Origin of the sequence: Streptomyces sp. NPDC051677, assembly GCF_044453465.1 — a bacterium.
Taxonomy (GTDB): Bacteria; Actinomycetota; Actinomycetes; order Streptomycetales; family Streptomycetaceae; genus Streptomyces.
Genome location: NZ_JBITCT010000042.1, coordinates 1 through 57671 on the forward strand (window position 1 = coordinate 1; position 57671 = coordinate 57671).

A 57671-nucleotide genomic window follows, 5' to 3' on the forward strand; every position below is an offset into this window, starting at 1 on the left:
GGTGGGTTGCATTCGGCGGCCGTGCCCCACAGCCGTTCGTCGACCTCGAACCCGGCGGTACGCAACCGGCCCACGACGTCGACCATCAGCCCACGTGTGCGGACCCTGGCGTTGGGCTGGTGGTGCAGGAAGTAGCCGAAGCTACGCTCGCACCAGTCGGCGTACCACCCGGTGTGCAGGATGAGCGTGTGCCAGCCGGGATCGACCTGCTGCGACGGCGCCATGCTCGCCCCGTCACCACTGCTCCCCATGACGAAGACGAGGGCGAGGGCCTGGTCGACGACCCGCTCGGCGACACACCGTTCCAGGCCGTACTCGCCGGCGCAGAACGCGGCGAGAGTCTCGAACTCCGTGTCGGCGACGAGGGAACGGCCGGTACGGGGCTTGGCGGCGACGGCGGTGGGGGTCATCGGGTGAGCTCCTTCGCGTTTGCGGTGTCCGTCGGGCGGGTCTGGATGTAGGGCTTGTCGGGGAGTAACAGGGTTGTGTGGAGCACGAGTTCACCTCTCAGCCGGAGGACCTTCGGGCACTCATCTCCTGGAGTGCCGCCTGCCTGCCACGTGCTTTGGGAGGGGGACTTGCACCTGCCGCGCGGCATGGGGAAGGCCCATACGCAGCGGGAAACGGGGAGAGCAAGATCAAGCCGACGGTCGACGAAGGCTCACAGCCGCATGCCGATCGCGATCCAGTCGGTGCCGGCCAACCGGATCATTGCCTGTAGCACGATCTTGAAGCGCCGCTCATCGAGGTACTGCACGGCAGCGAGGGAGCTTTGCCGCATACCCACGATCGACAGCACCAGCCCCAGGAACGTGCGCTCGCCGTCGTTTAGCCCGAGGGTGTAGAGACGCTGCGCAACGCCCTCCCACCGGCAGGTCATGACACCGTCGCGCTTCGTCACGAGCGCGCTGCGGAAGTTGTCCCGGGCGAGGAGTTCTTCCTCTTCGAGGAGGGCCTGCACCGCGATGCGTTCGCGGAGGCCGACCGCTGATCGTACGAGAAGCTCGCCGAGCGGCGGCGTATCTGGCTCATCGGCCGCCGTATCTGCGGAGGTCGTAGTGGTCGTCATACGAGTGCCTCCGCGGGACGTCGTCCACCCACACCGAACGCGACGCCGAGCGCCGTGGGGTCGGTGAGGCGGCCGGAGCCGTCCGGGTGTTCCAGCCATCCGCGGTCGCCGATCGCGTACAGGACGGGCGGACTGACGAGCAGCCAGCCTGGCGGGTGCACAGCCAGTTGGGGCACGCCATCCAGTTCGTGACGGAGGCTCGCAGGCAGAAGCCACCAGGCCCGTCCCGCTGCCACGTCCACCAGGACGGGACCGAGCCGCCGACTGCCCAGGTGCTTCATGGCCCCGAGAGACGGGATCAGTGGCCCCTCCGCTACGCGCCAGTGCTCGCCGCTCGGAATTCGGGCGAGCTCCTCGGCGGCCCATGCGCGACGCACGTCAGTGGGATTTCGAACGCAGGCCAGGAGCCAGTCCTGGCCTGCCTCCCGGGTGGACCGGGCGGGTTTGTTGGCCATGACGAGGACGCTAGGCGGCGCAATTGTGCGCCTGCGTGGCGATTGCGCGTGATTGCGTCTGCGGGTATGGCGCTTGCGGCGGATTGCCTACGGGAGATCCAATGACGCTCTCGCCCGGCCGATCAGACGGCGGGCAGGCGCACCGTACTCCGCGGACTCCGCCAGCCAGTCCCATGCACGCTCGTACAACTGGATGTCCTCCTCGCCGTTGAGCCACAACTCTTCGCTGATCGTTTCGACGATGACCAACCGCCGGTCGTAGATCCAGAAGGCGTGCGGGGCCGTACGGCGTAGCTGCGCACCGAAGGGCAGGATGCCAAGTTCGATCCGGCGCTGCCCCACCAGGTTGTACAGCCGATCCAGTTGCTCGGCCATCACGTCCGCAGGACATGAGCGGTGGTACAGCGCCGCCTCGCACACGAGGAACCGGAACGACTTCTCCGGGTCGTACAGCGCCTCTTGGCGGCGCATCCGGGCCTCGACGGCGGCCTCGGTGGTCGGTGTGATCCCCCGGAACTCCGCGTTGGTGTCGAAGATGACGCGCGCGTACTGCGGCGTCTGGAACAGCCCCGGAACGCGGGACACCTCAAGCCCGCGGATCGCCTTCGTGTCCTCGGTCTGCCGGACGGCGATCTCCTGACGACCACGGTGTCCGCCTGCCAGCTGCCGCCGCCAGGAGCGGTGTCGCTGCTTCATCTCCAGCCCGGCCCGCAGGCCACGAAGTTCAGCCTCGGCATCCGGCCGGCCACAAGCCAGCGCCCACGCGGTCAGATCGGCTGCGGTCGGGGTCTGCTTGCCGTTCTGGAGCCGGGAGACTTTGGAGGGCTGACAGCCGAGCTTGGCGGCAAGAACCCTGCCTTCGAGACCGGCCTCGGCGCGCAGCTCGCGCAGCCTCGCGCCGAGGGCCTCTCTGGCGGTCTGGTAGTCCGTGCTCACATGGGCGAACGTACCCGTCCGGCGAACTCTTGGGTACGGACGGCATGGTGCCAGGCGGCGTCCCGGGCCTGGCAGGCGGCCAGGACTTCGGCGGGGTCTTCGGTGACGTACACGCCCAGGGTGGTGTCCTCGTCGTCGAAGGCAAAACGGGCGAGGATCTTCGCGTCGAAGAGCCAGAAGTCGTAGTCGGGCAACCGAAGTTCCTGAGCCTGGGCGCGGGTCAAATTGCGGATGTCCTCGCCCGCGGCGACGTTGCCTGGCGCGCTCGCCAGAAGAAACTCCTGTCCTTGAGTCGGGGATTCGTCGACCAGGCGTACGCGCTCGAACCGCTTGCCCTGAGCTGTCTGCGCGCGGACGTTTTCCCGCCACGCGTTGTCCCGGTCGCGAGAGATGTCCTCTCCCGCGAGGAACCGGGCCCACTTGGGACTGTTGCGGTCGGAGGCATAGCCTCGGCGCGTCTCCAGCCGCCAAGCGGTGTGCTTGAAGTCCCGGAAGAGACCGGAGACGGAGGCGAACGGCTGGAGTTCGGGGGCGTCACTCCTGGGCGCGTAGCGGGTCAGCAGGCTGCGGGGGACGCGAACGAAGGTCTCCGACTCCTTCACGTCCCGCAATTGGACCAGGTGCTCCGGGTCGGTCTCCCGCTCGCCCTGGACAAGGATCTCGTCCGTTTCCTCGATGTCGTACAGGGTGGGGCAGTCACCGTCGTCGCTGGTCGTGCCGATGAACCTGAGCGTCACGTGGCCCTCCGTCTGCGGCGGTTGGAGATCCAGGATGAGTGTGTCGTCTCGGGCGCGCTCGAGAATTGCGGCAGATTGCGCCTACTGAACGCCGACCTGCGATTGCGCGCAAGCAACTCCGACGAAGAGGCGACGAGGGATCCCTCGGGTGACGTCAGCCCGTGGTGCCACGCTTCACGGCACCTATGAACGAGAACCAGGCCCCGCTTCGCACAGCGAGCTCAGCCCCTCCCACCCTCTTCGAGTCACGAACCAGAGCCCGGTCATCCATCAGCGCGCACTCGACGCACTCCCCTCCCGCACCGTTGCTGTACGACGACGTGAACCACGTCGGACGGCTGTTCTCGCTGGGCGCTGCAATGCTCACCTTGCGTATTCCTTCAGGACTGTTTCGATCAGGTGGGCCGAACGCTGAGGGCTCAGGGCGGCGGCACGCAGACCGTCGAACGCTCGGGTGTACTCACGAACATGATGCTCGCCCTCAAGGTAGACGGCATCGGTGATGCCGTCCCGATAGACGATGTCGGGATCCTCCTGCGCGGGAAAGCCCAGCATGGTGAATGAGCCCGTGGCCGGATAGGTACCGGAGTCGAACGGGAGGACCTGAAGGGTCACGGCGGGCAACTGGGCGGCGCTCAGGACGTGTTCGATCTGCTCACGCATCAGTGCACGGTCCCCGATGACATTGCGCAGAGCGCCCTCGTTCACGATGAACCAGGCTTCGGGGGCGTCGGGCTGCTTCAGCAGGGCTTGACGCTCCATGCGCACTCGTACGGCCCTGTCGATGTCCTCGGCGGACATGTGCGCGCCGGTCTTGTGGAGCTCGGACGTGTACGCGTGGGTCTGCATGAGGCCGGGTACCAATTCGCACTGGTACTGGCGGAAGGTGGAGGCCTCCTGTTCCAGGCCGATGTAGATGTTGAACCATTCCGGAACACCCGAGCCGTGGACCTGCCACCATCCGCGCACCTTGGCCTGCCGGGCGAGTGACTTGAGGAACTCGCGCAGTTCGTCGCTGGTGTCGTAGAAGCGGCAGAGGGCGTCGATGTCCGACGGCTGCACCCGGCCGCTGCCCGTCTCCATGCGGTTCACCTTGGAACCGCTCCAGTCCAGCGCCGCGCCGACCTGGGCGCAGGTGAGAGTGGCCTGCTCACGGAGCTTCTTCAGCTCGTACGAGAGGCGGCGACGGCGTGCCGTAGGTGATCCGGCCATATCAACCCCGTTTCGGATAGCGGGCGTTCAGTCTCACGCCAAGGGGTGTGCTTGCCAATCACTCGGAAGTGGGAATCTCGCCGTGCACATTGCACGAAGGGATCCGCCGGCTGCACTCTGAGGGCAACGCAACTCATCGTGATGCCTCGTGACAGTGAGTGGCTTGCCGGGGTGTCACCTGCGACGAGAGGGGTTTTCGTGGGACAGGAAGCGTGCATGACGCGCAAACCGTGGGACCTTGCCTTCACGGCCGAGCCGACAGAAGTGGCTGCCCTGCGTCGGATCATGCGACTGCATCTGTGCATCTGGGGCTTGCACGAGCTCACCGACGAAGCGCAGCTCTGTGTGAGTGAGTTGGCGTCCAACGTCATCACGCACGTCGGTCCCGGGACTCCGGCCACGCTCGCGGTGTCGATGAACGGGGTGCGTCTGCGTATCGAGGTCCACGATCCCGATACACGCGCCCTGCCTACCCTCCTCGACGCGAACGTCGAATCGGAGGGAGGGCGAGGCATGGCCCTCGTCGACGCCGTCGCCGCTCGCTGGGGCGTCCAGCTCCGTCTCGACCGGAAGGTCACGTGGTGTGAGCTGGTGACTGGGCTCACGTCGCCGAACGGCCATGTGGAAGGCCCCGGCGTGCGGCGGGCGGAGGCCTTGCTGGAGCTCTACTCGGGTGTCGAACCGCCGCTCCGGCCTGGCCCGGGAAGACTAGGAAGGGCCGTGGCCGAGGACTCTGTGATCACAGTCATCACGGACTTCCTGCACTGGCTTCGTGCACACGGCTGCGACGTGGACGAGGCCCTGGATCGTGCTCAGACCCGATACGACGCTGACCTGGAAAGGTGCGGCGACGGGGTCTCAGGCACATCGACTGCCTGACGGCGAACCCACTGAGACGTCCTCGTGTGTGGTGAGCAGAAGTGCATCGTGCAGACCGCTAGGTACCTGCCCTGGGAGGGCGGGCCTGCATCAGGGCGACAAGCCACTGCTCGCTGCGCCACCGCGTCCGCGGCTATGGCGGCGGGAACTGGAAACGGAGCGCCGGTTACCGCTCCGGTCCCCGCCACCACCGAGGCATCGGCGATGCGAGTGCCGTCGATCTGTGTCGGCGACACTCGGCCGGACCGCGGTCAGTCGGCGAGCATGTCCGCGAAGAAGCCCAGACGGGGGTTGTCCGGGGTCCCGACGAGCAGCGCGCGATCGAGCAGGATGTTGTTGTGTTCGCAGCTCGTCTCGGGGAGCATCACGCAGGCATGACACGCGGCACGGTTCGCGCCTCCGGCACCGGAGGACCGTGCCTCGACACACAGCGGGTCGGCGGAGCACCAGGTGGCACGTCGCAGTGCCGAGCCAAGCGCCTCCGCGAGGCGGTCGGGCTCACCCTGGGCCACTACGCCGCCGAGACTGCCCGCGGAGTCGCTGGTCGCCGTGTAGACGAGGAAGCCGGCCATGGTCGCGTCCGTGTACAGCCGCTCGCGCAGTGCCCCGGCCGGGTAACCGGCGTCCAGACTCCATTCGTTGATCAGCGCGTGCGCCAGGGTGTGCAGCAGCACCATTTGGGGCGTGGCGGGTGAGGAAGGCACGTCGGCGGGGTCGGAGGCCCGCTCCCTCAGCATGCGGTCGTGGTTGGTGCGTATGAGCTCGACGCGGGCCGCCACCGCGACCGACTCGGCCCAGTCGTCCAGCCGGTTCTCGTCGAGGCGTACGAAGACGCCCTCGCCGTGCACCTCCATGGCAGGGAGCCAGTCAGTCGGCGTGAGGGAGAGAGGCGCTTCGTGGCCCTCGGAGCTCGATTCCGGGTCCGCGATGCGGGTGAACGCCTTGAGCGCCCGCACCTCGCGCAGGCGCTTGACCAGCATCGGCTGGCCGACGCCGAGGGGAGCGAGGACCGCGGGGTCCGACACGGGCGGCTCACAGATGAACTGCTCCTCGCGTCCCTTGTCCCGAAGGGCGTTGCCAGAACAGAGACGCTCGTACTCCTGGCGCCGCAGGGCCTGGTAGCGGCTCACCGCCGCATAGCCCGAATCACCTTCTTGGGTCGGGTCTTCCTCCTGCTCGGCCTCCAGCAGCTCGATGACGGCGTCGACTGAGATTGAGTCGTCGCCCCTGAACGCTCCCTTGAGATAGATCTCGATCTCCGCACGGGACGAGTACGAACGCAGATTTTCCCAATGGTCCGAGAGCTTGTCGGCGAGACCGTCGCTCCACGGAGGGATGGACAGGGCGGACTTCAGCACCGGCTGCCAGACTGCCGACGAACCGCGCTGGAGCGTGCGTGGCGCCTGCGTGCAGAACTCGACAGGAGCGTCCCTGAGCCAGGGCCGCCTGCCCTCGCAGCGCACCCCGAGGTCGGTCAGGGCCGAGCGGCGGAAGGCGCCCTCCATCGACACCTCCAGCACGCCGCAGGAGCACGAGATGAGGATGGAACGCAGTGAGGCGCTCTGCCCGGAGAAACGCATGGCCAACTGACCACCGCAGCGCCCGGTCACGCCTTCGTCCCGGTTCTTGCGATGCAGCCACTTCCAGTAGGGGAAGTCGTCGAGGTGCCCGTCCTCGCAGGCCACGACGAATCGGGACGGCACGAGCGGCTCGTCGTCACAGTCCGTGCAAACGTTCTTGCCTACGGGCGGGTTGAAGTCCCGTACGTGCTGCAGAGCCTGGCACTTCGGGCACGAGTGCCACATTGGGAAGCGCCGGACGCGTACACCGTCCTTACTGGTGTCTTCGGAGGCCGGAGGCAGCCGGAAGTGGCTCACGCCCAGGGCTCGGGCAAGCCGGTGCTCGTGGACGATGGGTGCTTCGTCGAGAGACCAGCTTCGGTGGGCATCGTCGAGGCCGGAGACGATGAACGACTCGTTGTCGACGGCGATCAGCGACCCTACGCCGTATGTGGTGATCATCTGGGAGCGGCGGACCGAACCGCGACGGGGGAAAGTGAGGCGGGGCGCGGCCGAGCTGCCGGGGGTGCGACGCAGGCGCCGCGCGGGGGGCGGGGTCATCGGGAAGCCTCCAGGAAGAGAGCGGACTCGGCGTCGACGTCGCGCAGGCTCCATAGGGTGGGCCAGGCGTCGGAGCCCTCGGATTCGTCGTCGTACGGTTTGAGTAGGGCCGGGGTTGGACTGCCACGACGGGGCTCGTACAGCAGCCCGCCGCGCGCGTTGGCCGCTGCTTGCCACCACTCGACGAATTCGTCGAAGGCGTCAGAGGTGTCTTGCTCCTCTTCGGAGGCGATCTGGGCGACACGCTTCATCAACAACGGCTTGATCTCGGCGTACAGGCGATGCACGTACGCGTCGATCCGACCTGCGGCCTGGTTCTCCCGGGCCTCCGGGATGAGGATCCGGGTCAGGGCTACGACTACGGCGTGCAGTCCGCGGTCGCGCGACCGCGCGGAGAACGGCGTGACGGACGTCGACTCCACCTCGCGATAGAGCGCGGAGTGGAAGTGCAGGAAGTTCTCGTAATGCGAACGGTCCCGGGACCGCGCCGAGTTGAGCATCACGGCGACTAGACCCGGATGGGCGCGACCCACGCGGCTGGTTGCCTGGATGTACTCGGCTGTGGTCTGGGGCTGGCCCATCACCGCCATCAGGCCGAGACGGTCGACGTCGACGCCGACGGCGATCATGTTGGTGGCGAGGAGGACGTCGCGGACGTCGGGATCCGGGTAGCGCTTCTCGATCTCCTTCAGCCGGGCGGGGATCACGCTGGCGTCAACCCGGCTCGTCAGTTCCGAGTAGCGGTTGGAGAGTCGGACTTCTGTGCCGTCGCGATCAGCGAGCAGCCGCAGATAGTCCTCGACGTCGTCGTTCACCTGGAGTTCGGCAGCCGACAGCAGACGGAGGCTGTTGAAGTAGCCGACCAGGGTCCAGTACGCGTCCCGGACCTTGTCGCTGGTGTCCGCGCGCATGGCCTGGTGGAGCAGTGCCGCATACGTGCGGATGAGAAGCGTCGACTGACTGGTTCCGGGAGCGAGCAGACCTACATAGCGGCGACTGGCCTTCGTCGTGCGGTCGGTCTCCACAGCGAACCAGGAGTCACGCGCGTCCAGACCGGCCGGCGGGAACTGGTGCACTTTCCGATCGAAGAGATTTCGGCCCTGCTTGGCGGCGCGACGGATGGTCGCCGTCGAGGCGATCACCTTTGGTCGATCGGCGAGGGCGTCGACGGCCGTTTCGTACAAGCCTGTCAGAGTGCCCAACGGTCCGGAGATCAGGTGAAGTTCGTCCTGGACGATCAGTTCAGGGGGCGGAGTCGCATCGCCGAGCCGGTCCCGGTTGAAGAGCGCGGCCGTCTGCTCGCGCCACGGCATGGAGGCGAACTTGTCGACTGTGGCGATGACGAGGGTCGGGCGGGCCTTGTAAACGGTCTGGTCCACCAGGTGCACCGGCAGACCGGACGCGAAGTCGCAGTCGTCACCCGGGCAGCGAACGTCCATACGGACATCGTCCTCGTCCACTGAGTAGTGGTGGGCGTCCAGTGCCGTGCCGCACCAGGGGCAGGCATGCAACTGCACGGGGTTCTCGGTCTGCAGACTCTGGCCTCCGCGCAGTTTGAGCAGTTTCTCTCCAGCCGTCTTCAAGTCGTTCGGGGTGGCCGACTTGCCGACCCACATACCGATCGAGATGCCCTCTTCGCCGAGCCGGTCGGGCGCCGCCCGGCGCATCAGCTCCATCGCGCACATGAGGATCGTGGCGCGCTCGAACTGCTGGAGGGTGAGCAGCCGCAGCGTGTATCGCATCAGCACGGTGACGCCTCCGCCGTCGGCTCCGCGGCGCAGCCGGCGCAGAAACGTGGTGAACGCGATCAGACCGAGATAGGCCTCGGTCTTGCCGCCGCCGGTGGGGAACCACAGCAGATCCGAGACCTTGCGGTCCGCGTGGTTCGGATCGTCGATGCCGCACAGGCACAGGAGCATGAACGCGATCTGGAACGGCCGCCAGCGCTGCTCCGACAGATCCGGGGTGCCCTCTCGTCCGTTCTTCACCCAGGCGCTGCGCGCCCGCTGCTCAGCCATGGCCCGGTTGGCCATTCGGAAGGCCTCCATGACCTCCGGTGTGTCCGACAGGATCCCGATGCCCTCGCGCATCCGACCGAGGGCCTCACGACAGGCGTCGAGCTGGGCGTGCGCGGGTTCCTCGTAGAGAGTCCCGACGAGGGCGGCGGCCTCCGCGGCCTTGGCCTCGATCCACTGCTCGTAGCCGCGGGCCAACCCCTGCAGCGCGGCGAGCACTTCGGCATCAGGGCGCTCGGCGAGTCCGAGCATGCCGAGAGCCGAGCTGTCGATCTCCGGGTTGGAGTCGGTCAGCAGTACCTCGTGAGTGGGCAGGAACTCGGAGCGAATCTCGCTGATCGCCGCACGCTCTATGTCGGTCAGACCGACCGGCGGTGGCGTCCAGTCCCAGTGGGCGGAGCAGCCGTGCCCCACGGCGAAGGTGGGAGCGTGGCGGTACAGCAGGCGGCTGGTGGCCAGCTCTTCGTCGACGGCGGACAGGGCGGCGGGGCGCTCGACGAAGGCCGACGCGCCGTTGGCCGCGCGGACTGTGAGGCCGGGCTGGAACAGGGCGAACGCGTCCTGGAGCTCCCGCTCGCCCACGACGTGCGTGTTGATCAGAGTGACGGTGACGGTGACGGTGCCGGAGGAGGCGTTGGCCGGCCGTACAAGGACGTGCAGCTTGACGTTGTCGGCGAGCACAGGGGCGGGTTCGAGAACCCCGGGCTGTGTGACGTCGACCAGTGTGTCCGGCAGTGCCAGTTCTCGGCGTCGCCAATGCTCGCGCTGGCCGACCGTGGTTCTGGCATCCGCCCGTCGGGCGGACACCGGCCGGCCTTCAGCATCCACGGGGTCGTACATCGCGGCTTGTGCGGAGATCACGATCTCAGGGCTGGCCTCGGGCGTCACGGCGAACGTGAGTCCCATGGCGGACGGGCGGCGATCGCCGGAGACCGGCGGTTCGACGGAGCCGCCGGTCTCCTCGTGGTCATCGGTGCTGAGCAGCGGGGCCTCGTCCAACCCCTCCTCCTCGGCGGCGTCCTCCGACAGACGGCGGTGGGCCTCGCGGTCGGCAGGGCTCGGGAATAGCACACCGATCGGGTACCGGGTGATCGGAGCGTCCTGCGTGAGGACCTCGACCGGATCGTCGCCCGCCATGACGTCCGGTCCGAGGAGTTCGCGGCGCAGCCGGGCCACCAGTTCCTCGCGGACCCGGTAGTGCTCGGCGTGCGGGTTGTTCCCGTGCGTCATCCCTGTTCCTCCCCGGCGCGTTCGCCGCGTCGATACCTTCCGATTCCAGTGATCCGAGGGGCGATCCACACCCCGTTGCCGCCGAGCCCGGCGTTGGCCCCGGCTGCCGTGCTGCCCGCGACCGTCTCCAGCATGTCCACCCGAAGGCCGACGATCTCGTTGGGCCATGTGACATCCCACGAGCGGGAGATCATCTCTACCGCGTACAGGTCTCGGCGAAAGCGCTCAGAGGCCTCGCCGATGACTCGGTCACGGTGGAGTAGGTCGTACGGCGGGCTCTGGTCCGGCCCGACGGGAAGCGGATGACGCATCCGAAGCGTCACCGCGTCCCCCGGACGGGCGTGCTCCAGCAGGTAGGTCTGCGTCTCGACCGAGGACGTGTCTGTGTTGCGCGATCCAGGAGGCTCGTCGCGGTGGACGTCTCCAGGACCGACCTGGATCCCGTAGCGCTCGTACTTCTTCCAACCACCCAGGTACCAACGGCTGGTGGGGCGGTGGCGTCGTATGCGGGAGGTGTCAGGGCCAGCCACGTGGTAGAGGTCCTCGCGCGCCCGCGTCATGGCCACGTAGAGGGCTCGCGCCTCAGCCGGCACGTCGAGGTCCTCGTGAGCCTTCTGCAACTCGGCGATGGAAGGGGGCGACAGCAGCACCACTCGGTCGTACTCCAGGCCCTTGGCCCGGTGCACCGTCGAAACGGTCAACCGAGCCGTCTCCGGGTCACCGAGTTCGTCGGGGAAGCGCCCCTCGCGCACCAGACGCCCCACGGCGGTGACGTCGACGAGGCCGCGGCCGGTGCGCCGGGTCGCCGCACGAAGCGACCGCCAGCATCGCTCGGGCTCCACTCCCGGAGGCAACGGGATCTGTGCGAGCAGCTCCTTGAAGCGAGCCTCAGTGAGTGTCAACGTTTCGGCCTGGGACAGCAGTTTGGCGACCCAGTAGGGCACGGGTCGGTCCTGCAGCGAACGCTTCAGCGCGTGCTCCACCCCGTGCTCGTGCAGGAGTTCCGACACAGCGAGCGCCTGACGGTTGTCGCGGGTCAGGATCGCGCAGGTGTCGGGGAACGCCTTCAAGGCGTCCAGCGCGAACCCGTCGGCCAGCTCACCGAGGTTCGGCAGGTCGAGAAGCCGGTCGCGCAGCTCGGCATGGAGCATCGAGGCCGCGGCCTCCTGGCCGTCCGGGGAGACTGCCAGGTTCTGCAGGCGGGGGCCGCGGCCAAGGGCGGTACGAGCCTCAGGGCTCTTCGCGCGAAAGTTCTCGGTCAGGCTGAGCTCGACGAGGTCGTCGTAGGAGGTTCGCAGCCAGGCGAAGAACCGATCCGCCTCCCCAGCTCGCTCGGTCGGGTCTTCGATCTGGAAGCCGTAGATCCCCTGAGCGGAGTCGCCGACCACGGTGAAGCCACAGGAACGCTGGAAGCGGTCGAGCAACGTCTCCACCAGGTCCCGACGGTCGCCCACCAGGTCCTGTGCCTCGTCGATGACCACATGCGCAGGAGCACCCAGCTCACCGGCCTCCACCGCGCCCTTCTCGATTGCGCCCGTGGCCGCACGGATGCGCTCGTCGAAGGCGCGGGCCGCCCACTCCTCGTCGGGGTAGCCCTGTACCAGCAACTGGTACGCCCACGAGTCGAAGGTCTGGACCCGCACCCTGCGGGCCCGCTCGCCGTGTCGGGCGATCCGGTCCCGCAGTTCACGGACTGCGGCGCGGGAGAAACTCAGGACGAGTATCTCGCCCGCCTCCAGCGCCTCGTCTGGATCCTCGTTTCCCACCAGGGCGTCGAGGCGCCGGACCACCGTGTGAGTCTTACCGGAGCCTGCCCCCGCGGTGACCAGGAGGCGGGTGTTCCAGGGGAGGCCGACGACGGCCCGCTGCTCGTCGGTGAGCGGAGGGCTGTCGCCGTAGGGATCGGTCACTTGCTGCTCCACAGGTGCTCGAACTGAGTGAACGCGAGGGCAGAGTCGAAGTTCTCGACGTTGTCCCGGACGTTGAGGATCAGGCAGGTCTTCTCACCACCGTTGAGGGGGCCTCGCAGACCGCGCCCGATCATCTGCTGGTACACGTTGGGGCTGTACACGGGACGAGCGACGACGACCGCACGGGTGGCAGGGGCGTCGAAGCCCTGGGTGAGAACGCCATAGTTGGTCAGAACACGGGTGCGGCGCGCCCGGAAGTCGTCAATGCGTCGGCGACGCTCGCTTGTCGAGGTGGTGGAGTCGACCGCGGAGGCTGTGATGTTCAGGTCGCGGAGCTTCGCTGCCAAGTACTTGGCGTGGTCGACCGACGTCGCGAACACCAGCACCGGCCAGTTCTTCGGCATGCTCGCGATCTCGGCCACGATGCGGGTGCTGCGGTCGTGGTCGTCGGCCAACCGCTGCTCCGCCGCGCGGGACAGGATGCTCAGCTGCTCGGCGCGCTGCTTCTCCTCGGGCTTGAGGCTGATCGTGCCGCCCTGCAGGATCCGATGCTCGACCTGCGCCAGCATGCCGAGTCGCTGCAGCTCGGCGTAGGCATCTCCGTCCGGAAAGACCCCATCGTCCAGTCGCCGGCCACCGAACCGATTGATCAGGCGACGCGTCTCGTCCTGGTTGGTGTTGCGAAACGGGGTCGCCGTGAGTCCCAGAAGATGACGGTCGGTCCGTGAGGCCGTCAGGCCCAGGTGCGCCAGGATTTCGGTGTAGCGGGGCGTGATGGCGGTGTGTGCCTCATCGACGATGACGAGTGCTGCTTCACGTAGCCAGGCGTAGGCGTCGGCGGCGAGACAGTTCGGCTGCTGGAGCTTGGCGTCCGTGGCGACGACCAGTTGCGGTCGGTCGGTGACGGGGCCTGCCTCGTTCGTCGACCACAGCCGATTGATCGCCAGCGGCGTCTCGGCGCCAACCTTCTCCCACACGAATTTCCAGCTCTGGACGGCCTGTTCGCAGAGCTCCTCGGTCTGAGCGATCCACAGGATCGGACCGTCGAGCCGACCCACCTGCTTCACCCAGCGGATCACCGCCTCGGCCGTCACGCGCGTCTTGCCCGCACCGGTCGGCAGGGACAGCATGCCGCGCTGCGGAATCATCCGGTCCAGCATGGTGAAGACGTTGGCCGCCAGCCGCTCCTGGTAGTCGTGGAGACGCGGGAAGTGCCGTGGACCGTCCACGTCGATCCGCGGTTCCAACGACGGCGCCCGGAACCCGGCGAAGGCGTCCGGGAAACGGAGATCCGATACGAACGCCACGGCGGTGGAAGCACCCGCGAATGACGCAGGGGCGTGGGTCGGGTAGAGGTTCTGCAGGTCGCGGGCGTGGACCTGCAGGATGCTGTCTCCGTGCGCGTTGAACGCCATCTGCGCGATCCGATAGCCGGCGGGCTCGGCCCCGTTGTTCTCCGCGCGCTCACCGTCCATCAGACCGGCCGGAAGGCGTTCCCGCAGGGTATCGGCGCCCAACAGCAGCAGGAGCTTGGCCACCACGTCATCGGCCTCACGCACGGCCTTCAACGCGCCTTTGACCTTCTGATCCTCCTCCTGTCGCTGCTGTGCCTCCAGCACCTGCCGACATCCGGACTCTCCCATGCGCCAACGCAGTTCACGGTCTACGGCCATGAGGGCCTCAAGCGCGGTGGCGGGCTCGAGGACAAGGATCGTGGAACCCTGCAGGCTGCTGTTCAGGGTCCGGGGACGCATGCCGTTGGGGGTGCGCGTCACCTCTTCGAGAACCTTGCATCGCTGAAGCGTGTACTGATCCACCTGCGAACCGCGCAGCTGCCGGAGCGTGCGGTACGCCTCCTTGAGCGGAACCGGCTCACCGGCGGTCTCGTACCGGGTCTCGCGACTGATCACGTCGGCGTACGGCAGCATGCCCCACTGCTTGACAAGCAGCGCGGCGTCCTCCGCCGACGCGACCAGCAGGGCGGGCAGCCCCTCGGAGAGCAGGGCCCGATACTCCTCCTGCGACGAGGCGACGGCGATTTCGCCGTCGGGACGGGTGGCCCAGTCGTCGCCGATGCGACACCGGGTGAGCGAGTCGTCGAGGAAGGGCACCTCCAGACGCGTCAGCAGCACGTACGTGTTGCCGACAAAGACGTCGTCCTCGCTGTGCCGGAGCTTCTCCTGAAGCTGGTTCCAGAAGGAATCAGGAACCTCCTCGACGCTTGTGGCCAGACGAAGCTTGCGGGCTTTCTCGGCGCTGATCTGCGCGACCGGCAACACGTCACCGTACGCCGCGAGTTGGGGGCCCACCGCCTCGCCGACAGGGCGGATTCCCTGCGACGTCGGGACGAGGCCGTGTCGCTTGAGCATCCAGCGCATCGGCGAGACGACAGCACGACGGGTGCCAACCTGCGCCCCGACCTGCAGCGTCCAGTTGTCGACGAGGGCGTCCTCAGGCAACACCCTGAGGAAGTTGGCCCGGGCTTCGTTCGAGAGTTGGGGCAGCAGGTGCAACGGACCGCCGACCGCAGCACCCTCCAACTTGATTCGGGCCAGCGTGGGACGGGAGGTCTGGTTGGGAGGCAGGGTCGCGCAGTACTCCTTGTGCACGACCTCGCGGTACTGCTCGAACCACGGTTCCCCCTCAGGCCGATGTCCCCCAGTGGGGCGGTCGCGCAACCCCATCTCGCGGAAGAAGGCCATGTCGTCGGAGTGGAACCGGGTGTCGACGGCGACGGAAGGGTCCGACTGCGGCGACACGACCGGACCGGGCACCAGACAATCACGCATCGGACGGAAGTCGTTGTCCGCAGTGCGCACGTACAACGTCGACAGAGGATCGGGCACACGCTGGACCACCTCGTGCGAGAGATGACTGCTGCCCGCCTGATGGAACAGCTCCCAGAAACGGGTCCACTTCTCCGCGTCGTACGAGTCGAAGCCCTGCTCCAGGACGCTGACGAAGCGGCCTCGGACATCGGCGTCACGGATGCCGAGCTCGGCGAGGGCGCTCGCGAGCGACGGATCATCGGACAGCGCGGCGTCGACGTACACGTAGGACTCGCGCAATCCGTCGTGGTCGGTGCGACGGAACACCTTGCCGACGAGCGGAGCCACCATCCCGTGCTCCTCCGTCAGCACGATCCGCGCCGTACGGGCCTGGTCCGCGTACGGTGAGGACGACTGGACCATGTCGGCGACGATGCGGATGGCGGTGGCGGATGCCTCGGCGGTGCCGTCCGCCACGAGGGCCTCCAACCACTCCCGCACCGAGGCACGTTCGCGCTTGGCGGCCTTGAGGATGTGGTCCATTTTGCCGGCGCGGAGATCCGTGGCCTCCACGGACGGGTGCACCCAGTTCGCGGGGCGGCCGGGGTACGAGTTCCACAGGGTCAGCCAGCGGACCAGCGACTTGTTGTCCTTGCCAAGCGCCGGGTGGATGTTCAGGTTGCGCGGCACGCACAACCGACCGTCCTGGTCGGGCAGCGATGGACGATGGGCGGTGGCCTCCCAGATCCGTTCGGTGAGGTAGCGGTCGGCCCAACTGACGGTCTCCGACTCGCGGGACCGGCCGGGAAGGAGCGGGAGGTACGCGGCCGGGTCTTCGGCGGGCGCCAGCCCGGGAAGAGACTCGACGACGAGCCGGGCGGCGACCTGGATCATCTCCTGGTTGAACGGGGAGGAGTCCAGCAGGTTCTGTCGGTCCTCGTTGGTCTTCCAGGCTCCGTTGAGGATTCCGCTCAGCGTCATCTCGTACTTGGTCGGGAAGAACGACCAGAATCTGCCCCGCCCTTTGTTGAGGGAGGCCATGAGCCCAGTGACGGTGTCCTTCTCGTACTCGCGCACGGCCCACGAGATGTCGAGGGAGACACGGTCGTGCAGCTCACCAGCGCTGGACCGGGCAGCGTCCGTCGGCTCGTGGGTGAGCTTGAACACGCGCCACCGGTTGGCCGAAGGAGGCCGGCCGGGGCGTTCCTCTCGTACGGTGTGCAACTCCTGGTCGCGCTCGACGGTGAGGGTCCGCCGCACGACAGGTCGTGGACGACGGTCCTCCAGGGTCACCTTCGCCACGTGGGGTGAGAACAACTGGAACCCGGCGGGGAACTCCTCACGGCTGCCGGTCGACTGCCCACCACCGTGCATGTCCTGGCCGAGCCGATCGGCGGCTCCGTCCAACAGCGGGAGACGGACGACGGTGGTGGCCCAGTTCAGGAGTTCGTCGAGCACAGGGTCGGTGGCACGTTCGGCGGCTTCGTCAAGCGGCCGGGCCATGCGCAGAACCGGAGCCTCGAACTCCTCGCCGAGGCGGGCCCTGACCTCGGGGACAGAACGGATCTGTGTGTAGGCCCAGTCACGATCGAATCCGAAGGAGCCCGTACGGCTGAAGAACTGTGGTGCGTCGGTCACGACGAGCACTGATTTCACGCCGACCCCGAAACGCCCGATCTGGCCGCCGCGCTTACGCGACATGCTCATTCGGAGAATTGTCTCGGCGCCTTCAGGGGTGACGGGTGTCCCCTCGTTCGCGCAGTAGAGATGGGTGTCCGTGAGAACGACGTGGGCGGAACCGCCGGGCTCGGCGGCGATTTCGTCCGCAGCGTTCTGGACGAGCTCGAAGAGCTGCCGGTCACCGTATCCACCTTGGGTGATTCGTCTTTCTCCGTTCGCGTGTTCTGGAATGAGTCCGGGATCGACGGCGTACGTCCGGAGCACGCGGGAGGACTGATCGACCACGGTCTTGAGCACGGGGGTCGGTTCAGGAGACACAGAACTCCGATCCTGGAGCGATGACCTGATGGGAAGGCTGGCGGGCTAACGTTTGGGCAAGTGCCGTGACGTGCGCGGGTGATGACATGGACGCGGTTGGCGTGACGACGGTTCCGAAAGATTTCAGTGCGCCTCTTGAGGAATTGGAAGTTGGCTTCGTTCGAGGCATGACAAGCGTGAAACGGTGCGATTCTTTACGTGCGGAGGAATTCAGAAAGCGATCAGGTGTAAAGGCGCGGATCGGCACACTGTCGCCCGTATGTCGCGAAAAGGCTTGACGAGGAGGAAACGGCACAGTTCTACCAGGGCGTCGGAGAATTGTTTCTTCCGATGCGGGTGGGGCCGCTTGAAGGGACCGTACCCGGCCTTGTCGAGGGTGCGCAAGAGGGTTCGAAGAAGCATCCATTGGGGGTGAGAGATCGGGCTAAATCGGAGGAAAGTGAACGAACCTCGCTGTGTAGGTAGCTCCTGATGGCCGGGATGTCTGTCAAAGATTGTTTGACAACGGGTGCACTGTCAAAGGCCCGGGTATGGTGGCCTTCTTGTCCGACGCGAGGCGCAGGATCTGAGAGCGGGTGACCGTGGAAGCAGGCGAGGACTTCGGTCCGTGGCTGGCGCGGCAGTTGAAGCTGGCCGACATGACACAGACGGAGCTGGCTCAGGCCGTGGAGGTGACGCGCGCTGCGGTCTCGGCGTGGATCACCGGACGGGCGACTCCGCGTGCCGAGACGATCGAACGCATCGCTCGGGCTTTGAACACCGATCTCGCAACGGTGCACACCCGCACGACCGACACCCAGGCCGGCCTCCCCGTCGGTTGGTACCACCGACCTGGACACGCGGACGGGGGACGGGAGTTGGGCAACGCGGCCGCGTTCGCATTCGACGCCGACGTGTCGGTGCTGGCTCGAGAGACGTGCCAGAACAGTCTCGACGAGAGGCTCACTGCCAACGGCCAACCGGTGCGCGTGCGGTACACCCTGCACGAGCTCAACGGTGAGGCTCTCGCGAGATTCCGAGAGGCCGTCCAGTGGGACGATCTCTTCCCGCACTACGAGGCGGCGGCAGCGCAGGGACAGAAGGTCGGCCGGGTCATCGACGCGGGGCTGCGCGACATGTACGAGCGTGACCGCCTCGTGCTGTTGCGAGTGGACGACTACAACGCCGCGGGCCTGACGGGTGACGACTACGACGACGGTCGGTTCGCGGCGGTGGTCAGACGTCAGCTCGACAGCCACAAGTCCGGCAGCTCTGCGGGCGGTTCGTACGGCCTGGGCAAGGCGACGCTGTGGGCCACCAGCCGACTGGGCCTCGTGCTCATGAACTCCACGCTGTCCGAACCGCATGAGGGCCGCACCGAACGTCGCCTCGTCGGACGCCTCGATCTGCCGTGGCGTCAGGTCCATGGCAAGCCGTGGGCAGGGCCGGCTTGGCTGGGGCGGCCCGACCCCGAGTCACAGGGAGCCGCCGTGGCTCGCTCCTGGTGGGCGGACGAGGAGACTGTCGAGTCCCTGTATCTGAAGCGGGAGAGCAGTGAGCCCGGGACGTCGTTCCTGATCGTGGGAGCTCACGACGTGGCGAGCCTTGTGGACGACAATCCCGCACCGGACAGTGACGAGGGCGAGGACGACGACAGCATCCAACGCATGCATCGCAGGCTCGTGCACGCCCTGGGCAGGAACTTCTGGGCCGCGATGACGGGCGGCGGAGACCAACTTCCGTTGCTGGAAGCCTCCGTCCGCACCCTGCGCAACGGTCAGGTGGTCCTCGCGGAGGAGCGGGTGGACCCCACAGTCACCCAGCCTTCTCGCACGCGCGCTCTGAAGGCGTTTCTCGACGGTACGACCGTGGAGCAGCGAACGGAATCCGGACAGGTGGCTGCCGTCACTGTGCCGCTCATCCTCCCTGAGAGGGGGAGGGGACGCGCCTCCCTGGGCGAGCATCGCGCGGTGCTCCTGGTGACGGATGCCGAGGACGCGGACGACGGCAAACCGAACCGTGTCGCGGCGATGCGCGGCAACCGTATGACCGTGCGGGACGTCGTTGTTCCCGGGTTGGGCTTGTCTGCCGACCCCTTCCAGGCTGTTCTGTTGGCCGGCGAGGCTGCCGGCCCACGAGCCCCGTTCGCCGCCGAGGCCGAGGAGTTCCTGCGCGCTGCCGAACCCCCGGAGCACAACAAGTGGGGGCAGACCGAGGAGTTGACGCTCACCTACTCGTCCTCGGCGTACCGGCGGATCGCCTCCCTCACCCGGGAGACCAACGCGGCGATCAAAGAGTTGGTGGCCCGTCCCAAGAAGCGGGCCAAGGCCGGGGGAGGGCGCCTGGCTTGGAAGCTGACCGTCGGAGCGGGGAAGAAGGCGCGTCGACTCTCGGCGGCGACGCTTCCGGTGCTGGAGGAGTTGGACGCCCAGGTGCTCGACGGAGGAGCCTGGCAGGTGATCGGCGAGATCAGGATTCCCGCAGGCGGCCACACCTGGCGGCTCGTCCCGGTCGCCAAGTTCGACGTGCGCTCCGGCCCACGTCCCGCCATCGCGTGGGCCGAACTCGTCGGCGTGGACAACTGCCAGGTGGTGGACGGAACTCTGCGCTTCGAAGAGGCGCGCTCCGCGACGTTCCGTGGCGTGACCGACCCCACGACACACGCCGTCCGGGCGAGCCTGAGCGGTCTCGTCGTCGAGCTGCGCACAGGTGAAGGGGAGTCGCTGTCATGAAGGTGTTCCCGTACCCGCGTCTGCGCGGCACGGTGTCTCTGCGGGTCGATGCGGCGAGAGTCAAGGCACCCGAGCAACCTCGCGAGCAGCTCGACTCCCGTGCGCGCTCCGTGGTCGAGCGTGCCGTCGCGCTCGGCCTGGCGGAGACGGAGGACTGGGAGACCGCCACACTGACCGTCTCGGCCACGATTCCGGCGAAGGCGACAGAGCCGGGCGGTCCGTGGTCCGAGGTCGTGGTGGTCGCTGTGCTGACGGACAGGGCGACCAACACCCGCGTCACGGTGAGGCTCCGCCCAGAGACGGAGGGCGGCCGCGAATGGCGTGGTGAACTGCAGGTGCTGCGCGCCGACCTCTTCGACCGCGCCACGCTGACGGTTCAGGTGGTCGCGACGGTCGACGGAGTGCCTGGACGGATTATCGCAGAAGCGGCCGACGACTGGATCGTCGACGTGAGGGGTGACACCCCGGCACGGGAGCAGAGCTTCGACGTCAAGGAAGTCGGATTTGCCAAGGGTCCTGGCTGGCTGCGGAAGTTCACCGATGCTCCGTGGATCGTGAACGCGTCCGGGAGGCTGCCCACGGTCCACATCAACACCGACTTCGAGGGCATGACAGACGTCTTGGGAGCCGAGGGGCGAGGCCCAGAAGGGCTCGTCAACGAGCTGATGGTGTCCCAGATGGCAGCCGACGTGTGGATCGCCGTGTTCCACTCGGCCATAGGCGACCTGGAGATCGAGGACGACGGCACTCCGCTGTTTCCGCACGGTTGGCAGGGCGAGGTGCTCAGGGAGATGCTTCCCGACGTGCTACCTGACCGGACTCTTGAGGACGCTTTGCGTGATGTGCACCGCCGTCGGGTGGGCGCGACAGGATGGACCGAGCTTCAGCCGCGCATCCAGTACGCGGCGATGCGAAGGGCCGAGGTGCCCAGGGCACTCTCGGAGACCGTACGCGGTCTGGACAAGCTCAAGCGTGAGGACGAGGCATGACGGAGAGCCCCGACCACCTGCCCGAGTACTTGGCTCGGCTTGTCGACGAGGAGGCGGCGCGGTTCATCACGGACGGACTGCTGTCTGGGAAGGACAACGTCCCGGCGATCGCCCTCAACCAGGCTGCCGAGGCGCTGCCCGAAAGTCCTCGCCGGCGACTGCGCGCGATACGGGACCTGATCGACGACGCGATGTACACGTACCGCGACGACAGGCCGACGCAGGTGGATGCCTGGCTCGCTCCACGTCTGCACGCGATCCTTCGCCTGACGCGTGCGGAAGCCGCCGACCCCGCGCTGTGGAACTACCTGTCCCTCGGCGTCGCTCCCGATTTCGTGGTCTGGCGGCATCTTTCCGAAGCGAAGAAAACGACCAACGCCCGTTACTTCAAAGGCCCTTATCACAAGCAGGCTTTCGCCCGGCTCTGGTGGTCGGCCGAACTCTTCCGAAACGGGCCTGACTATGAGCCTGCCGTGATTGCTTGCGGTAACCAGGACATGTTGAACACGCTGCTGCGGATGGACGTCATCGACCACCGGCCCACGGCGCAGGCCTTGATCCGGCTGTTGCAACGGGAAGTGGTGCGGACGACCCGTGACGTTATCGCCCTGGGCAAGGTGGTCAACACGGCCGCCGCCACCTTGATGTACGACGTGATCGCGCCGGACGCGGAGAGGGATGCCGGGGCTGTCCAGAGGTGGATCGACGAAGGAGAAGAGGGCCTGGCCGTGCACCATCGGCCTCTTCCTGTCGGGCCTGCTGAGGAACGTGCCCCCGAGGAATCGGTGGAGCGCCTGACCGGCCACTTCGCGGAGTTGTTCGCCGACGCGCCCGTGCGAGGGAAGGAAGAGAGCGAGGAGGACCCGGAGGAGGACTGATCCGAGCCCTTCGTCCTACAGGTGGGGCGGGCGCCAGGATTTCAGCGCCTCGATGGCTCGCTCCTTACGGGTGTCGTCCAGTTCCAGCGCCGTGCACAGGACGTGCACGGCCAGCAGCGGCGGGATCGCGTTGCCGATCTGCTGCGCGACATCGGTGCCTCGCCACGGGTATTCGACCGGGAAGGTCTGCAGCAGTCCTGCCTCACGGAACGTGAAGCGGTCCTGCTCCGGCCCCAGTTCAGGCTCACCGTTCGCGTCGAAGCCCTTGAGGTCGTGCACCTTGTTGCGGCGCACCTTGCCGGTGACGGTTGCGGCCGGCGCGGCGCAGGTGCGTAGTCCTCGCTTCTTGGGGTCACCCCCCGACCCGTAGTTGGACCGGACGACGAAGTCCGTGGAACGCGAGTCCTTGAGCGCGTCGCCCATGGAGACCCACGGTTTAACCGACTGGGCGTCGGTCCCGCCGAAGAGCGGGCTCTGCTGAAGGTCACGTGTCCGCGCCGAGAACTCCTGCACCGCGGAGAGGCGCTTCGCTCCCTTGCGATAGCGCTGATGCGTCAGTGGCGGGAACTCAACGCTTCGGCCTCTGCCGGTACCCCGGAAACGGGCGATCAGCACCGCGCGGCGACGTGTCTGCGGCACTCCGTACTCCTCGGTGTGCAGAATTTCGCACTCCGCGTCGTACCCGAGCTCCCGCAGGATCTCGCGGTACTTCTTCCATACGGGGAGGACGGTGGGGACCTGCTCCAGTACCACCACCTCGTAGGGATCGGACTTGAGCTTCTTCTCGACGATCCACCGAAGAGGTTGGAGCACGAGCCCGGTGCGCTCGTCGGCCCATGACAGTTCGACGGCTCTCCGCTCCACCTCCGCCCAGGCCTTCTCCAGCTTCCCGACGGTAGTGCTCTCTCCCACGAGCTGGGCGAGGTCCGTCACCTCGGTGAGGGCTTTATGGCCCTCCCGGTTACCCGCCACCGAGTAGGTCTGGCAGGGCGGACCTCCGGTGAGGACGCGGGCGGAGCGAACCTCGGGGTCGAGCGGGTTCAGCTTTGCCACGTCGCCCACCTCGGTGGTGCGTAGACCGGCGGCGTGCCGGGTCGCGCGAGTCGATTTCTCCCACTCCACGCCGATTGCGGGTTCTTCGAGTACCTCGGCCGCGATGTCCAGGCCACCCGGTCCCGCGAACAGGTCGACGATCACGGGCGGATCTTGGCAAGGCGCCGCTCGTGACGTGTTCGCGTTCAGGTGAGGTCCTCGGGTCATGGGGTGAAAGTGTAGCCAGCGGAGGGCCCTGCCTCTGCATCGATGAAGCGGCCGGTCGAGAGCCCGCGATTCCCGGTCTGAACGGGATAGTTCCTGTTCAGGAACGGAGTGCTTGGGCCATGGCCAGACCAAGTGCCTCACCGACCGGTGGCGGGGAGGCGTGGCCGATCTGCCGGTAGCGGGCCGTCTTCTTTCCGATGATCGCCCAGTCCTTCGGGAAGCCCTGGAGCAAGGCTGCCTGGTTCACTGTTAGCCGCACCATGCCCTCCTTGCCGAGTTCCGGCGCCCACACGAAGTCCGGTCCGGGCATCTCGTCGCCCAGCGAGTGGGCGTTCACCCCCAGCTTCTCCCACTTGCGTTTGGTTCCTGCAGGCCCCAGGTCGGCCCCACCGCGATTCTTCGACCCACCTACCAGCGTCGGAGCCACGGAGGCTGCTTGAGCCGCCCATCGGTCGGCGTCCTTCCAGCCATGCGACCGCATGGAGGGTGCCAGGGCCTCGCCGACCGACACGTGATCCGTCACGGTCGGGGACGGCGACCGAAAGGACGAGAACCACTGCCTCTTGATCGCCACCAGAATTCCCTGCTTGCGATCCTGAGGTACGCCGAAGTCGGCGGCGTTCAAGACGAACCAACTGAACGCGTAACCGAGATGCTCCAGTTCGGCGCTGGCGAACTCGTGGAAGTCACGGAACCTGTCCGAGTTCGCGAGGGCCGGCACATTCTCGATGAGTAGTGCCCGAGGCTTGATGGCATGGGCGAGGTACACGGCGGCCTTCAGCAGCCGTTCCTCCATGCCCGACTCGGCTCGGGCAGCTGTTGCGTTGGACTTGACCCGCGGCAGTCCCGCGGACAGCAGGTCCACGTCGTAGCTTTCCGGGTGCTCGCCGGGATCGAAGTCCAGTAGGTCCGCTTGAAGCACGTTCCAGTGCGGTCGGTTCACCTGCAGGGTCCGGCACGCGTCAGCGTCCTCTTCCAGCAGCAGCGTCGGCTGGAACCCGGCCCGCTCCAGTCCCAGGGCGAGCCCACCCGCCCCAGAACACACGTCGACAAACGTCAGCCCGCTCATCGATACGTCCCCCCGTCCCCGTTGAGTCCTCCGTCGCGACGCGCAGGGCAACATCCCCACCGCTCTATGCTCCCAGAACTCTAGGACTCCCGAAGCCGGTTCAGTGCCCCGCTCTTCGACTGCCAGGCACGCAGGACTCATTGAAAAGGTCCACCGGCATTACTAAGCTGATCCGATCCTGTACACCTGCGAGAGGATCGGTGTGGCAAGCGAAAAGATGGCCAGGGACGCCCCACGTGCAACGCAGCTCATCGTTGCCGAGATCGGTAAATTCTATAAGCGTCCAGATGTCAATGCGCACCTAGCGCCCTCGCGTCCCACTCCTCGAACCGTCGGGAATGCTAAGGCCGCCATCTATGCATTTTACGACTACGACGAGGAGCCTATTTATGTGGGTCAGACGCAAGAAGGTGTTTCGGCGCGAGTGGGTCGGCATCTGACAGGTCAACGTAGTGATGCAGTTGCGAAATTTGTCCTGGACCCCTTCGAGGTGGCGGAGATCGCAGTCTGGACGCTTCATGATGTCGCAAATTTTGAACTGCCGAGCAGTGAACCTGGCTTGACTGCAGAGGGGCGCAAAAAGCTACTTGCGAAGGCACGGAAGCAGCTGCTGGACCGCTATGAAGCAGAGGTGTATTCTCGCCTTAAAGCAGAGTCGCATTTTGGTGCAGTTCTTAATGAAGCTGTTCCTGTGAGTGACGGCAACCCGGTAATTCTGCCTGAGGTTGCAAGGGGGAAGATCATTCCAGAGGTTCTTTGGGATGATCGCAAGCATGCTGACATCAGAATCGCCCGACGTGCCAATCATGTGGCACGCCTAGCTCAACTCATCAGTGAGCGAGAGCCCAGCAACGGTCTGCGGAGAACGCTGCATCTGCAGGCCCAGCGGCTTGAATGGCTAAGCAACCGCCGACTCGACGACCTGAAGATTCCGCAGGAGTACGCGGAAGGCGAAGCAACCGAAGTAGAGGACTAATCCTTCCGGTCGCCTCGTGGGTAGCCGACGCTCCCAGACGGCGTTACTGACCTGGACACCACGAGTTCGACTCAGTAGCTACCCACAAGGCGACCCGCCCGCCGAGACCCCGCTACGACGAGGACGCCCCCCGCTGTGCCGGGACTGGCCCCTGTGACAGGGCGCCCGTCATCAGAGGCTGGAGATAGTGCTCCGTGAGCCATGCCACCGCGTCCACGCAAACCGCGTCTCCGAAGCCCATGATCGCCTGGTTGCGCTTGGCGGGGAGGATGTAGTCCGGGGCGCCCATGAGCTTGGAGTACTCCCGGGCCGTCATCCAGCGCACGCGCATCGGCTCGTCCTTCTGCATGCGCACGACGGCCTGCTTGGAGGAGCCGCCGCGGGCGGTACGCAGGCAGCCGGCCACGTCGTCTTCGCGGATCTCCCAGGCGGGGACGCCGTTTCGGGTGCGTCGGTAGGCCGTGCGGTAGGACGGCTCGGGTTCGCTGCTGAGCTTCTCGACGCGGGCCTTGTTGAGGTCGGAGAGCTGGCTCTCGAAGTGGGTGACTCGGTTGTCGTCCCACCACTCGACGTACGGGTCGTTGTCGGGGTCGACGAGGTCCGTCCAGCCCGTGGTGCGCAGGGCAGGGGGTTCGTCGAGCAGGGTGCGATGGGTCGTCAGACCCTCGTCGTCGAGGACGCGGTCGAGCCAGGAGGGGCGCAGCGCGGTGTCCCGGCGATCGTCGACTGCGGGCTTGGTCAGTTTCTCGCTCGCGGCGACGACGAAGAGGCGTGGTCTGGACTGGGGGACGAAACGGCGGCCGTCCAGGGTGACCACGTCAGCCCAGTAGCCGAGGGTGTTCAGTCGCTCGATGGCGGCCTTCATGTCGGCGCCGTTGTGGCTGGTGGCGAAGCCGTTGACGTTCTCCAGCGCGATCACTTTGGGAAGCTCGCCGTCGCGCTTGCCCATGGCGTCGATCACGTCGGTGAAGTCCCAGAACGTGCTGGAGTGCTTGCCCGCCAGGCCCGAGCGGCCCCCTGCCAGTGAGAGGTCCGTGCAGGGGAAGGACGCCCAGGCGAGGTCGACGCGGCCCGGGGCCAGCTCGGAGCGGATGTCGCCCGCGATCTCCCGGATGTCCCGCAGGACGTAGTGGTCCTCGGGGTCGGCGAAGTGGCCCTTGTACATGTCGTGTTTCTGGGCGTCCAGGTCGTTGGCCCAGGTGACCTTGAAGCTTCCGGCGCGCTCCAGGCCCAGCCGGGCCAGGCCGATTCCGGCGAAGAACTCGGCGACCTCGAAAGGCGTCGAGGCGGCGGTCGAGGCGGTGGAGTCAAGATCAGACGGGAGCTCTGTGGTCACCCGGCGATGGTACGGGAGGGCACTGACAATCACGGTGTGCGGACGGTTTTCAGGAGTCTCCGGGGACGGAGGCGTCGCGTCCGCACTACGGTGGAGCCATGGATGGGGATGAGTCCGAGGCCGTTGAGAAGGGCACGATGGCCGAGAGGGGATCCTGGGCCTCCTCCGACGCCGTGCGGGCCAGCATGCAGGCGAACAAGAGCCGCGACACCAAACCGGAGCTGGCTCTGCGCCGGGCGGTGCACGCGCGGGGGCTGCGCTATCGGGTCGCCGCCCGCCCGATCAAGGAACTGCGCCGCACCGCCGACCTGGTGTTCACCAAGGCGCGCGTCGCCGTCTTCCTCGACGGGTGTTTCTGGCACGGCTGTCCAGAGCACCACACCGTCGCCGTCCGCAACGGCGGCTACTGGGCGTCGAAGGTGGAGCGCAACCGGACGCGGGACGTGGACACGGACCAGCGGCTCGCGGAGGCGGGCTGGGCGGTCGTACGGGTGTGGGAGCACGAGGACCCGGTTCAGGCGGCGGCCCGGGTGGAGCAGGCAGTGGCCGAGGCGCGGCGGGCGCATCCGCGCCGCACCACGATCGCTCCGGGTGCCCCGAACGCCCCGAACGCCCCGGGCGGCTCGGAGACCGACTGACCGCTGCGGTCAGCGCCTGCGCTGCTGGTGCGGCACGGCCCGTGGCCGCAGGCCGGGCGCGCTGAAGTCCGCTGCCGGCTTGAGGTCCACGGTCCGCCAGGCGGTCGCGGGCGGCGTGAGCAGGGCGGATTGCTCCCAGACGAAGGCTTCGGTGTCCTCGGGGACTACGGCGTGCAGCGCTTCCGGAGTGAGGCAGAGCACCTCCGAGACGTGGTCGGGGCCGAGCACGGCCGCGTTGAACGCGGAGGAGTGGAAGACGACCTGCACGAGGCGCCACGTGCCGCGGCGGCGCTGAGCGGTCTCGTACTCGTGACGGGTGAGGTGGAAGCTTCCCCGCGTCTGCGGCCCGACCCCCTTCACCTCGATCTGCGCCGTGGGCGGATCGCACACGTCGATGTCGTAGCCGTAGGCGTCGGAGACCAGGGAGACCTGCACGGCCTCGCGGCCCGCTCGGCGCAGGGCGGAGAGGACCGCCGCCTCAGCCGCCGCTCCCAGACGCGTCCGCCAGGCGTCCTCGTCTGCCCAGCGCTGCTGGGCGGCGGCGTCGATCAGCAGCGCGTCCAGCTCCGGCTCCAGCCAGGCGAGCGCCTTGAGGTCGGCGGCGGGAACGTAGTCGCGGATGACGGTCGCGGAGCGGACGGCCAAGGGCAGCCAGGACGGGGGCGCGGCCGCCAGCAGCATTCGGGCCGTCGCCTGAAGGGCGTGCGACTCCAGGACGGCGAGCGTCCGTAGCCGCTCCGACGGCTGTAGGCCCGTCTCCGTCTCCGTGGCGAGGCCGTGCCGGGCGAGGGCCTGAGCCGTGGCGCGCAGGTTGAGCGAGCGAGCCCAGTAGGGGGCCTGGTCGGCGGCCGCTCGCGCCCAGGACGCGGCGTCGGCCCGCGGCGAGCGGACCGCGGCATGGGCCAGGAGCAGCACGCCGAAGGCCATGCCGTGGCTGGGCAGCAGCGTCATGACCGGCGCTGCAGCGCTCGCAGGAGGGCCGTCGCGTCGTCGTCCGCGACGGCCGGGACGCTCTCGTCGGTGTCGGGTTCGGGCAGCGCGGCCGCCACCAGGCCGGGGTCGTTCATCAGCTGGGACAGGACGACGATCTTCTCGCGCAGCCTGCTGTTGACCGTCTCGTCGACGCTGTCCTGGCTGAGCAGCAGCGTGAAGCGGGTGACGACGTCCTCGCGCAGCCCGAGACGGTGGATGCGGTCCTGGCTCTGCAGATAGTGACCGGCGTTGAAGGTGCGGTCGAGGTACACGGCGTGATGACACCAGTGGTGCAGGCTGACCCCCTCGCCGCAGGCGGCGGGGTTCGCCAGGAGCACATGGCAGTCGGGGTCGTTGCGGAAGCGGTCGAACTCGGCGTCCCGGGTCAGCGTGCCGGGCGGCGCCCCGTCGGCGGGCCGCACCCCGCCGTGGACGACCGCCGGGCTGAAGTCCTTCAGCACGCCGCTCAGCAGCTTCAGGTTCCGCACGAAGGTCGACCAGACGAGCACCTTCTCGCCGCGGGCGGCCGCCTCCTCCACGATCTGCCGGACCCTGCGGTATTTCCACGGGGACTCGTACTCGGCGTACTCGCGCAGCAGGTCGGCGAGCGCCTCGTCGCCGCGCAGTTCCAGCGGCGGGTGCGCGAACTCGGACTGGTCGTGCTCGTCGGAGCCGGCGACCAGCAGCGCCGGGTTCGTCGCGGCCTCCAGCAGATACATCATGATCCGCCCGAGCCTGCTGAAGTCGCGCCGGTCCTTCACCGCCAGCGAGAACTCGCCCCGGTAGCGGCCCTCCAGCGCTTCGTAGACCGCCCGCTGGACGCGCCCCATCGGCTCGGCGACGATCTCGAACTCGGTGGGAGGCAGCCCCAGCCGGGACTTCGGGGTGCGGACGAAGTACCGGTGGATGGCGGCACTGGTCTCGGCTACGACGTCGGGGTCCCGTCCGTTCGCCTCCGTGTACGCGCCGCGGGGCAGGATCTTGCGGTCCTGCCCCGGATACAGGAAGCGCATGGGCGCCACCAGGTCGTTCGCTCCCTGCGGCGCGGGCGTGCCGGTGAGGACGTCGCGCCGACGGGCGGCGAAGGCGAGGTCCAGCACCGCCCGGCCGTGCACCCCGGCCTCGCCCTTCTTGATGCGATGCGCCTCGTCGAGGACGACCTGGGTCGGGCGGCGGCTGACGTAGGCGCGGATGCGGTCGTAATCCGAGGCCACCCGGTTGTAGTTGGTGACCAGGATGTCCAGGTCGTCCCGCAGCAGGGTGCGCGGCCCGGTGTGGACCTCCAGCACCGGCGCCGGGCTCAGGCACGCGGCCGCGTCCTCCTTCCACGCCTGGAAGGCGGCGATCGGGCCGATCACCAGAAGCTGTTCGACGTCGCCGCGCGCCCGGCTCAACGCGAACCCGGCCAGCGCGACCGTCGTCTTGCCCGCACCCGGCACCGAGAAGTCGGCGCCGTGCGGGAGGCTCGTCAACCGGGCCAGGTTCTCCAACTGGAACGGCTTCAGCCGACGTCGGAACCCCGTCGCGGCGAGCTCGGCCGCCAGCGCGTCCGGGTCCACGGCGGACGCGTCCCCCAGGACCCTGTCCCGCTTCCTGCGGTCCTCGGCGAGCGCGCGCAGCTGCCGGCCGAGCTCGTCGCCGAACTCGATCGGCTGGCGAAAGCGCCGCCGGGCGTCCGCTACGGCCTCCAGCTCGGCGAAGAAGACGTCGACCCGGGCTTCGATCACGTCGTGCGAGCCGCCCACGACGCCGCGCTGCAACGCTTCCTGCAACAGCGCCCATGCGCCCGGGTTCGCTCCCTCGTGCCGGCGCAGGACGACGACCGGGCGGACGTGCAACTCCAGCTCGGCAGAGATCACGAAGTCTCCCGGAGCTCTTCGACGAGCTTCGCGATCCGGTCGACCTCGTTCTGGAACGCCTCCTCGTCCCACGCGGAGTGGGCGCGGCTCTTGCCGAGCAGCGACGGGATGCGCTCAAGCTCCCTGAACGCCTTGTCCGCCCGCTGGAACGGCGCGTCCACCGTGTTCTGCTCACGGTTGCGCTCCTCCGCCTCGCGGGCGGCGGCGTTGACCGCGCCGGACAGACTGCCCAGCACGCTCTTCATGGGAACGGCGGAGCCGTCGGGCAGCTGTACGACGGCCTCGGGGCGCCGGGTGACGACGAGACTGAGGACGTCCTCGACGACCGACTCCTGGGAGCCGTCCTCTCCCATGAAATCGCTCAGCGGATCGCTGTCGTCGGTCGCGGACTCCGCGCTCCTCGCCGTGGCGAGAACCCCCTCGAGCGCCGACTCGCCCAGGAGCTCCCGCTCGACCAGCGTCTCCGCGTCCTCGCACCGCAGATGCCTCAGCTGACGGTAGTTGGCGCCCGAGAGTATGCCCAGGAAGTAGCTCTTCTTGACGCTCTCGGCCTCGTCACGAGGCTTGTTGCGGATGTGCTTCGCCAACTCCTCGAAGGCCGACTCGTTGTCGGTGAAGTCGATGGGCAGCCGCGTGCCCTGCGACTGGTTCACCAACTGGTGCACCAGCAGGAGCTTCTCGTACTGCATCCGCACGTCCCCGGCCTTGCGGTGCATGCGCTGAGCGGTCCGGTCCCAGTCGCGGCCCGACAGCTCGTACAGCTCCTCGATCATCATCGCCTCGTTGATCCAGGAGTAGTCCTCCCGGAAGTCCCGCGCGACCTGGAGCTCGGCCTCCAGGACCAGGATCTCCTCGGGAGTCGCGTCGGCGGGCAGCACCAGGCAGCGCACGTAGCCGAACTGCTGGTGACCTTCACGGCGCAGCGTGCGCAGCGCGGCGGTCCTGCGGTTTCCGTTGATCAGCACGCCGTCGGCCGTGACGATCGCCGGCTCCTTCTGGCCGCGCGCCAGAAGGTCCTCCTTCAGCTCGTCGAACTTCGACTGGCCGGACAGGATGAGGAACTGCACCTCCTGCGCGGGCGGACCGAGGGGGTCGGAGGTGAACAGGTCGTCCTGCCCGCGCTGTTGGGCCTCTCGCTGCTGCTCCGCCTTGGTGCGGTGGTTCTGCGTCGAGAAGCGGACCCACTCGGTGTCGAGCTCGACGAGGGGCATGCTCTTGTTCGTCCGCGGCCAGGCCGACAACGGGACGTGCCCTTCCGGCTGACGCGCGGCCAGGAAGGAGCGGCGGTCGGGGTCTCCCAGGGGAATGCTCACAGCTCAGCTCCTGAACGCAGTGACTTGGGCGGGGCCGAACCGCGAGGTGATGACCGTGCGCTTGGTATCGCGCTCGCCGTTCTGGAACCCGACATGGCCGGTGAAGAGGGGGGCCTTCGCCGCGGGGATGCCGAAGGCGCCGAGCAGCAGTTCGGGGAACCGTCGCCGGGTCGCGCCGTCCCAGTTCCAGGACGACCCCTGCGGCGTGTGGTCCGGCATCACATAGACGCACGGCGGCGGCACGCTCTGGCCGCCGAAGTCCGCGGCGTACTCCGACTTCGGGCAGCGACGGCCGGCGGTGCCGCACAGTCCGCTCTGGAAGATCACTCCGTCCAGCATCCGACGGGGCTCCGAGAAGAACACCTTGCGCAGCCTGCCGACGCCCTTGACCACGTCGCTGCCTGGATTGCGCGTCATACCGTCGCTGACCCACCAGAGGTAGGCCTCCTGCGCCCAGTCGGGGACCGTCCAGTTCACACTGCTGTGCACGCCGTCCGGGGCGCCTTTCTGGATGATCGCCACATTCCCGAGTCCCTTGACGGCCAGCCGGTAGACGGTGTCGTCGCCCTGCTTCGGCACCTCCAGCGCCGTGGCGACGCCCCTTTCCACGAGGCCCTGCAGCATCGACGTCACGAACTCGCGGCGGTCGGCGATGCCAGCGCTCTTACGGCCACGGATCTGCTCGATGGCGGCGGGCAGGGCGCCTGCGAACTCCTGCTGGGTCAGCCCATGACTGGCGAGCAGGTCGGGATGCGCTCCAAGGTTCTCGATGAGGCGGACCACAGAGCCCACCACGGCGGCCGGCGGCACTCCCGCATGGCGGCAGGGCGCGGCGTTGTCGGTCTCCATACTGCTCAATTCCCCCTGTTCCGCACGGCCGTGACGCCTTGCGGGAGTCAAGTCGGCCGTTGCCTGCCCGCAGGCCCACGAACTGGCCTGCGCCCCCATTGTCGCGTCTCTCCGCTCGGCGCGACGGGCGTTCATGATCGGTCGTGCGGGGTCTGACGGGCAAGCTGCTTGCCGGCCGTCGTGCACACGCGGCTGTGTCGTGCTGCATGACCTGGGCCCCGAAGGCGCTCCCTCCCGCCCAACGCCCCGGCCCCGCACCGCCGTCAGCGGCCGAGGCGGCCGGAGGCCGGTTCCGGGCTGGGCCTGAACCGGCCTATTTCCACAGCTGTTCCCGGCGGGTGCTGTTGCAGGTGGTGACCATGACCTGTTTGGCGCCGCCGAAGGGTGGGGCGGCGATCTCCAGGCAGTGGCCGGTGTCGGTGTTCTTCAGGGGCTGGCCTGCCGCGGCGGCGGTGCCGAGGCTCCATTTCACGTAGCCGGTTCCTCCGGGGCCGTCGCAGGCTTCCAGCTGGGTCGAGTAGTCGTTGTTGAAGGGCGCCGAGAGGCACTTTCCGCTCGCGCGGTTGACCAGTTCGAAGGCGCCGCCGCCGATGGAGCGCAGCGTCCACGTGTAGGCGTCGCTGGAACTGCAGGTTCCGAAGCCGGGGTAGACGTCGCCGTCGCTGCCGGACACGCACTGGTCGTTGGAGGCGTTCCGGAGGGCCGACACGGACCCCGGGGAGAGGGCGGCGGACTCGGACTTCGCGGGGGGCGGTGTCCCCGCGTCGGGACTGCTCCCCGTGCTGGGCCTGGGCTTGGTCCTGGTCTGTACCGGCTGGGCCACGGGCTCCGCGGAGCCGCTCGCGCGGGCGGCCGGGGCCGACGGGGAGCGGATGGCGGACGGGGAGCCGGACGGCGACGGCGACGTGGAGGCCGATGTGGAGGGCGACAGTGAGGGCGCCGGGAGAGTGCGCTCGGGGCCTGCTGATCTGGGGGACGAGCCCGGGAGGCCTGGGAGGAGGGCGATGGCCGTGATCGTGCCGCCCGCCACGACGACGGGCACGACCACCATGCGCAAGCGGCGTACGCGCCGGTCCCGCCCGGCGACGCTCTCGGCGATGGCGACGTTCTCGGCATGTCCGATCGCCCAACCCCCGTGGGCGGCGGTAACGGCGGTGTGGGCGGTGATGCGCGGGACCCGGCCGCCGTCACCGTGTGCGCCGAAGCCCATAGCGTGCCGCAGCCTTCCCAAAGACGTACGGCTACCGCTCGACTGCTGTGGACCTGACAAGCCGGGGGCGGTCAGTCCTGGGCCGCCCCCGGCTTGGGAGGGTCCATGTGCACGCCTCCCTGCACATGCATCACACCGGCAGCCACCGATCCGCCCGTGGCGTCGATGATCACATCGCGGTTGGCCGCGACACCGCCGGCCCCGGCCGAGGCGCCGGAGCCGGGACCGTGCCGTCGGACATGCTCGACCAGCGACTCCAACTCCCTGGCGGTCTCGTCCCTTTCCCGTTCCGGTAGATCCGTGAGCAGGTCCCTGAAACGCGTCGTCCAGGAGCCGGCCTGGTCGGCGCTTATTCGCTCCAGCACGCCCTGCGCGTCGTCGTCGCCTGCGGCTGCTCGTGCGAGGTCGGCGGCGGTCTGGTCGAGGCGCTGCAGCACTGCGTCTTCGCGTTGGCCGTCCCGGGCCAGGAGCCGGGCCACCGTGGTTCTGGTCTCGATCCAGGCGTCGGTTCCCGCCGCCGTCACCACCGCTGTTCCGCCCGAAGCGGCAAGCGCGACCAAGATTTCCGACAACATCCACAGCCCCCTGTGACCAGTCGAGTGACGGACCTTCAGCCACGCCATTCAACAGGTCTCCCCGGGTGAGAGATCGACGAATCCGGCAACGGACGGGAGGTTAAGGGGCGCCCCCCAGGCGGTTGACGGTGACGGGGGCGGTGGTCCGGTTGCCGGTGGCGTCGATTCCGAAGCGGCCGCTTGCGCCCGGGACGGCGTCGTCGGTCAGGGCGTAGAGGCGGTCGCGGACGGCGTAGCGACTGGGCAGGGCGGTGGCGGTGGATGTGGCGGCGTCGCGGATGGCGGTGGCGGCGGTCAGGACGGCGTCGTGGGCGAAGACGGCCGAGTGTCCGCGGGTCGCGTGGGCGGCGACGAATGCCTGTCCGTGGTGGTCGCGAGTGAAGGCTTGCAGGAAGGCGTTGTACAGGGCGCGGTCGCGGTTGGAGTCGCTTTGCAGAGCGGTGGGGGTGGGGAAGGAGGGATAGAGCACGGTGATGGAGGCGTCGAGCCGCTGCGGGGCGGCCGTGGCGAGGTCCAGGTCCGCTGTGCCCGCTCCGGTGACGACCGTGATCTGCTGCTGGCGACAGGGGCGTCGGCCGAGTGCGGTGAGGAAGTCGGGCAGGTATTTCTCTCGGGCGGCGAAGTACACCGTGTCGATGGGGGGGTTGATGTCGCAGAGTTCCCGCCCGATGACGTCGAGGCTGGAGTTCGGGCTGCTGGGGTCGAAGGTGAAACCCGCTGCGGGGAGGAGATGCTTTTTGAATCCGTTCAGGCTGATGAAGTCACGGTAAAGGGACTCGGTGTAGAGATCCGGACTTCCCTTGGGGGCCACTGACCTGACCACTGCGGCGGTGTGTTTCTGACCGGCCAGTTCTTTGCCGACCGCGGTGAGCAGGGCCGTGTTGGTGAAGCCGACGCGGATCAGGCCTTTGATCGACCCTTTGCCCTCGATGGCGCCGGTGGTGTCGAATCCGTCGGCGGTGAAGAGGTCGGCGACCATCGGGATCCCGGCCTCGTCCAGCTCGCGTGCGGCGTCGACGGACTCAGCCCGGGCCAGTCCCATTCCGGTGACGGCGGCCAGGTTCCTTACGCTTTTCAGCTGGTCGACAGCGTCCTTCCAGTACCGTTCGCCGCTGCCCATGCCGGCCAGAACGAGACGTATCTTGAGTGAGCTGGAGTCGGCGTTGGCCTGCTCCACCGCGGTATAGGCGCCCTCGGCCTCCGCGACGAATCGATCCAGTGCCTCGCCCTTGGCCGTGTCCCGTGAGGACAGCGGAGCCAGGAAAGCAACCGTGACGTAGCGGCCACCACGGGTCGCTTCGCTGTTCTCGGCGCGCATGGCGGCCAACAGGGGTTCAAGAGCGGTGCCGAAGACGCCGGGACCGTCGCTGCCGTCGGTGACGCCGGTGCACTCGCCGCCGGCCCTCGTCTCCAGTGCCGGGTTCGACGTCCCGCAATGCTTCTGCAGGAAGCCGTCGTGCCGCTGCTGGGCGTGGAGGTACAACGCGTACCCGCCTGTGGACCCGATAGCGGACACCACGCCGAGTGCCGCGCTGACCGCGGCGGCCACGCCGGAGTGCCGCAGCCGTGTCCATCCCTTGCGCCACGGCTTGACCGCCGGACCGGACAGCGGTGCAGGTGCGCTGGGGCGTGCGGACGGGGCGCCGGCGAGGTCGGCGTCGACGAGATCGGAACCGAATCGGAGACTGTCGGAGAGCGGAGGGCGTACGGGCTGGAATGCCAGGGCCGCCCGGAGCCAACTCCAGTAGGTGATGCGCGGCGTCAAGGGCGCCCGTGCATCGGACAGCGGGCCCGCCAGGGCCTGGCGGAACTGTTCGAAGTCGTTGGCAGCCATTTAGGCCCCCTCTTCGGGTGCGGTGACCTCGGAGGGCAGAAGAGCACTGGAAACGGGCAGTCGACGGGGCGCGCGCTTTGGTTCAGGGGCAGGCGGCGGCGGGGCTTGAGCGGCGAGTTGAGCAATGGCGAGTGGCGCGGTGATACCCAGAGTGACAGCTGCCAAAGGGCCCGAGATCTGATTCGTGGACGCATAAAGGAACGGCACGCCGGTGCCCATGAAAAGGCGAAGCGCCAGAGCGCCGAAATAGGGGCTGAATCTCCTATTTCGTTTGGTCCGCCAAGGCCATCCCGCGTCTTTCGACAGGAGCAGGGACAGCATCCACGCTTCGTTGAGGAGCACGCCAAGCCCGCCCCAAGCACACGCTTGCCAAACAAGCATGCCGACAGCCCCCTCACGCCCGACCTCGCCGTACCCACGGCCGCCTTCGCCGAAGTTAACCGACGGTTTGCCCTTTCAGGGGACATTCGATACATCCGAAACAAAGCGTAATGAAATTAGCAAATTCCGACGACGCCGAAGCTCTGGGTCATCTGACGAAGCTATGTTGTCCGCCATGACGCGTACCCCCGAGGGCGATCACCCCTCTCGCCCCCTGACCGGCAAGGTCGTCGTAGTGACCGGCGCCGCCCGGGGCCAAGGCGCCGCCGAGGCCGAGGCCCTCGCGCGGGCCGGCGCCGAGGTGATCGCCACTGATGTCCGTCCCGAAGGCGGTTGTCGGCGTCTTGACGTCGCCGGCGAGGGCGATTGGGCCGAGCTCGCCGCCGAACTTCGTGAGACGTACGGGCAGATTCACGGGCTGGTCAACAACGCCGGCGTCATTCATCGGGCCCGGCTCGGGGAAGTGAGCCCGGAGGACTTCGGGCGGGTGCATGCGGTGAACACCGTCGGGCCGGTGCTGGGCATCCGGTACCTCTCGCCGCTGATGCCGCGGGGCTCGTCCATCGTGAACGTGGGGTCGTCCACCGCGTACACGGGCTACTACCCGGTGGCCTACACCGCCAGCAAGTGGGCGCTGAGGGGCGTGTCGAAGGTCGCGGCCACGGAGTTGGGGCCGCGGGGGATCCGGGTCAACACCGTGCACCCCGGCTACATCGAGACGGAGATGACGGCCGCCGCGACCCCGGCCTTCCGTGAGACGACCATCCGGGAGACGCCTCTCGGTCGCAGCGGCACCGTCGACGACGTCGCACCCCTGATCGTCTTCCTGCTCTCCGACGCGTCCTCCTTCATCACGGGAGCGGAGATCCCCGTCGACGGGGGTTTCAGCGCGCACGGCGGCGTCAAGTCCATCTCGGACGCGCTGCGGCCCGACGGACCGAGCGTCGACTGAGCCGAGACCGGGACCGGGACCGGTCCCTGAGCCCGAGCCCGGGCTGTGCCTGAGCCCTGGTGGCGGGGCGGGTCGGTTCTTTACGCCCCCGCCCCGTGGCACCCCTCATAAGCCGCCCCCGACCCGCACCAGCACCCAGCCCCCCGCTCCGGAGGCCAGCCGACCGCCCGGCCCCGTGCCGCCAGCGTCGTCGCGTACTGGGGCAGCAGGTCCGCGTCGCCCGGGGAGGTCGCCTCCGAGGCCGCGAAGGCCTCGTACGACGGGACCGTGCCCGTGACGATGCCGAGGTTGCCCGTCCCCGAGGCCGACAGTTCCCTCAGTGAGGCCTCTATCGTCGCGAGGTGGGTCTCGTGGGAGGGGTACTCCGCCTCCAGCGTCGGGTAGGCGGTCACCAGCTCGGTCAGTTCGCCCGCCGGCCAGTGCAGGACCGCCACCGGGAACGGGCGGGACAGGGCCTCCCGGTAGGCGCCCAGCTCGGCGCGGAGGCGGGAGATCTCGGCCTCCAGTTCCGCCGGGTTGTCCGAGCCCAGGGACCAGACACGCTTCGGGTCGTGGAGCTCGTCCAGGGAGACGGGCAGCGAGTGGAGGGTGTCCGCCAACAGGTCCCACTCGTCGTGGGCCACGCCCAGCATCCTGCGGACCCGGTGGCGGCCGAACAGCAGCGCATGTGACGCGTGCGGGGGTTCCGGCGCGTCCGCCAGGAGCAGGCTGACGCCCTCGGTGAACGTCTTCTGCGCCGCTTCCAGCTCGTCGTGTGATTCCAGGGACTCCGCGACGATCACCCAGGGGGCCGGATCGCGGGGGGCCGCGGCGCGGATGCCGTCGATGATCGCTCGGGCCTCGGCCTCGTGGCCGTACTCCCACAGGTTGGAGGCCTTCAGGGCGCGGACCAGGTGGGGGCTGTCCAACCCGACCGGGGCCGACAGCAGACGGTCGTAGAGGGTCGTCGCGGCGGGGCGGTCGCCGGCCAGTTCCAGATGGGCCGCGGCCTGCAACAGCAGGGCTTCCGCGTCCTCGGGATACAGGCCGGCGGTCCGCTCCAGGCGTGCCGCTTCGGCGGTGTGGTCGACGTTCTCGGCAGGCGTGTCGGGGCGCATGGGGGACACCGTAGCGCCGCCCGGTGACGAAAGAGAGGTATCTGCAGGCCAGAGGCCCATATCACCTCACGGCCACTACTCGATCATCTCGATCATCTCGATCGTCCAGCTCGATGGTCCAGCGCCCGATCGTCTAGATCGTCACTCCGTCCACCTGGAGCGTCTGCACCGCGCCCGCCGCGAACGGGACGCTGATCGTCTTGCCGTTCAGGCTGATGTCCGAGTGGGACGTGTAGAGGTCGCCGGAGCCGTTCGTCACCGTGTTCCAGCGGGGGACCAGGCCACCCGATCCGCCGCTGACCGTCGTGAAGCGGGACAGGTCGAAGGTCAGGGTCTGGGCCGAGGTCGACGTGTTCGCCGCGACGATCACCAGGCGCTTCGCCGTCTTGTCGATCGCCGCCGCCGCGTAGCTCACGCCCGTGTCGAGGATCGTCATGCCGGGGCGGATGTGACGGCTGAACTGGGCCATCACGTAGTACTTCGTCGTGACCGCGCCGGCCGCCAGCGTGCTCGGGTCGTACGCGATCATCGCCCAGCCCGAGGACGGGTCCATGACCTGCCAGTAGACCCACGCCGTCGGGTGCAGCCAGCGGAAGTCGTAGAGCAGGTTGCTCGCCATCGTGAGGCCGGTGCCGTCCTTGTCACCGGTCTCGGAGTTCCACAGGGCCTTGCCGGCCGTCGTCACGACGTCCGTGTAGAGCAGGTCGCGGCGGCCGCCCGAGCCCTGGTAGCCGTGGACGTTGACCCGGTTCACGTACCCCTTCGTCGTCGACGAGAACGAGTTCCACGTCGTACGCGCCAGGTCGTAGTTGGTCTCGTCGCTCGCCGAGATCTTCGTCCCCGTCAGGCCGCGCTTGTCCAACTCGCTGCGCATGTACGGTAGTACGGCCGACTGGACGGTCGAGTCCATGTGGCAGCCCTCCTGCGTGCCGGTCGCCGTCCACCAGGACGACGACGGCTCGTTGAAGGGGTCGACCGTCGCGAAGTTCACGCCCCAGTTGTTCTTGGCGTACAACGCCACCGCCGCGAGGTGCGACGCGTGCTGGCGGTAGTTCCAGGACTGGAGGTTGTTGCCGCCGTCCGAGGCGCCCGAGGGGTTGTGGTTCAGGCACATCCACCACATGGGGGAGTTGGCGAAGAGCTCCGTCGTGGCGCCCCGCGAAGTCGCCTTCTGCAGCATCGCGCGCTGGTTGGCGTCCGCCGTCCAGTCCCAGGCCGAGGACGTCGGGTCCTCGTTGTTCCAGTCCTGCCAGTAGCCCTCGATCTGCTTGAACCCGGGGATGTTGGCGGAGGCCGCCATCGACGCGCTGCCCACGGTGTTCCAGCTGCACGCGCCCAGGTTGTAGCGGGCGATGTTGAGGCCGAGGCCGGGGAGGGTCCTGCCGTTGTAGGACACCGACTTGGTCGTGAAGAAGATGTCGGCGAAGTCGTCCCGGGCGCCGAAGACGTTCGCCCACCAGGCCAGGGAGGTGCCCCAGCCCTCCCACGTGCCGTACGTCGTCGACGGATTGACGGAAATCGTCGCGTCGGCATGGGCGGTGCCCGTCGCGAGGGCGCCTCCGAAGAGCGCGCCGCCGGTGGCGGCCAGCAGTGTCCTGCGTCGGATCATGACTACTCCGCTCAAAGTCGTGGCCGGTCCCGTTCGGCCGACACGAAGCATCAGGTGTGACGCACGGGGTTGTCGAGAGTTCTGACGAGCCTTTTTCAAACCTGTAGAGAAAGGGCGCGGAGGGGGTCGGCGGGGCGAACGGGACAGGTCCGCGTATGTATGCCTCTGGAGTCCTTGTCCCCCACCCCTTATGGTGCCCGGCGTGCGGATTCCCCTCGTGCAGCACAGCACCCGGCGACGGCGCGCCCGGTATCGGCGGGTGCTCTGGAGCGGTGCCGAACTGCTCGTCACCGCCGGGGTGTTGGTCCTGCTCCTCGTCGTGCACCAGCTGTGGTGGACCAACCGGGAGGCGAAGGACGGCGCCGAGAGGAGAGTGGAGGCGTTGGAGCGGGAGTGGGGGGCCGCCGACGACTCCGACGCCACCGACGACGTCATCGACGACGCCGATGACAGTGGCTCCGGCGCCGACGACGGCTCGGGTCGCGCGCCCGCTCACGCACCCGCGCAGTCCGGTGACGGCGCCGGGAACGGGTCGTCGTCCGCCGTCACCCCCCGCTCCTCCCAGGCCTACGCCGTCCTCCGCATCCCCCGCCTCGACCTCCGGGTCCCCGTCGCCGAGGGGACCAGCAAGCAGCACGTGCTCAACAAGGGGTACGTCGGCCACTACACCGGCACCCAACAGCCGGGCCAGAACGGGAACTTCGCGGTCGCCGGGCACCGCAACACCCACGGTGAGCCGTTCCGGTACCTCAACCACCTCAAGAAGGGCGACAAGGTGCAGGTGGAGACCCGCAACGCGACCTACACCTACACCGTCGACAAGATCCTGCCGCAGACCTCACCCCGCGACTCGGGCGTCATCCGGCCCGTGCCCCGCTCCCTCACCAAGCCCGCCTACGGCTACGACGCCCCCGGCCGCTACCTCACCCTCACCACCTGCACCCCCGAGTACACCTCGCGCTACCGGCTGGTGGTCTGGGGCGAACTGACCTCCACGAAGCCGAAATCCTAGGCGCACGACGGCTCACGACGGCTCACGACCGCTGCTCCAGCGCCTCCCGTACGGCGGTCAGGATGGTTTCGGTTCCGGCGCCCAGGGCGCGGGCCGCCGAGGTGAAGTCGCGGGCCAGGGTGGCGAGCCGGTCGGCGTCGGGGTGCTGGGGTTCGGCGGGGAGAGCCGCGACCCGGGTGCCCGCGCCCCGGCGGGTGCGGATCAGCTCGGCGGCCTCCAGCTCACGGTAGGCGCGGGCCACCGTGCCCGGCGCCAGACCCAGGTCGGCGGCCAACTGCCGTACGGTCGGCAGCCGTTCACCCTCCACCAGTCGGCCGGTGACGATGAACGAGGCCAGCTGGGCGCGGATCTGCTCGTACGGGGGCACCTGGCTGGTGGTGTCGACGCGGACGGCGGGTTCACTCATCGTCCACGGCCCGGGGCGCGACGATCGTGAACAGGGACCAGCCGAGGGCGAACAGGCTCAGCAGGCCCAGGGGGTAGATCACCAGGGCCGTGACGTTGCCCAGCATTCCGGCGCACTTCGAGTAGAACAGCACCCTGGCGATCATCCCGACGACGAGCAGCAGCTGGCTGGAGACCAGCAGTCCCCAGGCTCCGATGATCGCCCAACTGCGGTCGTGGCGCTGCTGGTTGTCCCCGGGGCGGTGGGCGATGCGGCGCAGGGACCAGACGCAGGCGGCGGTGCCGAGGGTGAGGGAGACGAGGACCGGGGCGGCGTAGTAGAGGCCGGGCCACGGCCCGAGGTGCCTGGTCACGGTGGAGCAGGTGACGGCGAGGGTGCGACCCGTCCGGCCGGCCTTGTCGGGGGAGGCCGCGGCGACCCCGATCGTCAGCAGGACGACGATGCAGGCCGTCTGGAGGACGAGCAGCGGGGCCATGCGGGGCGGTACGTGGTCCCGGACCCGGCGCGGGGCGAGGACGGCGGTGCGGACCGCTTCCAGCGGGGCGGGGGTGAGGGAGTCGCCGAGCAGGACCCCGCCGACCGCGCACAGGCCGAAAGCCGTGACGGCGGAGACGAAGGGCATGGCCATGTCGTCGCTGTCCATGGTGGCCAGCGCCTGCGCGACCACGGCGCCCAACGCCAGCCCGGCCCAGCGGGCGCAGAGATCGGCGCGGGCCAGGAGTCTTTCGGGCGAGACGGTGTCGAGCATGTCGAGCCCCCCGGTGAGTCATGCGAGCGATGAGAGTGACGCTTGTATCAAGCGGTGAGTACAAGATGCCGTCGACCAGACCTTGTGTCAAACACTTGGTACAAGCCGGAAGTCGCCGCCTCCGAGGCAACGCGGAATCGCACCTGAGGTATAAACGAAGGGAGATCCAGGGAGCTGCAAGGAGTTCCAGGGAGTTCCAGGGAGCTCCAAGGAGAGCCAGGGAGTTCCAGGGAGAGCCAAGAGGATCCGTACCGAAGGTCCGGTGGAGAAAGGGGGGAAGCAGCGTGATCCGCAGTCGGTTCACCGCGCGCTCCGTGCCGCTTCTGCTCCTCCTCGTGCTCGACGTCCTCCTCCTCGACGCCGGCAGCCTCTCCGCCGCCGTCGCGCTCGCCGCGACCGCCGCGGCCGGTTCCGCGCTCGCCGTCTGCACGCTCCTCGCCGCGCGCAGCGCCCCCGCCGTCCCGCCCACCCGGGTGCGTACGGCCATCAGGGACCGGGCCCGCCGTACGGCCTTCCTGCCGCAACGCGACCCCGACGCCTCCGGCCGGCCCCGCCCCAGGGCGCCCGGCCACGCCCTCCCGACGACCGTCGCGTAGGGCCTCACCTTCGACATCGAGACCCCGCGCGGGTCGTCCTGCCGCCATGCCCGGAACACCCCGGCACCCATCCCGGCACGACGAGACCCCCCGGAGGGCTCCTCACTCATGTCCGCGCTCATGTCCGCACTCATGTCCGCCTTCGCCGACCTGGTCGGCCACCTCGCCGACCTGCTCCACCCGCTGTTCGGCGCATCCGCCGCGGCCGCCGCGATCGTCCTGTTCACAGCACTCGTACGACTCCTCGTGCACCCCCTCTCCCGGGCGGCCGCCCGCGGTCAGAAGGCCCGGACGGCGCTCCAGCCGAAGGTCGCCGAACTGCGTAGGAAGCATGCGAAGGACCCCGAGCGGCTCCAGAAGGCCGTGCTGGAACTGCACGCCGAGGAAAAGGTGTCACCGCTGTCCGGCTGTCTGCCCAGCCTGCTGCAGCTGCCCGCCTTCTTCGTGCTCTACCACCTCTTCTCCAGCTCCTCGATCGGCGGCGCGGGCAACGAGCTGCTCGACCACCGGCTGCTGGCGGCGCCCCTCGGCGACCGCTGGAGCGACGCGCTCGCCGGGACCGGGCTCGTCGGCGGGGCCGGGCTGGTCTACCTCGTGCTGTTCGCCCTCGTCGCCGCCGTCGCCTCCTTCAACTACGTGCGCGCCAAGCGGATGCCGCTGCCCGAGACCGGCGGTCAGGACGTGCCCGGGGTCGGCGCCCTCACCAAGGTGATGCCGTTCATGTCCTTCTTCACCCTGATCACCGTGGCGGTCGTGCCGCTGGCCGCCGCGCTGTACGTGATCACCAGCTCGACCTGGAGCGCCGTCGAGCGAGCCGTCCTGTACCGGTGACGTGACGGTCCAGTACGTGAACCGGGTATTGCGGAGCGGACGCCCAGCTTGGAGGATCGACCAGTCATCCGATGGCTGCACCCGTCGGTGGACGCTCCGCGATCTAGGAAGACGGTGACGGACCATGAAGCTGCTGCGAGTCGGTACGGCGGGCGCGGAGCGCCCCGCCCTGCTCGGAGCCGACGACACGCTGCGCGACCTGTCGGGTGTCGTGGACGACGTCGACGGCGCGCTGCTCGCCGACGACGAGGCCCTCGGCCGGGTCCGGGCCGCCGCCGACTCCGGCGAGCTGCCCGTCCTGGACCCGGCCGGGCTGCGGATCGGGCCGCCGCTGGCCCGGATCGGCAAGATCGTGTGCATCGGGCTGAACTACCACGACCACGCCCGGGAGACGGGGGCCGAGCCGCCCGCCGAGCCCGTCATCTTCTTCAAGGCGGCGGACACGGTCGTGGGGCCGTACGACACCGTGCTCGTGCCCCGTGGCTCCGCCAAGACCGACTGGGAGGTGGAGCTGGCGGTCGTCATCGGGCGCACGGCGCGCTACCTGGGGTCGGCGGATGAAGGGCTCGCGCATGTCGCGGGGTACGCCGTCGCGCACGACGTGTCCGAGCGGGAGTTCCAGATCGAGCGCGGCGGGACCTGGGACAAGGGGAAGAACTGCGAGACGTTCAACCCGCTGGGGCCCTGGCTGGTGACGGCGGACGACGTGCCCGACCCGCAGGAGCTGTCCCTGAAACTGTGGGTCAACGGGGAGCTGAAGCAGGACGGGACGACGGCCGAGCAGATCTTTCCCGTGGGGGAGGTCGTGCGGTACGTCAGCCAGTTCATGACGCTGTACCCCGGCGACGTCATCAACACCGGGACGCCGGCGGGGGTGGCGCTGGGCGCGCCCGAGCCGAAGCCGTTCCTGCGGGCCGGGGACGTGGTGGAGCTGGAGATCTCCGGGTTGGGCAGGCAGCGCCAGGAGTTCAAGGACGCGTGACGCTCCGCTTCGGGGGCGCGGGCGACTGCGTCCGCGCCCCCGGAGGCGTCGCGCCTACAGGTACTTTTCCAGGAACTGTTCCAGTGCCTCCACCACGAAGCGGTGGTCCTCCAGCTGGGGGAGGCCGGACACCGTCACCGCGCCCACGATGCCCACGCCCTCCACGTTGATGGGGAAGGAGCCGCCGTGGGCCGCGTAGACGTCGGGGTCCAGGCGGGAGGACTCCTCGAACGTCGTGCCCTTGGCGCGGTGGCGGGCGCCCACCAGGTAGGAGGACGCGCCGAAGCGTTCCACCACCCGGCGTTTGCGGGCGATCCAGGCGTCGTTGTCGGGGGTCGAGCCGGGCAGGGCAGCGTGGAAGAGCTGCTGGCCGGCGCGGTGGATGTCGACGGCGACCGGCGCCTGGCGCTCGCGGGCCAGCTCCACCAGCAGTGAGCCGAGCGCCCACGCGTCGTCGTTCGTGAACTGGCGGAAGACCAGCCGCCGTTCCTGACCCTGGAGCTCCTCCAGGGTCGGGGTGATCTCCGGGGTGAACTTCGGGGTGATCTCGTGGGTGCCCATTACAGCGTCACCGCCACCTTGTCTCGTGCCGAACGGCGGGCCGCCTCCAGGACGTCGAGGGCGGCGGCCGCCTCGACGGCGGTCACCGGGCCCGGGCCGCCGTCGATCAGTGCCTTGGCCACCGCAGCGTAGTAGGCCGGGTAGTCGCCGGGGAGGGTCCGTACGGGTCGTCCGCCGCCGGTCAGCGGCGACTCTCCGGCGCCGAGGCGGCCCCACAGCTCCTCGGGCTCTGTGCCCCAGCCCGCGTCCGCCGTCCCGCCGGGGCGCTCGCCGTCCTTCAGCGCCGCCTCCTGCGGATCCAGGCCGTACTTCACATAGCCCGCCTTCGAGCCCAGCACCCGGAAGCGCGGGCCGAGCTGGGCGGTCGTCGCGGAGACGTAGAGGTGGGAGCGGACGCCGTTCGCGTGCGTCAGCGCGATGAACGTGTCGTCGTCGGTCTCCGCGCCCGGACGGCGGACGTCCGTCTCGGCGTAGACGGAGACCACCGGGCCGAACAGGACCAGCGCCTGGTCGACGACGTGACTGCCGAGGTCGTAGAGGAGACCTCCGATCTCTGCCGGGTCGCCGGACTCCCGCCAGCCGCCCTTCGGCAGCGGCCGCCACCGCTCGAACCGGGACTCGAAGCGCCAGACGTCGCCCAGTTCGCCGTCGGCGAGGAGTCCTCGCAGGGTCAGGAAGTCGTTGTCCCAGCGGCGGTTCTGGAAGACGGACAGGAGCAGGCCGCGCTCCTCGGCGAGGGCGGCCAGCTCGCGGGCCTCGGCCGCGGCGCCGGCGACCGGCTTGTCGACGACGACCGGCAGACCGGCCTTCAGGACGGCCGTCGCGAGCGGCACGTGCGTCTTGTTCGGGGACGCGATGACGACCAGGTCCAGCTCGCCGGCGCGGGCCAGCAGGTCGTCGGGGGTGGCTGCGACGCGTACGTCCGGGAACTCGGCGCGGGCCTGCTCCTGCCGCTCGGCGTTCGAGGTGACCACGGTGTCGAGGACGAGGCCCTCGGTCGCGGCGATCAGCGGGGCGTGGAAGACGGAGCCTGCGAGGCCGTAGCCGATCAGGCCCACGCGGAGAGGAGTACCTGTCATGGCACCCACTTTCGCAACGCTGTTGCCAAAGTGCAAGCAGAGGGGAGAATGGGGGCGTGAACAGGACGGACGGCGGCGGTCGCGCCCCAGGCGCAGGGGTGAACCTACTGGCTCTGCGCAGCCACAACACCGCGCTCGTGCTCGACCTGCTGCGCACGGCCGGGCCGGACGGCATCAGCCGGCTCGAACTCGCCGAGCGCACCGGGCTCACCCCGCAGGCGGTCAGCAAGATCACCGCCCGGCTGCGGGAGGACGGGCTGGCGGCGGAGGCGGGCCACCGCGCCTCGACCGGCGGCAAGCCGCGCACCGTCCTGCGCCTGGTCCCCGACGCCGCCCACGCGGTCGGCGTCCACCTGGACCGGGACGAACTGAGGGTGGTCCTCGCCGACCTCGACGGCCGGGTGGTGGGGGACCGCTGCGTCCCCCTGTCACTGGGCGCGGGAGCGGAAGCGGTGCTGGCGGCGGTGGCACGGGAGGTAGGGGAGGTCGTCGGAGATTTCGTGCGGGGCGGGTCCGGGGGCGTTGTGCGGGGCGGGCCTGAGGGTGTTGTGCGGGGCGGGCCTGAGGGTGTCGTGCCGGGCGGGTCTGAGGGTGTTGTGCGGGGCGGGCCTGGGGATGTTGTGCGGGGCGGGTCCGGGGGTGTTGTGCGGGGCGGGTCCGAGGGTGTCGTGCGGGGCGGGCCTGAGGGTGTTGTGCGGGGCGGGCCTGAGGGTGTTGTGCGGGGCGGGCCTGAGGGTGTTGTGCGGGGCGGGGCCGGGGATGTCGTGCGGGGTGGGCCTGAGGGCGTCGTGCGGGGCGGGTCCGGGGATGTCGTGCGGGGTGGGCCCGAGGGCGTCGTGCGGGGCGGGTCCGGGGATGTCGTGCGGGGTGGGCCCGAGGATGTCGTGCCGGGCGGGCCTGAGGGTCTCGTGGCGGGCGGGGCCGGGGGGGCCGGCGCCGCCCCTTTCGCATCCGCTCCGGAGCGCGGGGCCGCGTTCGCCGACGCCGCGGCCGCCGTGGGGCGGGAACAGCGTCTTGCGCTGCGTACCCTCCTCGGGGTCGGCGTGGCTCTTCCCGGTCCTCTTGATCATGCCCGTGGCGTGCTGCACCGGGTCACCGGGTTTCCCGAGTGGGACGGGTTTCCGTTGCGGGACGTGCTCGCGGCGCGGCTCGGGGCGCCGGTGGTCGTCGACAAGGACACCAACGCGGCCGCGCTCGGCCTCGCCGTCGGCGGCGAGCCCGGCTCCTTCGCCTGCCTCCACCTCGGGACGGGCCTCGGCGCCGGCCTGGTGATCGGCGGGACCGTCCACCGGGGCGCCCGCACCGGCGCGGGGGAGTTCGGACACCAGGTCATCCAGCTGGACGGGCCGCCCTGCACCTGCGGCAACCGGGGCTGCGTCGAGGCGCTGTGCCTGGCGGCCATCGGGCGAGGGGACGCGGCCGAGGCGGCACGCGTACTCGGCGAGGCCGCCGCGAACCTGGCCGGACTGCTCGACATCGACGCCGTGCTGCTGGGCGGCCGTACGATCGCGGCCGACCCGGAGCCGTTCGTCCACGGCGTCGCCGCCGTCCTGGACGCCCGCGCCCGGCGCGAGGGAGTCCCGGAGGGCGCCGTACCGGTACGCCTCGCTCCCGGCGGCGCCCGCGGCGTCGCGGAGGGCGCGGCCCAACTGCTGCTGGCACCGGTGTTCGGCCGGGGCGACGGCTGAACCCCCTGCCCTCGCCTCCTTCGGCTCAGCCCCTCCGCCGAACGAGGGGATTCGTACGGTCGTGCGGTGTGCCGTCGCTTCTCGCGCCGCTCCTTCGTACAGGCTCACGTGTTCATGCGACTGTGCCCGCCTGTCTCCCTCTGCCTCGCCGTGGCCGCCGCCTTCCTCCCCGCGTCCGCGCACGCGGAAGAGGGCCCGAGCTGCGCGGGCGCCGACACCGGTGACTTCCCCCTCACCACCCGCCTCCGCGGCGGCCCCGCCTCCTACCGGGCCGGGGGCGGATTCGGCACCTGGTACCTCGACCTCACCAACACCACCCGCAGTGCCTGCGAGGGGGTCCACCCGGTCGTCGTCCTGGTCGACGCCCGACGCTCCCTGAAGCCGTCCCAGCCGCACCTGGAGTTCTACGCCGGCGGACAGCCGCACCCGGTCCGCTTCGTGCCCACGGAAGACGACGAACTGGTCGGGGCGTTCACCGACGAGCACGCCGACGAACACGCCGAGGAAGCCGACGACTTCCCCGGCTTCACCGTCGGCCCCGGCCGCACCCTCACCGTCAAGCTGCGCCTCGCGCTCAGCTCGGACGCCGTCCGGAACACCGTCACCGCCAACGCGGCCGTCGTCCAGCGTCACGGCGACGACGGCGACTGGATCGGACAGTCGAACGACTACCGCTTCGCCGTCGAGTCCGACGCCCCCGCCGAAAGCGATACCAACACCGACTCCGACTCCGACTCCGACACCGGCATCGAGGCCGGCACCGCCCCCGACTCGGACGCTCTCACTTCCGCCCCCACGCCCACCTCCGTCCCCACCTCCGTCCCGACCTCCGTCCCGACCTCCCTCCCGACTCCCCTCCCCACCCCCGACGCCTCCGCCACGGACTCCGGCAACCTCTCCCTCGCCGACGAGGCCGCCGAGCTCGCCCGCACCGGTCTCACCTCGCCCGCCGTCCTCGCCGCCGTCACCGCCTGCTTCCTCGCCGCCGGAGCGGCCCTGCTGCTGGCCCGCCGGCCGGCCCGCCGAGCAGCGCGCCGACGCCGTTGACGCGGGGGCTCATCCCAGCCAGTGGACGCCCGGAAACCGGCCATTCCCTCAAGATCGGGCCTGTGGCTAGGCTGGGGCGGCGTACGCAGCAACCGCGGACGCAGCAACCGCGTACCCGCGCAGCAACCGCGTACATGCGTACGGCAGGGAGATCCCGCACATGGCAGACCGCAAGCCCATCGAGTCGTGGCTCACCGACATGGACGGTGTGCTCATCCACGAGGGCGTGCCGATCCCCGGCGCCGACGCCTTCCTGAAGAAGCTGCGCGAGTCCGGCAAGCCGTTCCTGGTCCTCACCAACAACTCGATCTACACCCCGCGCGACCTGCACGCCCGCCTCCAGCGCATGGGCCTGGACGTGCCGATCGACAACATCTGGACCTCCGCGCTGGCCACCGCCCAGTTCCTCGGCGACCAGCGGCCCGACGGCACGGCGTACGTCATCGGCGAGGCGGGGCTGACCACCGCGCTGCACGACATCGGCTACATCCTCACCGACCACGAGCCCGACTACGTCGTCCTCGGCGAGACCCGCACCTACTCCTTCGAGGCGATGACGAAGGCCGTCCGGCTCATCAACGACGGCGCCCGTTTCATCTGCACCAACCCGGACGAGACCGGCCCCTCCGCCGAGGGCGCGCTCCCGGCCACCGGCGCCGTCGCCGCGCTGATCACCAAGGCGACCGGCAAGACCCCGTACTTCGCGGGCAAGCCCAACCCGCTGATGATGCGCACCGGGCTGAACGCCATCGGCGCCCACTCCGAGACCAGCGCGATGATCGGCGACCGCATGGACACCGACGTGCTCGCCGGCATGGAGGCCGGGATGCAGACCTTCCTCGTGCTCACCGGCCTGACCCGGCCCGAGCAGGTCGAGAACTTCCCGTACCGTCCGTCGAAGGTCGTGGACTCGATCGCGGACCTCGTCGACCGCGTCTGAAACCCGCACCACTGCGGAACCCACCCGTACGGAGCAGCGAGGACCCGCCTGCGGATGCGCATCGGGTCCGAGCGGGGGACTCTCCAGACAGCTGGAGGTTCACGATGGGCTCACTGAAAATCACTCTCTGTGCGGGTGTCGCGGTCGCCGCCGCGGTGCTCGTCCCCACGGCGTACGCCTCGGGCGGAGGCGTTCAGGACAGTGGCGGCGGAGGGGGCAGGAGCGGGAGCGTCTCCGTGACGCCGTCCACGCCCTCGCCCGGCGCCGACGTCACGCTGCAGGTCAGCGGCTGCGGCGGCAGAGCCGCCACCGCGGCCTCGGACGCCTTCGTCGCGGACGCCCGACTCGTCACCGCCGTCACCGCCGGCACCGGTGGCGCCGGAGGCGCGCTCGTCGGCGACACCCGGGTCCGCTCCTCGCTGGCGCCCGGCGCCTACGACGTGCGGATCACCTGCGTCGACTCCCAGGTGACGGCCCGGATCGAGGTCGCCGCGTCGTTGCCGTCGCAACGGTCGGCGACGCCCGCCACGACCCCCGTCGCCCCTGTCACCCCCGTGGCCCCCGTCCGGGCGGGCGGCGGTGGCGCCGCCCCGCTCCGTCCGCTCGCCGCCGTCGGCGAGGCGCGGGCGGACGGTCGCGGTCCCGGCACCGCGCAGACGGTCATCGGGCTGGTGCTCGCGGGCGTCGCCGCGACCGTCGTCGCGTTCCGCGGGATGCGCAGCAGACGCGGGGCGGAATGAGCGATGTCCGACGGCGAACGCTCTTCCGGTCGCTTCCTCACCGGCCTGACCTGGGCGGTGCTGCTGCTCGGGCTGTGGCTGTGGGGGAGTGAGGTGACCGACGTACGGCACGGGATATCCGCCCCCGCGACGGGCGACATCGCCGCGGTGGGACGTCCGCCGGACGCCGAACTCCCGCCCGCGGCAAAGCCGTTGGGGCAGGCGCTGCCGCAGCGCGTCGACATCCCCGAACTGGGCGTCCAGGCCCCGGTCGTCGCGCGCGGCCTCGACGCCCGGGGGGCCGTCGACCCGCCGCCCTTCGACCAGGCGGGCGTCGTCGGCTGGTACGCCGGCGGCGCGAAACCCGGGGCCAAGGGCACCGCCCTGCTGGTCGGGCACGTCGACACGGAGACCCGGCCCGCCGTCTTCTACCGGCTCAGCACCCTCAAGGCCGGCGAGCGGGTCCGGGTCGTCCGGGACGACGGCAAGGTCGCCGAGTTCACCGTCGACGACGTCGCGGTCGTCCAGCGCGACCACTTCGACGCCCGACAGGCCTACGGCCCCCGCCAGTCGGGCCGCGCCGAACTGCGCCTGATCACCTGCGGCGGCGCCTTCGACCGGGCGACCCGCACCTACACGGCCAACGTGATCGTGTCGGCGTACCTGACCGGCATCGCCGTCTGAGGCGATGTGCACGTGAGGTGACGTTGCGACAGGTGACGTGGCGTCACCCGGCCCGGTCGGCGGTCCGCTCCCCCGGAAACCGCCGACCGAGCCGGTCCTCGACCGCGCGCGCTCGGGTTGCGGGAGTGACCCGGCGACCGGCGCGGGAGGCTGTGAGGTTCACCTACCCCGTTGACGGCCGTAAAGACCGCTTTCCGGCGCTCTCGTGGGCAGTGCGGGTCTTATGTCAGGATTGAGACCGGGGTAGGCCGGTGCGGGAGTCCATGCGGAAGTCCATGCGGAAGCCGGTGCGCAAGTCCGTGCACCCAAGGGGGAGTTGGATGTACGTCAGGAGGGGGGCCGCGTTCCTGCTGGGCGCGGTGCTGCTGCTCACCGCATGCTCGTCGGGCGGCGGCGGTGGCGGCGACGGCAAGGCCGAAAGGCCCACGAGCGGACCCATGAACCGGCCACCGGGCGAGTCGGCGAGCGTGCCCGCCGTCACCCAACAGCCCAAGGAGGCCGACCCGTTCTGGGTCAACCCGGACGGCTCGGCGGCCCGTCAGGCGGCTGCCTACGAGAAGGCCGGCGAGAAGGACGAGGCCGCCGCGGTCCGGGAGATCGCCGAGCAGCCGACTGGCCAGTGGCTCGGCCCGGAGAACCCGGAACAGGAGGCCCGCGGCTTCACCGAGGCCGCCGACCGGGCGGGCCGCACCCCGCTCCTCGTCCTCTACAACATCCCGCACCGCGACTGCGGCCAGTACTCCCAGGGCGGCGCGGCCGACGGCGCCGCCTACCGCGCCTGGGTCGCCGCGGTGGCCCGGGGCATCGCCGACCGCCCGGCGATCGTCGTCCTCGAACCCGACGCCCTCCTGCACCTGGTCGACGGCTGCACCCCTGCCGCCTTCCACGAGGAGCGATACGACCTCCTCGACGACGCCGTCACCGCCCTCAAGTCCCTGAAGAACACCAGGGTCTACCTGGACGCGGGCAACGCCGGCTGGGGTCACCCCGACCAGATCCACGAGCCCCTCCGGCGTGCGGGCGTGGCCCGCGCCGACGGTTTCGCCGTCAACGTCTCCAACTTCTACTCCACCGAGGACTCCATCGCGTACGGCAAGCAGCTCTCGGCGCAGACGGGCGGCAAGCACTTCGTCGTCGACACCAGCCGCAACGGCAACGGCCCGTACGAGGAGGGCGACCCGGCGGAGCGCTGGTGCAACCCGCCGGGCCGCGCCCTGGGCCCCACCCCGACGACCCGGACGGCGGACCCCCTGGTCGACGCCTACCTGTGGGTGAAGCGCCCGGGGGAGTCGGACGGCGAGTGCAAGGGCGGCCCCAAGGCGGGGGACTGGTGGCCGACGTACGCCCTGCGACTGGCCCGCGGCTGACCGTACGCGCGGGCTCGGCCGCTGGGGCGCTCGGGTGCTGGGGTGCTGGGGCGCTCGGGCCTCAGACGACCGCGTCGATCCTCAGACGACCGCGTCCATCTTCAGACGACCGCGTCGATCAGCAGCTTCGCGGCCACGGCGGCCCCGTCGGTGCGGATCACGGCGGCCACGGCGGTCGCTCGTGCGCGGGTCTCGGGCGTGAGGGCCGTCCTGAGCGAGGCCGACAGGGACTCCACGGTCGGCGTCGGACCGTCGTGCGCCGCGCCGATGCCCAGCTCGGCGATCCGGCCGGCCCAGTACGGCTGGTCCGCTCCCTGCGGAACGATCACCTGGGGTGCGCCGGCCCGGGCGGCCGTCGTCGTGGTGCCCGCGCCGCCGTGGTGTACGACGGCCGCCACCCGGCCGAACAGCGCCTGGTGGTTGGCCTCGCCGACGACGAAACAGTCGTCCTTGTCGTCGATCAGGCCCAGGCCCGCCCAGCCGCGCCCGACGAGGACGCGGCGGCCCTGCGCGCGGACCGCCTCGACGGCCTCCCGTGCGGTGTCCTGCGAGACGCCGCGCATGCTGCCGAAGCCGATGAACACCGGTGGTGCGCCGGCGTCGAGGAACGCCGACAGCTCGTCCGCCAAAGGGCGTTCGTCCGGCAAAATCCACGCACCGGTGTGGACGACGTCGAGCTCCGAGGTCTGAGGCCACGGGCTCAGGGTCGGGTCCGCCGCCAGCCACGGTCGGTCGGTGAGCATGAAGGTGCGGACGTCGTCCACGGGTGGCAGACCGATCGAGGCCCGGTGGGCGTTGAGCGCCGGACCGTGCAGCGTGTTGAAGGTCTGGGCGTTCAGCTCCCACAGCGCCCGGTTGTCGGCCCCCTCCGGCGGGAGCGACTGGCCCGGCAGCAGCGCCGCAGGTGGAGCGTGGTGCGCCGAGGGCAGGATGAACGGGCAGAAGGTCGCGTACAGGTAGGGGATGCCGACCTTCTCGGCCGCCGACCGCGAGGCGAAATGCGCGAGACCGGTCGCCAGGAGGGCGTCACATCCCTCGGCCGCCGCCGCGATCGGGTCGAACATCGCGGCCAGTTGGGACACGCGCCGGTCGGCCTCAGCCGCCGACGCCGGCCGCACCATCGATCTCATCGGCGGGCCGACCGGAACCAGCGGCACCCCGGCGCCGGCCAGCAACTCCACGAACTCCTCGTCGGGCGGCGCGCACATCCGCACCTCCGCGCCGAGCTCCCGCAATCGCACCGCGAGTCCCACCAGCGGCTCGACGTCCCCGCGCGACCCGTACGTCGACAACAGCACACGCACTTGGTGACTCCCCTTGTTCCGCAGAAACCGGCTTCGGCCGGTGATTCTGCGGCACGACGGGGGCCTTGCCGCAAGGCCCCCGGTGCGCTATACGTTGGCTACGGCACCTTCACCCACCGCGCCTCGCTGGGAACCCCACGGCTGTCGTCGGCGAACAGCATGTACCAGCCGCTCGGCACCAGATTCCGGTTCGCCGGCACGGTGACCCGTACCTTATTTCCCGTGACGGTGAATTCCGCCGCCACCGACCGCTGATCCACGTCCGTCACATGCGTGGACGCACTCGGCCGGACCAGCCGTACCTTCCGCAGGGACGAAGCGTCCGCCGACGTGAACACCCCGGACGCGCCGCGGGCCATGCTCTTCGGCCCGCCGGAGAACTCCGGCCGCTTTCCCCGATACAGATAGGGCGGCGAGTAGATCTCGATCCGCTGCTCGAACTTCCCGGGTTTCGTGTTCGCCGCGTCCCCGTACAGCGAGTCGGAGCCGAAGAACATCACCCGGCCGTCGGGCAACAGCAGCGACCCGGAATGGTAGTTGCGGCCCACCAGCGGATCGGCGACCCGCTCGAACGAATTGCTTTCAGGGTGATAGAGACGGGCCTGCAGAATGTCGGAGTTGCCCCGTCCCCGGTAGTCCTCCGAGCCGCCGGACACCAGCACGCTGTCGTCGGGGAGCACGGAAACCTGCGGATACCGTGTTCCCTTCTCCAGCGCGGGACCGTCCACGAAACGCGGGCTCTCGTCGAGCAGGTCGACGAGTCGGGTCCGCGCACTGGAGCGCGGCGACTCCCCGACGCCCCCGCCGCCGACGACCATGTACCGCTCGTCCTGCGCGGGCGGCAGCAGCACGGTCGCCGAGGTCTCCATCAGGTCCGGGTCGCCCAGGCCCGGCAGCCTGGTGAAGCCGTTGCCGGTCACGTCCCAGATCCCGGGATCCCGCCCCACGTCCGCGGGCCCGTACCCCGCGTTGGATCCGGAGTAGAAAATCTTTCCGTCCTGCATCAGGAACAGCGCGGGATACGTGGGAAACTGCCGGACCTTCTTCGTGTACGTCCATTTCCGGGTGGCCGGATCGAACACCTCGTTCTTGCCCGGCACCAACTGCCCGATGTCGTCGAGCCCGGAGACGCTGAGGATCTTCCCGTCGCTCAGGGTCGTGAGCGTCGGATACCAGCGGGCCTCGTTCATCGGATCGACCTTGATGTACTTCTCGGCGACCGGGTCGAACTCGTAGGCGTCCCGGATTCCCTGGAAGTCCTTCTTGTCGAGGGCGAGTTTCTGCGCGATGCCGTAGGTGTTGCGCGCGTCGACGCCGTTCAGTCCCCGGATCCGGTAGTTGTCCTGAGTGCCGGTCTCGTACGTCGTCCCCGACTTCTGCGCCTCGACGTAGATCCGGCCGAGGCCCGGATCGTTGCGCAGGAACTTCCCGGTCTTCTTGTCGAAGACCTTCGTCGCGCGCGGCACGAGGACCGGGTCCTTCGACACGAACGTCTTGCGGTTCTCGCGCCCGGTGAACGCGGTCCCCGCCGGCAGGGTGATCGGTCTGTCCGGGTTCTCGTTGTGGACGATCATCAGCCCGCCGGCCTTGGTGACGTCCCCCTTCAGCTTCTCGTACCGTTTCGTCCCGCCCGCGATGAGGACGGAGCCGTTCGCGAGCTGGGTGTGGCCGGTGCAGAACAGGTCCTCGGGGGTGGGCACCTTCTTCACCGTGCCCTTCGCCGGGTCCCAGATCCGGGTGTCGAACCTCTTCGCGTCGAAGTTGTCCTGGTTGTTGCCGGAGCCCGCGACCAGCAGCACCTTCCCGGTGTGCAGGAGCACCGCGTGGATGGTGTCCTGGCGGTACTCCTTCGGGAACTCGACGATCTGCCAGTGGCCGTTGGCCGCCTTGTACTCGGGCCTGTTGATCGCGTACTGGTGGTATTGCTGGGTCCCGAAGCGGTAGACCCACGGCCCGTTCATCCCGGCCAGCACGACGACGACCGCCGTGGTGATCGCGAACCTGCGGGCACGCCGATGGACGACGAAACGGTCGACCCCGTCCCTCATTCCTCACGTCCCCCCAGTCCCCCCAGGCCGCCTGGTCCCCCCGGTCCGCCCACGGGGACCTCCCAGACGGTCTCGACCGCGGGAACCGTGCCCTGCGCCGGCACCCGTTCGCCGCCCCGCGCCTCCTGCGGCGGCCCTGCCTTCGCCTCCCGCGCCTCAGCGTCCCGCGCCTTCGCCGTCCGCAGCCTCGCCTCCCGCACCTTCGCCTCCCGTACGACCACCCGCCACGCCACGATCGGCGAGGCGGTGACCAGCAGCGCGAACGAGGCCCAGACGATCATCGCGGGCTGGGCGTGCCCGAACACGAACCCGGCGACGATGGACGCGGCGAAGACCAGCACGAAGAAGAGATGGATCCGGAAGGTCCCGAACAGCGTGTCCGGGCTGGCGGAGTCCCCCTTCGGCGTCACCACGAACCTGCTCCTGCGCCGCAGTACGGCGTCCATGAGCGAGCGGGCGTACACCGGCGCCGACAGCGCCGACATGGCCATGCCGGCCACCCCGCCCGACCCCTCCGGCTCGTGCGGGGAGACGTTGTGCCGCCGGTTCCACAGGTACAGGCCGATCTGCAGCGCCGAGGCGTTGCCGTACAGCATCAGCCACACCGCCGGGTCGATGTTCACGCCCGAGGCGCCCAGGCCCAGGAACAGCGCACAGCTCAGTGCGGCCAGGATCCAGTTGAGGGCCGACATCGGGTAGAAGACGATCATCATCGTGTAGTTGAAGAGCTTGCCCGGCGGCATGCTGAAGAAGCCCTTCCAGTACTGCTTGAGGATCGTCTCGTAGGTGCCGCGGGACCAGCGCAGCTGCTGGGTGAAGAAGTCGGTCCAGGCGGCCGGTCCCTCGCCGACGGCGAGCACGTCCGGGGTGTAGACCGACCGCCACCTGCGTCCCGTGGCCGGATTGCGGGTGCGGTGGATCTCGAAGCCGGTGGCCATGTCCTCGGTGATCGAGTCGTAGAGCCCGCCGATCTGCTTCAGCGCGCTGATCCGCACGGCGTTGGAGGTGCCCACGAACATCGGGGCGCCGTAGCGGTTGCCGGCCCGCTGGATCAGGGCGTGGAAGAGGAACTGCTGGGACTCCGCGGCCTTGGTGACGAACGTGTCGTAGTTGCCGTAGACCTGCGGTCCGATGACGAAGCCGACGTCCGGGTCGCGGAAGTAGCCCAGCATCCGCTCCAGGTAGTTGGGCAGCGGTACGTGGTCGGTGTCGACGGAGGCGAAGTAGTCGTAGGCGTCGCCGTGGGCCTCCAGCCAGGCGTTGTAGTTGCCGTGCTTGGTCTTCGCGCGGTGCGGGCCCGACGGCCGGTTCCAGCGCTCGACGCCCTTGCGGCTGAAGTGGTGCACGCCCAGGCGCGCGCAGACCTCCTTCACCTCGGGATCGTCGCCCTCGTCGAGCAGCCAGACGTGCAGCAGGCCCCGGTGGCGCAGCCGGACGGCGGCCTGAAGGGTCTTCGTCACCATCTCCAGGGGCTCCTTGCCGGGCACGAAGGAGGTGAGGAAGGCGACGCGGGTGCCGGTCTCGGGCACCACCGGGACGGGGTCGCGGGCCACCAGGGTGGCGTGCGCGTTCGACAGCACGTTCAGACAGCGGAAGAACTCGATCAGGCCGATCGACACCAGCATCACGATGTCGAGGGCGGGCAGGTAACCGTGGGCCGGGTGGTCGCGCTCGGTCCAGTGTGCCGGCCTCAGCAGCCACACCAGCAGCACTGCCGACAGCAGCGGCGCCGCGCAGAGCATCAGCGCGGCCCGGACCCGGTGCGGCTCCTGGGCCAGCAGCGAGCGGTAGCGGACGGTGTACGGTCTGCCCGGCTCCGGCT

The 57671-nt window shown here is 69.2% G+C and carries 47 protein-coding genes and 1 pseudogene (1 of these 48 running past the window's edge); 18 read left to right on the top strand and 30 right to left on the bottom strand.

Annotated features, from left to right (window positions below; genetic code table 11):
• From ACIBAF_RS36605 to ACIBAF_RS36635, 7 genes are all read right to left on the bottom strand, one after another.
• On the bottom strand, positions 1 to 410 hold a 410-nt coding region (locus ACIBAF_RS36605; RefSeq protein ID WP_399468860.1), incomplete at its 3' end, for a hypothetical protein.
• Between the two features lie 251 nt (positions 411 to 661).
• Entirely contained in the window at positions 662 to 1069 is a 408-nt protein-coding gene (locus tag ACIBAF_RS36610; RefSeq protein ID WP_399468862.1) for a hypothetical protein, read from the bottom strand.
• The gene (locus ACIBAF_RS36615) at positions 1066 to 1524 is read right to left on the bottom strand and encodes a hypothetical protein (RefSeq protein ID WP_399468864.1); all 459 of its coding nucleotides are present in this window, start codon (positions 1522 to 1524) and stop codon (positions 1066 to 1068) included. Before ACIBAF_RS36615 ends, ACIBAF_RS36610 begins: the two co-directional genes overlap by 4 nt.
• Positions 1525 to 1611: 87 nt before the next feature.
• On the bottom strand, positions 1612 to 2460 hold the full coding sequence (locus tag ACIBAF_RS36620) for a helix-turn-helix domain-containing protein (RefSeq protein ID WP_399468867.1): 849 nt from the start codon (positions 2458 to 2460) through the stop codon (positions 1612 to 1614).
• Positions 2457 to 3197 carry a DUF6879 family protein gene (locus ACIBAF_RS36625; RefSeq protein WP_399468869.1) on the bottom strand — a complete coding sequence of 247 codons (741 nt, stop codon included), beginning with the start codon at positions 3195 to 3197 and terminating at the stop codon, positions 2457 to 2459. Before ACIBAF_RS36625 ends, ACIBAF_RS36620 begins: the two co-directional genes overlap by 4 nt.
• Positions 3198 to 3351: 154 nt before the next feature.
• Positions 3352 to 3564: a DUF397 domain-containing protein gene (locus ACIBAF_RS36630; protein WP_399468871.1), complete on the bottom strand. Its 213-nt coding sequence runs from the start codon at positions 3562 to 3564 to the stop codon at positions 3352 to 3354.
• Positions 3561 to 4409, bottom strand: a complete 849-nt coding sequence (locus ACIBAF_RS36635; protein WP_399468873.1) for a helix-turn-helix domain-containing protein — start codon at positions 4407 to 4409, stop codon at positions 3561 to 3563. Before ACIBAF_RS36635 ends, ACIBAF_RS36630 begins: the two co-directional genes overlap by 4 nt.
• 216 nt (positions 4410 to 4625) lie before the next feature.
• Here ACIBAF_RS36635 and ACIBAF_RS36640 point away from each other — a divergent pair, with 216 nt between their 5' ends.
• Positions 4626 to 5288, top strand: a complete 663-nt coding sequence (locus tag ACIBAF_RS36640; protein WP_399468875.1) for an ATP-binding protein — start codon at positions 4626 to 4628, stop codon at positions 5286 to 5288.
• Positions 5289 to 5539: 251 nt separating this feature from the next.
• On the opposite strand, the gene drmB is transcribed toward ACIBAF_RS36640, so the two are convergent.
• Genes drmB through ACIBAF_RS36660 form a run of 4 tightly spaced genes read right to left on the bottom strand, consistent with a single transcriptional unit; the run spans position 5540 to position 17329 of the window.
• Positions 5540 to 7408, bottom strand: a complete 1869-nt coding sequence (gene drmB, locus ACIBAF_RS36645; protein WP_399468877.1) for a DrmB family protein — start codon at positions 7406 to 7408, stop codon at positions 5540 to 5542.
• Complete coding sequence (locus tag ACIBAF_RS36650) at positions 7405 to 10653, bottom strand: helicase-related protein (protein WP_399468879.1); 3249 nt, start codon at positions 10651 to 10653, stop codon at positions 7405 to 7407. The genes drmB and ACIBAF_RS36650 overlap by 4 nt, the downstream gene beginning before the upstream one ends.
• The gene (locus tag ACIBAF_RS36655; RefSeq protein WP_399468881.1) at positions 10650 to 12563 is read right to left on the bottom strand and encodes a UvrD-helicase domain-containing protein; all 1914 of its coding nucleotides are present in this window, start codon (positions 12561 to 12563) and stop codon (positions 10650 to 10652) included. The genes ACIBAF_RS36650 and ACIBAF_RS36655 overlap by 4 nt, the downstream gene beginning before the upstream one ends.
• Positions 12560 to 17329 (bottom strand): DEAD/DEAH box helicase, encoded by a 4770-nt coding sequence (locus tag ACIBAF_RS36660; protein ID WP_399468883.1) that lies wholly within the window; start codon positions 17327 to 17329, stop codon positions 12560 to 12562. The genes ACIBAF_RS36655 and ACIBAF_RS36660 overlap by 4 nt, the downstream gene beginning before the upstream one ends.
• Positions 17330 to 17910: 581 nt before the next feature.
• Here ACIBAF_RS36660 and ACIBAF_RS36665 point away from each other — a divergent pair.
• The 3 genes from ACIBAF_RS36665 to ACIBAF_RS36675 are packed head-to-tail and all read left to right on the top strand — an operon-like array spanning position 17911 to position 21907.
• A complete protein-coding gene (locus tag ACIBAF_RS36665) occupies positions 17911 to 20040 on the top strand; it encodes a helix-turn-helix domain-containing protein (RefSeq protein WP_399469018.1) in 2130 nt (709 codons plus the stop codon).
• Positions 20037 to 21029, top strand: a complete 993-nt coding sequence (locus ACIBAF_RS36670; protein WP_399468885.1) for a hypothetical protein — start codon at positions 20037 to 20039, stop codon at positions 21027 to 21029. Before ACIBAF_RS36665 ends, ACIBAF_RS36670 begins: the two co-directional genes overlap by 4 nt.
• Complete coding sequence (locus ACIBAF_RS36675; RefSeq protein WP_399468887.1) at positions 21026 to 21907, top strand: DUF6339 family protein; 882 nt, start codon at positions 21026 to 21028, stop codon at positions 21905 to 21907. The genes ACIBAF_RS36670 and ACIBAF_RS36675 overlap by 4 nt, the downstream gene beginning before the upstream one ends.
• A gap of 15 nt (positions 21908 to 21922) precedes the next feature.
• On the opposite strand, the gene ACIBAF_RS36680 is transcribed toward ACIBAF_RS36675, so the two are convergent.
• Together ACIBAF_RS36680 and ACIBAF_RS36685 are read right to left on the bottom strand one after the other, a co-directional pair.
• A complete protein-coding gene (locus ACIBAF_RS36680; protein WP_399468889.1) occupies positions 21923 to 23104 on the bottom strand; it encodes a DNA cytosine methyltransferase in 1182 nt (393 codons plus the stop codon).
• 160 nt (positions 23105 to 23264) lie between these two features.
• Positions 23265 to 24236, bottom strand: coding sequence for a DNA cytosine methyltransferase (locus ACIBAF_RS36685; protein WP_399468891.1), 972 nt, complete (start codon positions 24234 to 24236; stop codon positions 23265 to 23267).
• Between the two features lie 202 nt (positions 24237 to 24438).
• On the opposite strand from ACIBAF_RS36685, the gene ACIBAF_RS36690 reads away from it, so the two are divergent.
• Positions 24439 to 25212: a GIY-YIG nuclease family protein gene (locus tag ACIBAF_RS36690; protein ID WP_399468893.1), complete on the top strand. Its 774-nt coding sequence runs from the start codon at positions 24439 to 24441 to the stop codon at positions 25210 to 25212.
• 112 nt (positions 25213 to 25324) lie between these two features.
• On the opposite strand, the gene ACIBAF_RS36695 is transcribed toward ACIBAF_RS36690, so the two are convergent.
• A complete protein-coding gene (locus ACIBAF_RS36695; protein ID WP_399468895.1) occupies positions 25325 to 26548 on the bottom strand; it encodes a DNA cytosine methyltransferase in 1224 nt (407 codons plus the stop codon).
• Positions 26549 to 26646: 98 nt separating this feature from the next.
• Between ACIBAF_RS36695 and ACIBAF_RS36700 the strand changes: the two genes are divergently transcribed.
• The gene (locus ACIBAF_RS36700) at positions 26647 to 27186 is read left to right on the top strand and encodes a very short patch repair endonuclease (RefSeq protein ID WP_399468897.1); all 540 of its coding nucleotides are present in this window, start codon (positions 26647 to 26649) and stop codon (positions 27184 to 27186) included.
• 9 nt (positions 27187 to 27195) lie between these two features.
• Here the strand turns inward: ACIBAF_RS36700 and ACIBAF_RS36705 are convergent, their stop codons facing one another.
• From ACIBAF_RS36705 to ACIBAF_RS36735, 7 genes are all read right to left on the bottom strand, one after another.
• Positions 27196 to 28137 carry a protein NO VEIN domain-containing protein gene (locus tag ACIBAF_RS36705; RefSeq protein ID WP_399468899.1) on the bottom strand — a complete coding sequence of 314 codons (942 nt, stop codon included), beginning with the start codon at positions 28135 to 28137 and terminating at the stop codon, positions 27196 to 27198.
• Positions 28134 to 30017 carry a DEAD/DEAH box helicase gene (locus tag ACIBAF_RS36710; protein ID WP_399468901.1) on the bottom strand — a complete coding sequence of 628 codons (1884 nt, stop codon included), beginning with the start codon at positions 30015 to 30017 and terminating at the stop codon, positions 28134 to 28136. Before ACIBAF_RS36710 ends, ACIBAF_RS36705 begins: the two co-directional genes overlap by 4 nt.
• A complete protein-coding gene (locus ACIBAF_RS36715; protein ID WP_399468903.1) occupies positions 30014 to 31330 on the bottom strand; it encodes a hypothetical protein in 1317 nt (438 codons plus the stop codon). Before ACIBAF_RS36715 ends, ACIBAF_RS36710 begins: the two co-directional genes overlap by 4 nt.
• 3 nt (positions 31331 to 31333) lie before the next feature.
• Positions 31334 to 32179 (bottom strand): hypothetical protein, encoded by an 846-nt coding sequence (locus ACIBAF_RS36720; protein ID WP_399468905.1) that lies wholly within the window; start codon positions 32177 to 32179, stop codon positions 31334 to 31336.
• Positions 32180 to 32492: 313 nt separating this feature from the next.
• Positions 32493 to 33389 (bottom strand): ricin-type beta-trefoil lectin domain protein, encoded by an 897-nt coding sequence (locus ACIBAF_RS36725; RefSeq protein WP_399468907.1) that lies wholly within the window; start codon positions 33387 to 33389, stop codon positions 32493 to 32495.
• A 71-nt stretch (positions 33390 to 33460) separates the two neighbouring features.
• Entirely contained in the window at positions 33461 to 33964 is a 504-nt protein-coding gene (locus ACIBAF_RS36730; protein ID WP_399468909.1) for a hypothetical protein, read from the bottom strand.
• A 100-nt stretch (positions 33965 to 34064) separates the two neighbouring features.
• The gene (locus ACIBAF_RS36735) at positions 34065 to 35798 is read right to left on the bottom strand and encodes an ABC transporter substrate-binding protein (RefSeq protein ID WP_399468911.1); all 1734 of its coding nucleotides are present in this window, start codon (positions 35796 to 35798) and stop codon (positions 34065 to 34067) included.
• A 556-nt stretch (positions 35799 to 36354) separates the two neighbouring features.
• Here ACIBAF_RS36735 and ACIBAF_RS36740 point away from each other — a divergent pair.
• Positions 36355 to 37131, top strand: coding sequence for an SDR family NAD(P)-dependent oxidoreductase (locus ACIBAF_RS36740; protein ID WP_399468913.1), 777 nt, complete (start codon positions 36355 to 36357; stop codon positions 37129 to 37131).
• Between the two features lie 80 nt (positions 37132 to 37211).
• On the opposite strand, the gene ACIBAF_RS36745 is transcribed toward ACIBAF_RS36740, so the two are convergent.
• Together ACIBAF_RS36745 and ACIBAF_RS36750 are read right to left on the bottom strand one after the other, a co-directional pair.
• Positions 37212 to 38228: a hypothetical protein gene (locus ACIBAF_RS36745; RefSeq protein WP_399468915.1), complete on the bottom strand. Its 1017-nt coding sequence runs from the start codon at positions 38226 to 38228 to the stop codon at positions 37212 to 37214.
• A gap of 133 nt (positions 38229 to 38361) precedes the next feature.
• A complete protein-coding gene (locus tag ACIBAF_RS36750) occupies positions 38362 to 39837 on the bottom strand; it encodes a beta-1,6-galactanase (protein ID WP_399468917.1) in 1476 nt (491 codons plus the stop codon).
• A gap of 202 nt (positions 39838 to 40039) precedes the next feature.
• Between ACIBAF_RS36750 and ACIBAF_RS36755 the strand changes: the two genes are divergently transcribed.
• A complete protein-coding gene (locus ACIBAF_RS36755) occupies positions 40040 to 40849 on the top strand; it encodes a class E sortase (RefSeq protein WP_399468919.1) in 810 nt (269 codons plus the stop codon).
• Between the two features lie 22 nt (positions 40850 to 40871).
• On the opposite strand, the gene ACIBAF_RS36760 is transcribed toward ACIBAF_RS36755, so the two are convergent.
• A complete protein-coding gene (locus tag ACIBAF_RS36760; RefSeq protein WP_399468921.1) occupies positions 40872 to 41255 on the bottom strand; it encodes a GntR family transcriptional regulator in 384 nt (127 codons plus the stop codon).
• Positions 41248 to 42003: a hypothetical protein gene (locus tag ACIBAF_RS36765; protein ID WP_399468923.1), complete on the bottom strand. Its 756-nt coding sequence runs from the start codon at positions 42001 to 42003 to the stop codon at positions 41248 to 41250. The genes ACIBAF_RS36760 and ACIBAF_RS36765 overlap by 8 nt, the downstream gene beginning before the upstream one ends.
• A gap of 284 nt (positions 42004 to 42287) precedes the next feature.
• Between ACIBAF_RS36765 and ACIBAF_RS36770 the strand changes: the two genes are divergently transcribed.
• The 3 genes from ACIBAF_RS36770 (at position 42288) to ACIBAF_RS36780 (ending at position 44412) form a co-directional block, all read left to right on the top strand.
• Entirely contained in the window at positions 42288 to 42599 is a 312-nt protein-coding gene (locus ACIBAF_RS36770) for a DUF6412 domain-containing protein (RefSeq protein WP_399468925.1), read from the top strand.
• A 132-nt stretch (positions 42600 to 42731) separates the two neighbouring features.
• Positions 42732 to 43430, top strand: coding sequence for a YidC/Oxa1 family membrane protein insertase (locus ACIBAF_RS36775; RefSeq protein ID WP_399469020.1), 699 nt, complete (start codon positions 42732 to 42734; stop codon positions 43428 to 43430).
• Between the two features lie 124 nt (positions 43431 to 43554).
• On the top strand, positions 43555 to 44412 hold the full coding sequence (locus ACIBAF_RS36780) for a fumarylacetoacetate hydrolase family protein (RefSeq protein WP_399468927.1): 858 nt from the start codon (positions 43555 to 43557) through the stop codon (positions 44410 to 44412).
• A 54-nt stretch (positions 44413 to 44466) separates the two neighbouring features.
• Here ACIBAF_RS36780 and ACIBAF_RS36785 read toward each other — a convergent pair whose 3' ends face one another.
• Together ACIBAF_RS36785 and ACIBAF_RS36790 are read right to left on the bottom strand one after the other, a co-directional pair.
• A complete protein-coding gene (locus tag ACIBAF_RS36785; protein WP_399468929.1) occupies positions 44467 to 44973 on the bottom strand; it encodes a heme-degrading domain-containing protein in 507 nt (168 codons plus the stop codon).
• Entirely contained in the window at positions 44973 to 46052 is a 1080-nt protein-coding gene (locus ACIBAF_RS36790) for a Gfo/Idh/MocA family oxidoreductase (protein WP_399468931.1), read from the bottom strand. Before ACIBAF_RS36790 ends, ACIBAF_RS36785 begins: the two co-directional genes overlap by 1 nt.
• A 137-nt stretch (positions 46053 to 46189) precedes the next feature.
• Here ACIBAF_RS36790 and ACIBAF_RS36795 point away from each other — a divergent pair.
• The 7 genes and pseudogenes from ACIBAF_RS36795 to ACIBAF_RS36825 form a co-directional block, all read left to right on the top strand.
• Positions 46190 to 46300: pseudogene (locus tag ACIBAF_RS36795) on the top strand (winged helix-turn-helix transcriptional regulator); the annotation flags it as partial.
• A 324-nt stretch (positions 46301 to 46624) separates the two neighbouring features.
• The gene (locus ACIBAF_RS36800; protein ID WP_399469022.1) at positions 46625 to 47740 is read left to right on the top strand and encodes an ROK family protein; all 1116 of its coding nucleotides are present in this window, start codon (positions 46625 to 46627) and stop codon (positions 47738 to 47740) included.
• A gap of 114 nt (positions 47741 to 47854) precedes the next feature.
• Positions 47855 to 48787 carry a hypothetical protein gene (locus tag ACIBAF_RS36805; protein ID WP_399468933.1) on the top strand — a complete coding sequence of 311 codons (933 nt, stop codon included), beginning with the start codon at positions 47855 to 47857 and terminating at the stop codon, positions 48785 to 48787.
• A gap of 160 nt (positions 48788 to 48947) precedes the next feature.
• A complete protein-coding gene (locus tag ACIBAF_RS36810; protein WP_079662019.1) occupies positions 48948 to 49727 on the top strand; it encodes an HAD-IIA family hydrolase in 780 nt (259 codons plus the stop codon).
• A gap of 104 nt (positions 49728 to 49831) precedes the next feature.
• Complete coding sequence (locus ACIBAF_RS36815) at positions 49832 to 50467, top strand: hypothetical protein (RefSeq protein ID WP_399468936.1); 636 nt, start codon at positions 49832 to 49834, stop codon at positions 50465 to 50467.
• A gap of 3 nt (positions 50468 to 50470) precedes the next feature.
• On the top strand, positions 50471 to 51130 hold the full coding sequence (locus tag ACIBAF_RS36820) for a class F sortase (RefSeq protein ID WP_399468938.1): 660 nt from the start codon (positions 50471 to 50473) through the stop codon (positions 51128 to 51130).
• A gap of 320 nt (positions 51131 to 51450) precedes the next feature.
• The gene (locus ACIBAF_RS36825; protein WP_399468940.1) at positions 51451 to 52497 is read left to right on the top strand and encodes a glycoside hydrolase family 6 protein; all 1047 of its coding nucleotides are present in this window, start codon (positions 51451 to 51453) and stop codon (positions 52495 to 52497) included.
• Between the two features lie 101 nt (positions 52498 to 52598).
• Here ACIBAF_RS36825 and ACIBAF_RS36830 read toward each other — a convergent pair whose 3' ends face one another.
• The 3 genes from ACIBAF_RS36830 to ACIBAF_RS36840 all read right to left on the bottom strand — a co-directional run.
• Positions 52599 to 53801: a glycosyltransferase gene (locus ACIBAF_RS36830; RefSeq protein WP_399468942.1), complete on the bottom strand. Its 1203-nt coding sequence runs from the start codon at positions 53799 to 53801 to the stop codon at positions 52599 to 52601.
• Between the two features lie 98 nt (positions 53802 to 53899).
• The gene (locus ACIBAF_RS36835) at positions 53900 to 55849 is read right to left on the bottom strand and encodes a galactose oxidase-like domain-containing protein (protein WP_399468944.1); all 1950 of its coding nucleotides are present in this window, start codon (positions 55847 to 55849) and stop codon (positions 53900 to 53902) included.
• Positions 55846 to 57671, bottom strand: partial view of a glycosyltransferase family 2 protein gene (locus tag ACIBAF_RS36840; RefSeq protein WP_399468946.1) — the 3' portion only. Its footprint extends 124 nt past the window's final position; 1826 of the gene's 1950 nt are visible here — the last part of the coding sequence; its start codon lies off the right edge, out of view — the gene reads right to left on this strand; its stop codon occupies positions 55846 to 55848. The genes ACIBAF_RS36835 and ACIBAF_RS36840 overlap by 4 nt, the downstream gene beginning before the upstream one ends.

What these genes read in the sequence shown, in the direction of transcription:
- ACIBAF_RS36725 (WP_399468907.1), bottom strand. Translation starts at nt 33,389, where the DNA reads ATGGGCTTCGGCGCACACGGTGACGGCGGCCGGGTCCCGCGCATCACC.
- ACIBAF_RS36640 (WP_399468875.1), top strand. Translation starts at nt 4,626, where the DNA reads ATGACGCGCAAACCGTGGGACCTTGCCTTCACGGCCGAGCCGACAGAA.
- ACIBAF_RS36775 (WP_399469020.1), top strand. Translation starts at nt 42,732, where the DNA reads ATGTCCGCCTTCGCCGACCTGGTCGGCCACCTCGCCGACCTGCTCCAC.
- ACIBAF_RS36760 (WP_399468921.1), bottom strand. Translation starts at nt 41,255, where the DNA reads ATGAGTGAACCCGCCGTCCGCGTCGACACCACCAGCCAGGTGCCCCCG.
- ACIBAF_RS36650 (WP_399468879.1), bottom strand. Translation starts at nt 10,653, where the DNA reads ATGACGCACGGGAACAACCCGCACGCCGAGCACTACCGGGTCCGCGAG.
- ACIBAF_RS36790 (WP_399468931.1), bottom strand. Translation starts at nt 46,052, where the DNA reads ATGACAGGTACTCCTCTCCGCGTGGGCCTGATCGGCTACGGCCTCGCA.
- ACIBAF_RS36780 (WP_399468927.1), top strand. Translation starts at nt 43,555, where the DNA reads ATGAAGCTGCTGCGAGTCGGTACGGCGGGCGCGGAGCGCCCCGCCCTG.
- ACIBAF_RS36635 (WP_399468873.1), bottom strand. Translation starts at nt 4,409, where the DNA reads ATGGCCGGATCACCTACGGCACGCCGTCGCCGCCTCTCGTACGAGCTG.
- ACIBAF_RS36835 (WP_399468944.1), bottom strand. Translation starts at nt 55,849, where the DNA reads ATGAGGGACGGGGTCGACCGTTTCGTCGTCCATCGGCGTGCCCGCAGG.
- ACIBAF_RS36685 (WP_399468891.1), bottom strand. Translation starts at nt 24,236, where the DNA reads ATGAGCGGGCTGACGTTTGTCGACGTGTGTTCTGGGGCGGGTGGGCTC.
- ACIBAF_RS36700 (WP_399468897.1), top strand. Translation starts at nt 26,647, where the DNA reads ATGGATGGGGATGAGTCCGAGGCCGTTGAGAAGGGCACGATGGCCGAG.
- ACIBAF_RS36675 (WP_399468887.1), top strand. Translation starts at nt 21,026, where the DNA reads ATGACGGAGAGCCCCGACCACCTGCCCGAGTACTTGGCTCGGCTTGTC.
- ACIBAF_RS36705 (WP_399468899.1), bottom strand. Translation starts at nt 28,137, where the DNA reads ATGACGCTGCTGCCCAGCCACGGCATGGCCTTCGGCGTGCTGCTCCTG.
- ACIBAF_RS36615 (WP_399468864.1), bottom strand. Translation starts at nt 1,524, where the DNA reads ATGGCCAACAAACCCGCCCGGTCCACCCGGGAGGCAGGCCAGGACTGG.
- ACIBAF_RS36735 (WP_399468911.1), bottom strand. Translation starts at nt 35,798, where the DNA reads ATGGCTGCCAACGACTTCGAACAGTTCCGCCAGGCCCTGGCGGGCCCG.
- ACIBAF_RS36740 (WP_399468913.1), top strand. Translation starts at nt 36,355, where the DNA reads ATGACGCGTACCCCCGAGGGCGATCACCCCTCTCGCCCCCTGACCGGC.
- ACIBAF_RS36670 (WP_399468885.1), top strand. Translation starts at nt 20,037, where the DNA reads ATGAAGGTGTTCCCGTACCCGCGTCTGCGCGGCACGGTGTCTCTGCGG.
- ACIBAF_RS36810 (WP_079662019.1), top strand. Translation starts at nt 48,948, where the DNA reads ATGGCAGACCGCAAGCCCATCGAGTCGTGGCTCACCGACATGGACGGT.
- drmB (WP_399468877.1), bottom strand. Translation starts at nt 7,408, where the DNA reads ATGACCCCGCCCCCCGCGCGGCGCCTGCGTCGCACCCCCGGCAGCTCG.
- ACIBAF_RS36750 (WP_399468917.1), bottom strand. Translation starts at nt 39,837, where the DNA reads ATGATCCGACGCAGGACACTGCTGGCCGCCACCGGCGGCGCGCTCTTC.
- ACIBAF_RS36730 (WP_399468909.1), bottom strand. Translation starts at nt 33,964, where the DNA reads ATGTTGTCGGAAATCTTGGTCGCGCTTGCCGCTTCGGGCGGAACAGCG.
- ACIBAF_RS36825 (WP_399468940.1), top strand. Translation starts at nt 51,451, where the DNA reads ATGTACGTCAGGAGGGGGGCCGCGTTCCTGCTGGGCGCGGTGCTGCTG.
- ACIBAF_RS36745 (WP_399468915.1), bottom strand. Translation starts at nt 38,228, where the DNA reads ATGCGCCCCGACACGCCTGCCGAGAACGTCGACCACACCGCCGAAGCG.
- ACIBAF_RS36785 (WP_399468929.1), bottom strand. Translation starts at nt 44,973, where the DNA reads ATGGGCACCCACGAGATCACCCCGAAGTTCACCCCGGAGATCACCCCG.
- ACIBAF_RS36720 (WP_399468905.1), bottom strand. Translation starts at nt 32,179, where the DNA reads ATGGAGACCGACAACGCCGCGCCCTGCCGCCATGCGGGAGTGCCGCCG.
- ACIBAF_RS36805 (WP_399468933.1), top strand. Translation starts at nt 47,855, where the DNA reads ATGCGACTGTGCCCGCCTGTCTCCCTCTGCCTCGCCGTGGCCGCCGCC.
- ACIBAF_RS36815 (WP_399468936.1), top strand. Translation starts at nt 49,832, where the DNA reads ATGGGCTCACTGAAAATCACTCTCTGTGCGGGTGTCGCGGTCGCCGCC.
- ACIBAF_RS36765 (WP_399468923.1), bottom strand. Translation starts at nt 42,003, where the DNA reads ATGCTCGACACCGTCTCGCCCGAAAGACTCCTGGCCCGCGCCGATCTC.
- ACIBAF_RS36820 (WP_399468938.1), top strand. Translation starts at nt 50,471, where the DNA reads ATGTCCGACGGCGAACGCTCTTCCGGTCGCTTCCTCACCGGCCTGACC.
- ACIBAF_RS36610 (WP_399468862.1), bottom strand. Translation starts at nt 1,069, where the DNA reads ATGACGACCACTACGACCTCCGCAGATACGGCGGCCGATGAGCCAGAT.